53 protein-coding genes and 1 tRNA gene are annotated in these 57,671 nt (G+C 59.6%); 30 read left to right on the forward strand and 24 right to left on the reverse strand.

Annotated features, from left to right (window positions below):
• On the forward strand, window positions 1-341 hold a 341-nt coding region (locus HCF10_RS31090), incomplete at its 5' end, for a hypothetical protein (protein ID WP_205885775.1).
• Window positions 342-463: 122 nt separating this feature from the next.
• Here the strand turns inward: HCF10_RS31090 and tyrS are convergent.
• Window positions 464-1,663 (reverse strand): tyrosine--tRNA ligase, encoded by a 1,200-nt coding sequence (gene tyrS, locus HCF10_RS19720; RefSeq protein ID WP_167656221.1) that lies wholly within the window; start codon window positions 1,661-1,663, stop codon window positions 464-466.
• Window positions 1,664-1,872: 209 nt separating this feature from the next.
• Between tyrS and HCF10_RS19725 the strand changes: the two genes are divergently transcribed.
• Both HCF10_RS19725 and HCF10_RS19730 read left to right on the forward strand, forming a co-directional pair.
• Window positions 1,873-3,291 carry a peptidoglycan DD-metalloendopeptidase family protein gene (locus HCF10_RS19725; protein WP_131699146.1) on the forward strand — a complete coding sequence of 473 codons (1,419 nt, stop codon included), beginning with the start codon at window positions 1,873-1,875 and terminating at the stop codon, window positions 3,289-3,291.
• Between the two features lie 3 nt (window positions 3,292-3,294).
• Window positions 3,295-4,386: an anhydro-N-acetylmuramic acid kinase gene (locus HCF10_RS19730; RefSeq protein WP_167656222.1), complete on the forward strand. Its 1,092-nt coding sequence runs from the start codon at window positions 3,295-3,297 to the stop codon at window positions 4,384-4,386.
• Between the two features lie 92 nt (window positions 4,387-4,478).
• On the opposite strand, the gene erpA is transcribed toward HCF10_RS19730, so the two are convergent.
• Window positions 4,479-4,829 (reverse strand): iron-sulfur cluster insertion protein ErpA, encoded by a 351-nt coding sequence (erpA, locus tag HCF10_RS19735; protein ID WP_003176443.1) that lies wholly within the window; start codon window positions 4,827-4,829, stop codon window positions 4,479-4,481.
• A 165-nt stretch (window positions 4,830-4,994) separates the two neighbouring features.
• A complete protein-coding gene (gene argC / locus HCF10_RS19740; RefSeq protein WP_167656223.1) occupies window positions 4,995-6,029 on the reverse strand; it encodes an N-acetyl-gamma-glutamyl-phosphate reductase in 1,035 nt (344 codons plus the stop codon).
• Window positions 6,030-6,164: 135 nt separating this feature from the next.
• Between argC and hemJ the strand changes: the two genes are divergently transcribed.
• The 6 genes from hemJ to coq7 all read left to right on the forward strand — a co-directional run bounded on the left by hemJ (window position 6,165) and on the right by coq7 (window position 10,614).
• Window positions 6,165-6,593, forward strand: a complete 429-nt coding sequence (gene hemJ, locus HCF10_RS19745; protein WP_027605887.1) for a protoporphyrinogen oxidase HemJ — start codon at window positions 6,165-6,167, stop codon at window positions 6,591-6,593.
• A gap of 24 nt (window positions 6,594-6,617) precedes the next feature.
• Window positions 6,618-7,580: an NAD(P)H-dependent flavin oxidoreductase gene (locus tag HCF10_RS19750; protein WP_131699143.1), complete on the forward strand. Its 963-nt coding sequence runs from the start codon at window positions 6,618-6,620 to the stop codon at window positions 7,578-7,580.
• 70 nt (window positions 7,581-7,650) lie between these two features.
• Window positions 7,651-8,613 carry a DUF805 domain-containing protein gene (locus tag HCF10_RS19755; protein ID WP_167656224.1) on the forward strand — a complete coding sequence of 321 codons (963 nt, stop codon included), beginning with the start codon at window positions 7,651-7,653 and terminating at the stop codon, window positions 8,611-8,613.
• Window positions 8,614-8,675: 62 nt separating this feature from the next.
• The gene (locus tag HCF10_RS19760; RefSeq protein ID WP_131699141.1) at window positions 8,676-9,464 is read left to right on the forward strand and encodes an SDR family NAD(P)-dependent oxidoreductase; all 789 of its coding nucleotides are present in this window, start codon (window positions 8,676-8,678) and stop codon (window positions 9,462-9,464) included.
• Between the two features lie 46 nt (window positions 9,465-9,510).
• Complete coding sequence (locus HCF10_RS19765; RefSeq protein WP_003194682.1) at window positions 9,511-9,849, forward strand: histidine triad nucleotide-binding protein; 339 nt, start codon at window positions 9,511-9,513, stop codon at window positions 9,847-9,849.
• Between the two features lie 117 nt (window positions 9,850-9,966).
• Window positions 9,967-10,614, forward strand: a complete 648-nt coding sequence (gene coq7, locus HCF10_RS19770; protein WP_065925371.1) for a 2-polyprenyl-3-methyl-6-methoxy-1,4-benzoquinone monooxygenase — start codon at window positions 9,967-9,969, stop codon at window positions 10,612-10,614.
• A gap of 62 nt (window positions 10,615-10,676) precedes the next feature.
• Here coq7 and HCF10_RS19775 read toward each other — a convergent pair whose 3' ends face one another.
• Window positions 10,677-11,099 carry an OsmC family protein gene (locus HCF10_RS19775; protein ID WP_005792019.1) on the reverse strand — a complete coding sequence of 141 codons (423 nt, stop codon included), beginning with the start codon at window positions 11,097-11,099 and terminating at the stop codon, window positions 10,677-10,679.
• A 245-nt stretch (window positions 11,100-11,344) separates the two neighbouring features.
• On the opposite strand from HCF10_RS19775, the gene crp reads away from it, so the two are divergent.
• Window positions 11,345-11,989: a cAMP-activated global transcriptional regulator CRP gene (crp, locus tag HCF10_RS19780; RefSeq protein ID WP_167656225.1), complete on the forward strand. Its 645-nt coding sequence runs from the start codon at window positions 11,345-11,347 to the stop codon at window positions 11,987-11,989.
• Here crp and HCF10_RS19785 read toward each other — a convergent pair.
• From HCF10_RS19785 to HCF10_RS19850, 14 genes are all read right to left on the reverse strand, one after another.
• A complete protein-coding gene (locus tag HCF10_RS19785) occupies window positions 11,986-12,681 on the reverse strand; it encodes a lipoate--protein ligase family protein (protein WP_131699140.1) in 696 nt (231 codons plus the stop codon). The two genes, crp and HCF10_RS19785, sit on opposite strands and share 4 nt — an antisense overlap.
• A gap of 140 nt (window positions 12,682-12,821) precedes the next feature.
• Window positions 12,822-13,658 carry an indole-3-glycerol phosphate synthase TrpC gene (gene trpC, locus HCF10_RS19790; protein ID WP_131699139.1) on the reverse strand — a complete coding sequence of 279 codons (837 nt, stop codon included), beginning with the start codon at window positions 13,656-13,658 and terminating at the stop codon, window positions 12,822-12,824.
• The gene (trpD, locus tag HCF10_RS19795) at window positions 13,655-14,704 is read right to left on the reverse strand and encodes an anthranilate phosphoribosyltransferase (RefSeq protein WP_167656226.1); all 1,050 of its coding nucleotides are present in this window, start codon (window positions 14,702-14,704) and stop codon (window positions 13,655-13,657) included. The genes trpC and trpD overlap by 4 nt, the downstream gene beginning before the upstream one ends.
• A 9-nt stretch (window positions 14,705-14,713) precedes the next feature.
• Window positions 14,714-15,307 (reverse strand): aminodeoxychorismate/anthranilate synthase component II, encoded by a 594-nt coding sequence (locus tag HCF10_RS19800; protein ID WP_167656227.1) that lies wholly within the window; start codon window positions 15,305-15,307, stop codon window positions 14,714-14,716.
• A gap of 10 nt (window positions 15,308-15,317) precedes the next feature.
• Window positions 15,318-16,799 (reverse strand): anthranilate synthase component I, encoded by a 1,482-nt coding sequence (gene trpE, locus HCF10_RS19805; RefSeq protein ID WP_131699138.1) that lies wholly within the window; start codon window positions 16,797-16,799, stop codon window positions 15,318-15,320.
• Window positions 16,800-16,869: 70 nt separating this feature from the next.
• Window positions 16,870-17,688 carry a phosphoglycolate phosphatase gene (locus tag HCF10_RS19810; RefSeq protein ID WP_131699137.1) on the reverse strand — a complete coding sequence of 273 codons (819 nt, stop codon included), beginning with the start codon at window positions 17,686-17,688 and terminating at the stop codon, window positions 16,870-16,872.
• Window positions 17,685-18,359: a ribulose-phosphate 3-epimerase gene (rpe, locus tag HCF10_RS19815; protein WP_131699136.1), complete on the reverse strand. Its 675-nt coding sequence runs from the start codon at window positions 18,357-18,359 to the stop codon at window positions 17,685-17,687. Before rpe ends, HCF10_RS19810 begins: the two co-directional genes overlap by 4 nt.
• A gap of 84 nt (window positions 18,360-18,443) precedes the next feature.
• Window positions 18,444-19,592, reverse strand: coding sequence for an iron-containing alcohol dehydrogenase (locus HCF10_RS19820; RefSeq protein ID WP_065925379.1), 1,149 nt, complete (start codon window positions 19,590-19,592; stop codon window positions 18,444-18,446).
• 117 nt (window positions 19,593-19,709) lie between these two features.
• A complete protein-coding gene (locus HCF10_RS19825) occupies window positions 19,710-20,534 on the reverse strand; it encodes an ABC transporter permease (protein ID WP_017739612.1) in 825 nt (274 codons plus the stop codon).
• Between the two features lie 12 nt (window positions 20,535-20,546).
• Complete coding sequence (locus HCF10_RS19830; protein ID WP_131699134.1) at window positions 20,547-21,794, reverse strand: ABC transporter permease; 1,248 nt, start codon at window positions 21,792-21,794, stop codon at window positions 20,547-20,549.
• A gap of 91 nt (window positions 21,795-21,885) precedes the next feature.
• Entirely contained in the window at window positions 21,886-22,926 is a 1,041-nt protein-coding gene (locus HCF10_RS19835; RefSeq protein ID WP_131699133.1) for an ABC transporter substrate-binding protein, read from the reverse strand.
• A gap of 44 nt (window positions 22,927-22,970) precedes the next feature.
• Window positions 22,971-24,083: an ABC transporter ATP-binding protein gene (locus HCF10_RS19840; RefSeq protein WP_131699132.1), complete on the reverse strand. Its 1,113-nt coding sequence runs from the start codon at window positions 24,081-24,083 to the stop codon at window positions 22,971-22,973.
• A 214-nt stretch (window positions 24,084-24,297) separates the two neighbouring features.
• Window positions 24,298-24,927 carry a response regulator gene (locus HCF10_RS19845; RefSeq protein ID WP_027605903.1) on the reverse strand — a complete coding sequence of 210 codons (630 nt, stop codon included), beginning with the start codon at window positions 24,925-24,927 and terminating at the stop codon, window positions 24,298-24,300.
• Between the two features lie 18 nt (window positions 24,928-24,945).
• Window positions 24,946-26,940 carry a PAS domain-containing sensor histidine kinase gene (locus HCF10_RS19850; RefSeq protein ID WP_167656228.1) on the reverse strand — a complete coding sequence of 665 codons (1,995 nt, stop codon included), beginning with the start codon at window positions 26,938-26,940 and terminating at the stop codon, window positions 24,946-24,948.
• A 77-nt stretch (window positions 26,941-27,017) separates the two neighbouring features.
• Between HCF10_RS19850 and HCF10_RS19855 the strand changes: the two genes are divergently transcribed.
• Window positions 27,018-27,992, forward strand: coding sequence for an alpha/beta hydrolase family protein (locus tag HCF10_RS19855; RefSeq protein ID WP_167656229.1), 975 nt, complete (start codon window positions 27,018-27,020; stop codon window positions 27,990-27,992).
• Between the two features lie 44 nt (window positions 27,993-28,036).
• On the opposite strand, the gene HCF10_RS19860 is transcribed toward HCF10_RS19855, so the two are convergent.
• From HCF10_RS19860 to HCF10_RS19870, 3 genes are read right to left on the reverse strand one after another with little or no spacing between them, the layout of a single operon-like run.
• A complete protein-coding gene (locus HCF10_RS19860; protein WP_167656230.1) occupies window positions 28,037-28,804 on the reverse strand; it encodes a TerB family tellurite resistance protein in 768 nt (255 codons plus the stop codon).
• Between the two features lies 1 nt (window position 28,805).
• Window positions 28,806-29,480, reverse strand: coding sequence for an N-acetylmuramate alpha-1-phosphate uridylyltransferase MurU (gene murU / locus HCF10_RS19865; protein WP_131699128.1), 675 nt, complete (start codon window positions 29,478-29,480; stop codon window positions 28,806-28,808).
• Window positions 29,477-30,502, reverse strand: a complete 1,026-nt coding sequence (locus tag HCF10_RS19870; RefSeq protein WP_131699127.1) for an aminoglycoside phosphotransferase family protein — start codon at window positions 30,500-30,502, stop codon at window positions 29,477-29,479. The genes murU and HCF10_RS19870 overlap by 4 nt, the downstream gene beginning before the upstream one ends.
• Before the next feature lie 130 nt (window positions 30,503-30,632).
• Between HCF10_RS19870 and HCF10_RS19875 the strand changes: the two genes are divergently transcribed.
• The 11 genes from HCF10_RS19875 to HCF10_RS19925 all read left to right on the forward strand — a co-directional run bounded on the left by HCF10_RS19875 (window position 30,633) and on the right by HCF10_RS19925 (window position 44,659).
• Entirely contained in the window at window positions 30,633-33,407 is a 2,775-nt protein-coding gene (locus tag HCF10_RS19875) for an LPS-assembly protein LptD (protein ID WP_131699126.1), read from the forward strand.
• Window positions 33,382-34,722, forward strand: a complete 1,341-nt coding sequence (locus HCF10_RS19880) for a peptidylprolyl isomerase (protein ID WP_027605910.1) — start codon at window positions 33,382-33,384, stop codon at window positions 34,720-34,722. The genes HCF10_RS19875 and HCF10_RS19880 overlap by 26 nt, the downstream gene beginning before the upstream one ends.
• Window positions 34,719-35,708 (forward strand): 4-hydroxythreonine-4-phosphate dehydrogenase PdxA, encoded by a 990-nt coding sequence (gene pdxA, locus HCF10_RS19885; protein ID WP_167656231.1) that lies wholly within the window; start codon window positions 34,719-34,721, stop codon window positions 35,706-35,708. The genes HCF10_RS19880 and pdxA overlap by 4 nt, the downstream gene beginning before the upstream one ends.
• Window positions 35,705-36,517, forward strand: a complete 813-nt coding sequence (gene rsmA, locus HCF10_RS19890; RefSeq protein WP_131699124.1) for a 16S rRNA (adenine(1518)-N(6)/adenine(1519)-N(6))-dimethyltransferase RsmA — start codon at window positions 35,705-35,707, stop codon at window positions 36,515-36,517. Before pdxA ends, rsmA begins: the two co-directional genes overlap by 4 nt.
• A gap of 103 nt (window positions 36,518-36,620) precedes the next feature.
• Window positions 36,621-37,001, forward strand: a complete 381-nt coding sequence (gene apaG, locus HCF10_RS19895; protein ID WP_027605913.1) for a Co2+/Mg2+ efflux protein ApaG — start codon at window positions 36,621-36,623, stop codon at window positions 36,999-37,001.
• A complete protein-coding gene (locus HCF10_RS19900) occupies window positions 37,001-37,852 on the forward strand; it encodes a symmetrical bis(5'-nucleosyl)-tetraphosphatase (protein ID WP_131699123.1) in 852 nt (283 codons plus the stop codon). The genes apaG and HCF10_RS19900 overlap by 1 nt, the downstream gene beginning before the upstream one ends.
• Window positions 37,853-37,880: 28 nt before the next feature.
• The gene (gene glpE / locus HCF10_RS19905; RefSeq protein ID WP_131699122.1) at window positions 37,881-38,210 is read left to right on the forward strand and encodes a thiosulfate sulfurtransferase GlpE; all 330 of its coding nucleotides are present in this window, start codon (window positions 37,881-37,883) and stop codon (window positions 38,208-38,210) included.
• A 283-nt stretch (window positions 38,211-38,493) separates the two neighbouring features.
• Entirely contained in the window at window positions 38,494-40,416 is a 1,923-nt protein-coding gene (locus tag HCF10_RS19910) for a PrkA family serine protein kinase (RefSeq protein WP_003194732.1), read from the forward strand.
• A gap of 113 nt (window positions 40,417-40,529) precedes the next feature.
• A complete protein-coding gene (locus tag HCF10_RS19915; RefSeq protein WP_167656232.1) occupies window positions 40,530-41,801 on the forward strand; it encodes a YeaH/YhbH family protein in 1,272 nt (423 codons plus the stop codon).
• Entirely contained in the window at window positions 41,798-43,363 is a 1,566-nt protein-coding gene (locus HCF10_RS19920; protein ID WP_145336837.1) for a SpoVR family protein, read from the forward strand. Before HCF10_RS19915 ends, HCF10_RS19920 begins: the two co-directional genes overlap by 4 nt.
• 63 nt (window positions 43,364-43,426) lie before the next feature.
• Window positions 43,427-44,659 carry a multifunctional CCA addition/repair protein gene (locus tag HCF10_RS19925; protein WP_167656233.1) on the forward strand — a complete coding sequence of 411 codons (1,233 nt, stop codon included), beginning with the start codon at window positions 43,427-43,429 and terminating at the stop codon, window positions 44,657-44,659.
• 71 nt (window positions 44,660-44,730) lie between these two features.
• Here the strand turns inward: HCF10_RS19925 and folK are convergent, their stop codons facing one another.
• Window positions 44,731-45,249, reverse strand: coding sequence for a 2-amino-4-hydroxy-6-hydroxymethyldihydropteridine diphosphokinase (gene folK / locus HCF10_RS19930; RefSeq protein ID WP_167656234.1), 519 nt, complete (start codon window positions 45,247-45,249; stop codon window positions 44,731-44,733).
• The gene (gene folB, locus HCF10_RS19935; protein WP_015886183.1) at window positions 45,240-45,593 is read right to left on the reverse strand and encodes a dihydroneopterin aldolase; all 354 of its coding nucleotides are present in this window, start codon (window positions 45,591-45,593) and stop codon (window positions 45,240-45,242) included. Before folB ends, folK begins: the two co-directional genes overlap by 10 nt.
• Before the next feature lie 72 nt (window positions 45,594-45,665).
• Here folB and plsY point away from each other — a divergent pair, with 72 nt between their 5' ends.
• Entirely contained in the window at window positions 45,666-46,235 is a 570-nt protein-coding gene (gene plsY, locus HCF10_RS19940; protein ID WP_053131126.1) for a glycerol-3-phosphate 1-O-acyltransferase PlsY, read from the forward strand.
• A gap of 33 nt (window positions 46,236-46,268) precedes the next feature.
• Here plsY and tsaD read toward each other — a convergent pair whose 3' ends face one another.
• Window positions 46,269-47,294, reverse strand: coding sequence for a tRNA (adenosine(37)-N6)-threonylcarbamoyltransferase complex transferase subunit TsaD (tsaD, locus tag HCF10_RS19945; protein ID WP_131699118.1), 1,026 nt, complete (start codon window positions 47,292-47,294; stop codon window positions 46,269-46,271).
• 203 nt (window positions 47,295-47,497) lie between these two features.
• Here tsaD and rpsU point away from each other — a divergent pair, with 203 nt between their 5' ends.
• The 7 genes from rpsU to HCF10_RS31485 all read left to right on the forward strand — a co-directional run bounded on the left by rpsU (window position 47,498) and on the right by HCF10_RS31485 (window position 57,663).
• The gene (gene rpsU, locus HCF10_RS19950) at window positions 47,498-47,713 is read left to right on the forward strand and encodes a 30S ribosomal protein S21 (protein ID WP_002551877.1); all 216 of its coding nucleotides are present in this window, start codon (window positions 47,498-47,500) and stop codon (window positions 47,711-47,713) included.
• A gap of 444 nt (window positions 47,714-48,157) precedes the next feature.
• Window positions 48,158-50,128, forward strand: a complete 1,971-nt coding sequence (dnaG, locus tag HCF10_RS19955) for a DNA primase (protein WP_167656235.1) — start codon at window positions 48,158-48,160, stop codon at window positions 50,126-50,128.
• Window positions 50,129-50,195: 67 nt separating this feature from the next.
• Complete coding sequence (gene rpoD / locus HCF10_RS19960) at window positions 50,196-52,046, forward strand: RNA polymerase sigma factor RpoD (protein ID WP_065925398.1); 1,851 nt, start codon at window positions 50,196-50,198, stop codon at window positions 52,044-52,046.
• Between the two features lie 121 nt (window positions 52,047-52,167).
• Window positions 52,168-55,911, forward strand: a complete 3,744-nt coding sequence (locus tag HCF10_RS19965) for an EAL domain-containing protein (RefSeq protein WP_167656236.1) — start codon at window positions 52,168-52,170, stop codon at window positions 55,909-55,911.
• A 16-nt stretch (window positions 55,912-55,927) separates the two neighbouring features.
• Window positions 55,928-56,004, forward strand: a tRNA-Ile gene (locus tag HCF10_RS19970).
• Window positions 56,005-56,129: 125 nt separating this feature from the next.
• A complete protein-coding gene (locus tag HCF10_RS19975) occupies window positions 56,130-57,218 on the forward strand; it encodes a site-specific integrase (RefSeq protein WP_167656237.1) in 1,089 nt (362 codons plus the stop codon).
• 226 nt (window positions 57,219-57,444) lie between these two features.
• A complete protein-coding gene (locus tag HCF10_RS31485; RefSeq protein ID WP_237683155.1) occupies window positions 57,445-57,663 on the forward strand; it encodes a helix-turn-helix domain-containing protein in 219 nt (72 codons plus the stop codon).
• Window positions 57,664-57,671 lie beyond the last annotated feature (8 nt).

Here is a 57,671-nt window from a genome sequence, read left to right on the forward strand (position 1 = left end):
ATAATCTTGTTGACTATCAGTCTGACTCCACAAGCACCCACACGAATTGCTTGATTCAGTTGTTAAAGAGCGGTTGGTTAAGAGCTTTCGTCTCAACCGAGGCGCGCATTCTACAGCAGCCTCATTTACTGTCAAGTGATTATTTTCAGAAGCTTTCGAAGATTTCTTCAACAACTTCAACCACTTGCGCTTCCGATCTCTCGTCAGCGGGAGGCGAATTCTACAGCGTTACACGCTGCTGTCAACACCTCTTTTTCTCCGCTTTCGACCGAGAAGATCGAATCGTTAATAGCGCCAAACAGCACGACCCTATCAACGCCTTCTGGGCTTCGATGAACTGAAGCAATTCGCCGTCTAATCCTGCATAACTCTTTGTTTACCAAGGAGTTTTACGTTTCGACTGCGCCGGAAGTGGGGCGAATTATAGACAGATACAATTCGCCGTCAACACTTAATTTCAGGTTTATTCGGATTTGAGCGTAATACGCGCAAATGCCTTCTTCCCTGCCTGACAAACGTGGGTAGCACCCAGCTCGTACATAAAGGTGCGATCCACCACTTCACCATCTATACGCACACCGCCAGACCCCAGAAGGTCACGCGCAACCGCCGAGTTCTTCACTAGGCCCGCCTTATTAAGGACAGCAGCAATCGGCATGACTTCAGCAGCAGTCAATTCAATCTCGGGAAGATCATCCGGCAGCTCGCCATCCTTCATGCGGTTACCCGCCGCACGGTGAGCACTGGCCGCAGCCTCTTCACCATGGAAACGCGCCACGATCTCTTCCGCCAGTTTGATCTTCACGTCCCGCGGATTGGCGCCCGCCTCCACATCCGCACGCAGCGCGCTGATCTCATCCATCGAGCGAAAGCTCAACAGCTCGAAGTAGCGCCACATCAGGGCATCCGGGATAGAGACCAGCTTGCCGTACATCACACCCGGAGCTTCCTGAATGCCGACATAGTTGCCCAGGGACTTGGACATCTTCTTGACACCATCCAATCCTTCCAACAACGGCATGGTCAGGATGCATTGAGCTTCCTGACCATAAGCACGCTGCAACTCACGCCCCATCAGCAGGTTGAATTTCTGGTCGGTACCACCCAACTCAACATCCGCGCGCAGCGCTACCGAGTCATAACCCTGAACCAGCGGATACAGGAACTCATGAATCGCGATCGGTTGATTGGTTGAATAGCGCTTGTCGAAGTCATCACGCTCAAGCATGCGCGCCACGGTGTACTGGGAAGTGAGGCGAATGAAGTCCGCCGGCCCCATCTGATCCATCCAGGTGGAGTTAAACGCCACCTCGGTCTTGGCCGGATCAAGAATCTTGAATACCTGGGTCTTATAGGTCTCGGCATTATCCAGAACCTGCTCACGGGTCAGCGGCGGGCGCGTAGCACTCTTACCGCTCGGATCGCCGATCATCCCGGTGAAATCACCGATAAGGAAGACCACCTGATGCCCCAGCTCCTGGAACTGACGCAGCTTATTAATAAGCACGGTATGCCCCAGGTGCAGGTCCGGCGCGGTCGGATCGAAACCAGCCTTAATACGCAGGGGTTGGCCACGCTTGAGCTTTTCGATCAGCTCGGCCTCGACCAACAGTTCTTCCGCACCACGTTTTATCAGCGCTAGCTGCTCTTCAACCGACTTCATAACAGACCCGCAAGGCTCAGATTCAAAAGGGAACCAACCATACAAGATCAGGGACTAATTACAAGTTTTGCCCTGCGCACGGACACCGTTCAGCAAGCCCAGCGTTCGCGAGCTTGCGTCACAGATGATTTGGTTATATTTTATACAGTTATTTCATCTTCATCATGTCATTCATCTTTTCCATTTCATCTTCAAAGTCAAAATTACCTATGACCACTGAACCGTCTAAAGCGCCGCCGCTTTACCCGAAGACCCACCTGCTCGCTGCAAGTGGTATCGCCGCCCTTCTCAGCCTGGCACTCCTGGTATTCCCTTCCAGTGACGTAGAAGCCAAACGAACATCCCTGAGCCTTGACTTGGAGAGTCCGGTTGAACAACTGACACAAGATCAAGACGCTTCCGACGCACAACAAGCCACAAATGCTCCAACTGAATCGCCGTTTGCCCAGATCGAAAACACGCCGGAAGATACCCAGCAAGCCGCTCAAGAGCAGCAAAAGCTCGTAGCAGAAACCGCCAAGAACCCTCAACACCGCGAAGTGATCGTGGCGAAAGGCGATACGCTTTCTACCCTGTTCGAGAAGGTAGGCCTTCCCGCAGCCACCGTTAACGACGTGCTGGCCAGCGATAAACAGGCCAAGCAATTCATCCAACTCAAACACGGCCAGAAACTTGAGTTCGAACTGACACCAGACGGTCAGTTGAACAACCTGCACACTAAGCTCAGCGATCTCGAAAGCATCTCCCTGACCAAGGGCGCCAAAGGCTTTGCCTTCAACCGCATCACCACCAAGCCAGTCATGCGTTCCGCCTACGCTCACGGCGTGATCAACAGCTCACTGTCACAATCTGCCGCGCGCGCCGGCTTGTCCCATAGCATGACTATGGACATGGCCAGTGTGTTTGGTTACGACATCGACTTCGCCCAGGACATCCGCCAGGGCGATGAGTTCGACGTGATCTACGAGCAGAAAGTCGCCAACGGCAAAGTGGTCGGCACCGGCAACATTCTCTCCGCACGCTTCACCAACCGCGGCAAGACCTACACTGCCGTCCGCTACACCAACAAGCAAGGCAACAGCAGCTACTACACCGCCGACGGCAACAGCATGCGCAAGGCCTTCATCCGCACCCCGGTGGATTTCGCTCGTATTAGCTCGCGTTTCTCCATGGGTCGCAAGCATCCAATTCTGAACAAAATCCGCGCCCATAAAGGCGTCGACTATGCCGCCCCACGCGGCACGCCTATCAAGGCGGCCGGCGACGGCAAGGTCCTGCTCGCAGGGCGACGCGGTGGCTACGGCAACACGGTGATCATCCAGCACGGCAACACCTACCGCACCCTGTACGGCCATATGCAAGGTTTCGCCAAGGGCGTGAAAACTGGCGGCAACGTGAAGCAGGGCCAGGTGATCGGTTATATCGGCACCACTGGCCTGTCCACCGGCCCGCACCTGCACTATGAATTCCAGGTCAATGGTGTGCACGTTGACCCATTGGGCCAGAAGCTGCCGATGGCCGACCCGATAGCCAAGGCCGAGCGCGCGCGCTTTATGCAACAGAGCCAGCCGCTGATGGCGCGCATGGACCAGGAGCGCTCCACCCTGCTTGCTTCGGCGAAGCGTTAAGGTATGCCGCTCTATATAGGCGTGATGTCCGGGACCAGTCTCGATGGCCTGGATATCGCCCTGATCGAACAGGACTCGGCGGTCAATTTGATCGCCACCCACTACACACCCATGCCGGACACCCTGCGCGCAGAGCTGTTAAGCCTGTGCGCCAGCGGCCCGGATGAGATTGCCCGCTCAGCGATTGCCCAGCAGCACTGGGTCACCCTCGCCGCCCACGGCATCCACACGTTGCTCGACCAGCAAAACCTCAAGCCTCGAGACATACGTGCGATCGGCAGCCATGGCCAGACCATCCGTCATGAACCCGCCCGCGGGTTTACCGTGCAGATCGGCAACCCGGCATTGCTTGCGGAGCTGACGGGCATCACCGTAATCAGCGACTTCCGCAGCCGCGATGTTGCCGCTGGCGGCCAGGGCGCGCCTCTGGTGCCCGCATTTCATGAAGCGTTGTTTGGCGAAAGCACCGGCAACCGTGCGGTGTTGAATATTGGGGGCTTCAGCAATCTTAGCCTGATCGAAACCGGCAAGCCCGTAGCTGGCTTCGACTGCGGCCCAGGCAATGTGCTGCTGGACGCCTGGATTCAACAGCAGCGCGGCGAACACTTTGACCGTGACGGGCAGTGGGCGGGTAGTGGCAAGGTCGAGCCTCAACTACTCGCGGCACTACTCAGCGATCCATTCTTCCTGACCAAAGGCCCGAAAAGCACCGGCCGTGAAGTGTTCAACCTCGGTTGGCTGCACCAGCACCTTAGCCGCCTGCCCGCCTTTGCCCCTCAGGACGTACAGGCCAGCCTGTTGGAACTGACCGCACTGACCATCGTCGAGGCTCTGCAAACCGCACAACCCCAGACAGAAACGCTACTCGTCTGTGGCGGCGGCGCCCATAACACCACAATGATGAACCGTCTGGCAGCGTTGTTGCCGTCCACTCAAGTCAGCAGCACCACCACCCACGGCGTAGACCCGGACTGGGTCGAAGCCATGGCCTTCGCCTGGCTGGCTCACTGCTGCCTCGAAGGCATTACCGCCAACCGGCCCAGTGTCACCGGCGCACGCGGGCAGAGGGTACTTGGCGCGATCTATCCCGCCTGACGACCACCTCGCCAGAATCGCAGACAGCAAAACGCCGCTTGGCCGATCAAAGCCAAGCGGCGTTTTTTATTCGTTGAGGATCAGGCTGTCGATCAGATCGAGAACGAAGAGCCGCAACCACAGGTGGTGGTAGCGTTAGGGTTCTTGATGACAAAACGCGAACCCTCCAGACCTTCCTGGTAATCCACCTCGGCGCCTGCCAAGTATTGGAAGCTCATCGGGTCCACGACCAGGCTTACGCCCTCGCGCTCAACGATGGTGTCATCGTCGGCCACATCTTCATCAAAGGTGAAACCGTACTGAAACCCTGAACAACCGCCGCCCGTAACGAATACGCGCAGCTTCAAACGATCATTACCCTCTTCATCGACCAGGCTCTTCACCTTGTGCGCAGCACCGTGGGTGAATTGCAAAGCCGTGGGGGTGAAGGATTCAACGCTCATGCTGATAATCTCCCGGCGTAGCGCCGCCATATGCGTAATGACGGGCATTATCCGCTTCTCCTAGAAAAGCGGTCAACTATTGTTACGGTATATCAATCTGCATCGCCGCCATTAGAAACACAAAAGGCCCGATCAACGGGCCTTTTGCACACTCTACCAATCTTCTTAAGGCAACATGCCGGCGTGGGACAGACCGAGTTTTTCGTCCAGACCAAACAGGATGTTCATATTCTGCACAGCCTGGCCCGACGCGCCCTTGACGAGATTATCGATCACCGACAACACCACCACCAGATCACCATCCTGCGGGCGGTGCACAGCAATCCTGCACACATTAGCGCCGCGCACGCTACGGGTTTCCGGATGGCTGCCCGCAGGCATTACATCGACGAACGGCTCGTTGGCATAACGTTTTTCAAACAACGCCTGCAGATCTACCGAACGATCGACCACGGTGGCATACAACGTGGAATGAATGCCACGAATCATCGGCGTCAGGTGTGGCACGAAGGTCAGGCCCACGTCCTTGCCCGCGGCGCGACGCAGCCCCTGGCGGATTTCCGGCAGGTGGCGATGCCCTTTTACTGCGTAGGCCTTCATGCTTTCCGACGTCTCGGAGTAAAGCGAACCTACCGCTGCACCACGGCCCGCGCCGCTGACACCCGACTTGCAGTCTGCGATAAGGCGCGAAGCATCCGCCAGCCCGGCTTCGAGCAACGGCAGAAAGCCCAGCTGCGTCGCCGTCGGATAGCAACCCGGCACCGCGATCAGGCGCGCCTGCTTGATCTGCTCACGATTGACTTCCGGCAGGCCGTACACCGCCTCTTCCAACAGATCCGGTGCACCGTGAGGCTGGCCGTACCACTTGGCCCATTCGTCGGCGTCTTGCAGGCGGAAGTCAGCCGACAGGTCGATGACCTTGGTGCCAGCCGCCAGCAGTTCGCCAGCCAACGCATGGGCAACGCCATGCGGGGTGGCAAAAAACACCACATCGCAGGCGCCAAGGGTGTTGATGTCCGGAACGCTGAACGCGAGGCCGTCGTAGTGGCCTCGCAGGTTCGGGTACATATCGGCCACGGCCAGGCCGGCCTCGGATCGAGAGGTAATGACCACCACCTCAGCTTGCGGATGCTGAGCCAACAGACGCAGCAATTCGACACCGGTGTAACCCGTGCCGCCGACGATACCGACCTTGACCATAAACCTGCCCTCAACGAACCCACTGGAAAGCCGTCGATAATAGGGGCCGTATCGTCCTGCGACAACCGTCAGCGTGACGTATGGCTGCATGAGCCACTACTATCTTCGCTACCGTGAACCTGGGAATAACTAAAAATGCTTTATCTATGGGTCAAAGCCTTCCATATCGTCAGCATCGTCTGCTGGTTTGCCGGGCTGTTCTACCTGCCGCGCCTGTTCGTCTACCACGCTCAAAGCGAGGACACCGTCAGCAAGGAACGCTTCAGCGTCATGGAGCGCAAGCTGTACCGCGGCATCATGGGCCCGGCAATGCTGGCCAGCCTGGTGTTCGGTATCTGGCTGATCGCCCTTAACCCCGGCATCTTTCAATCGGGCGCCTGGATCCACGCCAAGTTGACCCTGGTAGTGTTCCTGATTGGTTACCACCACATGTGCGGCGCGCAGGTAAAACGTTTCGCCCGTGGCGAAAACACCCGCAGCCATGTCTTTTATCGCTGGTTCAATGAAGTCCCGGTTCTGATATTGCTGGCTATCGTAATTTTGGTCGTGGTCAAACCGTTCTAACTTCACTTACTCGGGGTACCTCCAATGTCGCTGCCCGCTCTGCTTGAACAACGTCTGCGCCTGCCCGTGGTGGCTGCGCCGATGTTCCTGATTTCCAATCCGCAATTGGTGCTGGCCTGCTGCCGCAATGGGGTAGTCGGGAGTTTCCCGGCGCTCAACCAGCGCGAGAGCAGTGGCTTCAAGGCCTGGCTGGAGGAAATCGAAGCGGGCCTGGCGCAGTTGGACAATCCCGCGCCCTACGCCGTCAACCTGATCGTGCACAACAGCAACCCTCGTCTGCAGGCGGACCTGGCGATCTGCGTCGAGCACAAGGTGCCAATCGTGATCACCAGCCTGGGCGCGGTGAAAGAACTGGTGGATGCCGTGCACAGCTACGGCGGCCTGGTATTTCATGACGTCACTACCCGGCGCCATGCCGAAAAAGCCGCCGAAGCCGGCGTGGATGGCCTGATCGCCGTGGCCGCAGGCGCCGGCGGCCATGCCGGTACCTGGAGCCCATTCTCGCTGATCGCAGAGATTCGCCAATTCTTCGACAAGACCCTGCTGCTGGCCGGCTGCCTTAACCACGGCCATGAGATACTCGCCGCCCAGTTGATGGGGGCAGACCTGGCCTATTTCGGCACACGTTTTATCGGTACCACTGAAAGCCACGCCCCGGATGCGTATAAAGAGATGCTGCTCACATCGCGCGCTGCCGACATCGTGCACACTCCCGCTGTCTCCGGCGTACCAGCAAGCTTTATGCGCCAGAGCCTGGAGAATGCCGGTTTCGACCTCGCTGCCCTGCAAGGCAAAGGCGAAGTAAACTTCGGTTCCAAGCTCAAGCCGCTGAGCGACGAAGCCAAGGCCTGGAAGACCGTATGGTCCGCCGGCCAAGGTGTCGGTGAAATTAATGATTTACCCAGCGTCGATGAACTCGTTGCCCGCCTGGATGCCGAATACCGCAAGGCGCGCGAGCGGGCGACACAGTTGCGCTGGCCACGTTGACCCAACCGCAAGGTCTGCCGATCGAGCAGTCCTGCATTACCCCCACTGATTCAGTGACAAGGATGCCCGCATGAGCGACAACCGTTTCAAGATTGTGTTTGATGGGGCCTTGCTCCCGGGTGTCGAAAGCACCACGGCCAAGCTGAACCTGGCTGAACTGTTCAAGAGCACAGTCGAGGACATCGAGAAACTCTTCACTGGCCGCCCGGTTGCACTGAAGCGCGACCTGTCGCGCCCCGACGCCGAAACCTACCTCACCGCGCTGAAAAACGCCGGGGTCGATGCCCGCATCGAAGCAGAACAACCCGTGGCCTTCAGCCTCGCCGAAACCCACGAGACAGATTCCGACGCTGCGGACCTCTCCCGCCCTGTCGCTTCACCGTACGCACCACCGCGTGCTGCCGTAGGTGAAAGCCTGCCGGAATACGCCACCCTCAAGGTCTTCACCATCAATGGCCGTATTGGTCGTCTGCGGTACCTGGCATGGACGCTGGTACTGACCGTCGCCATGCTCGTCGCAGCAGGTATCCTCAGTACTGTGGGCTTTGCCATAGCGACCGCGTCGCCGACGATAGCCATCATCCTCGGCTCGCTGCTGGGCTTCGCGCTGTTCGTCGCGGTTGTGGTCGTGAGCGTGCAGATCGGCGTGCAGCGTCTGCACGATCTGGGCTGGTCCGGCTGGTTGTACCTGCTGAACCTGGTCCCGCTGGTGAACAGTATTTTCCCGCTGCTGCTGTTGGTAGTGCCAGGTAACACCGGTGCCAACCAGTACGGCGCACCGCCACCGCGCAACTCCACCGCGGTGAAGGTCCTGGCCTCACTGTGGCTGGCATTCATTCCGCTGATGCTCATCATCGTGGTGTCGCTGGGGATGAACGGCTATCTGGATCAGCTCGAGGCCAATGTGGATAGCAGCTACGAAAGCAGCTCCATCACCTCTGACGAAGACGCGGATCAACGCGCCACCGTCGAGGAAGACGAAGCGCAAAGTGCTGACGAAGCGGCCGAACCTGTAGACTCTCCAGAACAGTAAAAAACGCCCGCCGCCTGTGATGCCTCCGTCACAGGCCCGGCGGCGTTGTGATGGAGAAAGGCATGACCCGTTACGCTCTGATCACCGGCGCCTCCAGCGGCATCGGCCTGGCTTTGGCCGAAGCCCTGGCACGTCGCGGCCGCAGCTTGATTCTGGTGGCCCGCCAGCGTGATCAGTTGGAAAGCATTGCAATCGAATTGACCCAGCGCTTCGGCGTCGAAGTGCTGTTTCGAGCGTGCGACCTGGGCGAGCCATTGCGCTTGTCCGGGTTCCTGCTGGAGCTTGAAGAAGGCGAACGGCAGATAGATTTACTGGTGAACTGCGCCGGCATTGGCACCAGCGGGCCATTCCTGGCCCAGGACTGGATGACCGAGCAGGACCTCATCGAAGTCAACATCCTCGCCCTCACCCGCATGTGTCACGCCCTGGGCAATAGCATGGCGCTGCACGGCGGCGGGCAGATTCTCAACGTCGCCTCGGTCGCCGCGTTCCAACCCGGTCCCTGGATGAGCAGCTACTACGCCAGCAAAGCCTATGTACTGCACTTCTCCGAAGGCTTGCGCGAAGAACTGAAGACCTGTGGTATCAAGGTCTCGGTGCTTTGCCCCGGCCCTACGCGCACCGCCTTCTTCGGTACAGCGCAAATGGACACAGCCAAACTCGACCGCAGCGAGCAATTGATGAGCCCGGAAGAAGTGGCGCTCTATACCGTGCGCGCACTGGAAAAGAACAAAGCCATCATCATTCCTGGACGACGTAATCGCTGGCTGGCCTTCAGCCCGCGTTTCAGCCCGCGCTGGCTGACCCGCAAGATCGCCGGCGCCATCAACAAGGCCTATTGCCCACGCTGATCGCCTGAGTACACTCACCTTGCACTTTCATAATGGAGAAACAGCTGTGGATACTCTGTTCACCAAGATCATCAACAGAGAAATACCCGCGAAGATTATCTACGAAGATGATCAAGTCCTCGCCTTCCACGATATTGCCCCACAGGCGCCGGTACATTTTCTGGTTATCCCGAAGAAGCCCATCCGCACATTGAATGACCTGACCGAGGACGATAAGGCCCTGGCCGGCCATATTCTGTTCACCGCCCAGCGTTTGGCGGTGGAGCAAGGCTGTGAGAAAGGTTTCCGTGTGGTGATGAACTGCAATGAAGACGGCGGGCAGACTGTTTACCACATCCATATGCATGTACTGGGTCAGCGCCAGATGAATTGGCCACCGGGCTGAACTAGCCCGCAACAAGGGGCGCAGTCCGAGGCTGCGACCCCATGCCCTTGACTCGGGGCAAACGCGTTCCTCTCTCTTGCGGTAAACTGGCCGCCGAGATTCCTCCCGGAGGTCAGCATGACTACCCAACGTCACTACTCGCCGATAGACCGTCTGTTGCTGCAAGCCGACACGGCCATGCGCACGTTGCTGCCCTTCAGCGGCCAACCTTACCGTCCATCACCCGCCATCGTGCAGCCTGATGCGCAGATGAGCGAGACCGAAACCCGTCATGTGGCCGGCCTCATGCGCATCAACCATACCGGCGAAGTCTGCGCCCAGGCGCTGTACCAGGGCCAGGCCCTGACCGCCAAGCTGCCACAGGTACGTGCAGCCATGGAGCACGCGGCCGAAGAAGAAATCGACCATCTTGCCTGGTGTGAACAACGTATCCGTCAGTTGGGTAGCCATCCCAGTGTGCTCAATCCTCTATTTTACGGATTGTCATTCGGCATCGGCGCGGCTGCCGGCCTGATCAGCGACAAGGTCAGCCTCGGTTTTGTCGCCGCGACTGAACATCAAGTGTGCAAGCACCTGGATGAACACCTGGAACAATTGCCGGCCGACGACGAAAAGTCCCGGGCAATTCTTGAGCAGATGCGTATCGATGAAGCGCACCACGCCGAGAGTGCATTGGATGCCGGCGGTTTCCGCTTCCCGGCGCCAGTGCGATTTGGCATGAGCCTGCTGGCCAAGGTCATGACCAAAAGCACCTACCGCATCTGACGAAACCTGCAGCTGCAAAAAAGGGCGCTATCGAAGCGCCCTTTTCTTTTGCCGATTGGCGGTCAACCCAACTCGATGATCTCGTAGTCATGGGTGATGGCCACACCCGCCGCGCCGAGCATGATTGACGCCGAGCAGTATTTCTCGGCCGACAACTCGATAGCCCGCTTAACCTGAGCTTCTTTCAACGCCCGGCCCTTCACCACGAAATGCATGTGGATCTTGGTAAACACCTTGGGATCTTCAGTGGCGCGCTCGGCTTCCAGGAAGGCTTCGCAGCTTTCCACGGCCTGGCGAGATTTTTTCAGGATGCTGACCACGTCGAAATTGCTGCAACCGCCCACGCCAAGCAGGAGCATTTCCATCGGGCGTACGCCCAGGTTACGGCCACCGGCTTCCGGCGGGCCATCCATGACCACCACATGGCCGCTGCCCGATTCACCGAGGAACATGGCTTCGCCCGCCCATTGGATGCGTGCCTTCATCGCCCAGACTCCACTGCTAAAAAAGGGTCGCCAGCTTAGCACAGGGCCCGGGCGCAACCGCGCTTCTCATCAAAGCGATCAATAACCGGGCTGACTCGGTAAATTCGCTAATCGAGTCAGAATGTGTCTGTTAAGCTGGCGCCAAATGAGTGGCGTATTGCCACCCTTTATACAACGTGTATCAATGCCGATACCGCTGAGTACAACAAATCCAACCACCTCGCGCTGCCTTTCGGGATACAACCATGGTTGCTCTTACGCCCATACCCAAGATCAAGAATCTCGACAAGTTGCTGATGCACTGCCAGCGCCGGCGTCATCCCGCCAAGCACAACATCATCTGCGCCGGTGAGCGCTCCGAAACCCTGTTTTTCATTATCAAGGGGTCAGTCACCATCCTGATCGAGGATGAAGACGGTCGCGAAATGATCATCGCCTACCTGAACACAGGGGATTTTTTCGGCGAGCTGGGACTGTTTGAACAAGCAGGGAAGGAGCAGGAGCGCAGCGCCTGGGTGCGGACCAAGGTCGAGTGCGAAGTGGCCGAGATCAGTTACGCAAAGTTTCGCGAACTTGCCCAGCAGGACCCCGAGATCCTCTACGCCCTCAGCGGTCAAATCGCTCAGCGCCTGCGGGATACCACCCGCAAAGTCGGCGACCTGGCGTTCTTCGATGTCACCGGGCGTGTGGCCCGTTGCCTGCTGGAACTGTGCAAGCAGCCCGATGCAATGACTCACCCCGACGGCATGCAGATCAAGATCACCCGCCAGGAAATCGGGCGCATTGTCGGCTGTTCACGGGAGATGGTCGGCCGCGTGCTCAAGGATCTGGAAGAGCGCAACCTGGTGCACGTCAAAGGCAAGACGATGGTGGTGTTCGGTACCCGTTAACCCGGCAGGAAGCTGGCCAGCATCTGACGGTACAAGGTGTCCAGCCGGCTGATTGCATCCGACGCGGGGAAAGCTTCGTGCAGCGCGATATGGCTGTCGGCACGAACCCGCTGCTCCAAGCCGCAGGCTTCGTTGAACCGATTGACCGCCGCGATCAGTTCTTCGCGATCGTTATCCAGCAACAACGCACCGTGCACCAACCCCACCGGGCGGCCCCCGCTTTGCCGCCAGCGCTGGGCAGTGCCGACCATTTTGCGCCCGTTGAGGTTGACGTTGTAACGACCGTCGCAGAATGCACCTTCGATTTCCCCGACAGAGGCATCGCCGCCCAACTCGATCAGCAAGTCGCAGATGGGTTGGCACAAGCGCAAGTAGCCAGTTTCGATACGATTGTGATCACCTTCACTGCGCGGCGGTGCGTAGACCAAGGCGATATTGACCGTAGCGCTGGACTGCGGCACTGGTTCGCCGCCAGTTTCGCGCAAGAGCACCGGCCAGCCGGCATCCGCAGACACGCGGCTGGCGACATCGAAAGCAGGCAATCGGCTCAAGCGGCGTGGCATCACCAATGCCTGATCGCTGGGCTGCCAGAACAACAACCCAAACACCTGCTCACCCGCGCAAACGGCGGCCAACAAGGCTTGCTCGGCGGCAAGGCCTGCTTCAACACGCATCGATACTGGCTGGATCAATCGGCACCTACCTATCTGAATAAACACAAACCCAAATGTGGAAGGGGGCTTGCCCCCGATAGCGGTGTGTCAGTCAAGGATGCTCCAACTGAACCGCCGCCATCGGGGGCAAGCCCCCCACATTTTGATCGCATTTCAAATCAATCGAGAGTGGAACCGCTGACCGCCACGCCACGCTCCGGGAAGAACAGACGCTGCAGTTCCGCCCCTGGGTTCTCGGCGCGCATGAAGGTCTCCCCCACCAGGAACGAATAAACGTCACTGATTTCCATCAGTTCCACATCGGCACGGTTGACGATGCCACTTTCGGTAATCACCAGGCGGTCGCGCGGAATACGCGGCAGCAGGTCGAGGGTGTTTTCCAGGCTGACTTCGAAGGTGTGCAGGTTACGGTTATTGACCCCCACCAACGGTGTATCGAGGGTTTTCAGTGCGCGCTCCAGTTCATCGCCGTCGTGCACCTCCACCAGCACATCCAGGCCGACACTTTTGGCAACGGCCGCCAGCTCAGCCATCTTCACATCATCCAGTGCGGAGACGATCAACAACACACAATCGGCGCCCAAAGCACGGGCTTCAACGATCTGGTACGGATCGACCATGAAATCCTTGCGGATCACCGGCAACTTGCACGCCGCACGGGCCTGCTGCAGGAACAGGTCGGAACCCTGGAAAAAATCGATATCGGTGAGTACCGACAGGCAAGTCGCCCCACCCTTCTCGTAACTGACAGCGATTTCCGCCGGTACAAAGTTTTCGCGAATCACGCCCTTGCTCGGCGAAGCTTTCTTGATCTCGGCAATCACGGCCGGCTGCTTGAGCTTAGCCTGTGCAATCAGTGCCTTGGCAAATCCACGCGGTGCGTCAGCGGCTTTCGCTTGGGCTTCCAATTCAGCCAGGCTCACACGGGCACGGCGTTCGGCAACTTCTTCAGCCTTGCGGGCCAGGATTTTTTCCAGAACGGTCGGCACACTCATCCTTCATTCTCCATCTTGAATACAGCGGTGAATGCTCCCAGCTCTTCGAGCTTTTCACGAGCCAGACCGGTGTGCAGTGCATCGTGGGCCAATTCGACACCTTCCTTAAGACTATAGGCATGATCGGCTGCGTAAAGTGCCGCGCCAGCATTCAGAACAATCATTTCTGCAGCTTTTTGACCGTTCTCAGTCTTGCGACGCCCCAGGGCATCGCGAATCAGTTCCAGCGACGCCGCCGGGCTTTCCACCGCCAGGCCGTGCAGGCTCTGGCTCTTCATGCCGAGGTCTTCCGGCTCGACCCAGTATTCGGTGATCTGGTCATTCTTCAGCTCAGCCACAAACGTTGGCGCCGCCAGGCTGAACTCGTCCAGGCCGTCTTTGGAATGCACCACCAGCACATGCTTGCTGCCCATGCGTTGCAGCACTTCAGCCAATGGCCGGCACAGCGCCTGGCTGAACACGCCCACCACCTGATGCTTCACACCGGCCGGATTCGTAAGCGGGCCGAGCATGTTGAACAGGGTACGCAGGCCAAGGTCTTTGCGCGGGCCGGCGGCGTGCTTCATCGCACCATGATGGGACTGGGCAAACATAAAGCCGATGCCGACGTTGTCGATGCAGCGCGCCACTTGTACCGGTGTCAGGTTCAGGTAGATGCCGGCCGCTTCCAGCAGGTCGGCACTGCCGCTCTTGCCGGATACCGCACGGTTACCGTGCTTGGCCACGGTGCAACCCGCCGCCGCGACCACAAAGGAAGAGGCCGTCGAGACGTTGAAGATGTTCGCACCGTCACCGCCGGTGCCGACCACGTCGACCACGCCGTCGAGAGTCTTGAGCTCGACCTTGTCCGCCAGCTCACGCATCACCGAGACGGCGCCGACGATCTCGTCGATGCTTTCGCTCTTCATGCGCATCGCCATCATGAACGCGCCGATCTGCGCGTCGGTGCATTGACCGGTCATGATTTCGCGCATCACATCGCTCATTTCAGCGGTGCTCAGGTTCAGATGGCCGACGATACGGCTCAGGGCAGTCTTGATATCCATGGAAAGTCCTTAGCGCGTGCCGCCGCTCTGCTTGAGAAAGTTGGCGAACAGCTCGTAGCCCTGCTCGGTCAGGATCGATTCGGGGTGAAACTGCACCCCTTCCATGTTCAGTGTCTTGTGACGCAGGCCCATGATCTCGTCGACGGAGCCGTCTTCCAGTTGGGTCCAGGCGGTCAGTTCCAGGCATTCCGGCAAGGTTTCGCGCTTGACCACCAGCGAGTGGTAGCGGGTTACGGTCACCGGGTTGTTGAGCGCCTGGAATACGCCCAGGTCCTTATGGAATACCGGGCTGGTCTTGCCGTGCATCACCTGGCGCGCGCGTACCACGTCACCACCAAAGGCCTGGCCGATGGATTGGTGACCCAGGCAGACGCCCAGGATCGGCAGCTTGCCGGCGAAGTACTTGATGGCTTCAAGGGAAATACCCGCCTCGGTCGGCGTGCAGGGGCCCGGCGAAACCACGATGCGCTCCGGGTTCAGGGCGGCGATTTCGGCCACGGTCAGTTCGTCATTGCGAACCACCTTGACCTCGGCGCCCAGCTCCCCCAGGTACTGCACAACGTTGTAGGTAAAGGAATCGTAGTTATCAATCATCAGTAACATGGGGGAAACCTCAAGAATTGGGGGTCTGTTCAGCCAGCGCTACGGCGCGGAACATCGCGCGGCGCTTGTTCAGGGTTTCTTCCCATTCGAGTGCCGGCACCGAGTCGGCGACAATCCCGCCACCGGCCTGCACATGCAGCTCCCCGTCCTTGATCACCGCCGTGCGAATCGCAATGGCGGTGTCCATGTTGCCGTTCCAGGCGAAATACCCCACGGCGCCGCCATAGACACCCCGCTTGACCGGTTCCAGCTCGTCGATGATTTCCATCGCACGGATCTTCGGCGCGCCCGACAAGGTGCCCGCCGGCAGAATCGCCCGCAATGCGTCCATCGCAGTCAGCCCGGCTTTTAACTCGCCGGTGACGTTGGACACGATGTGCATCACGTTGGAGTAGCGCTCAATCACCATCTTTTCGGTGAGTTTCACCGAGCCGATTTCCGAAACTCGCCCGGTATCGTTACGGCCCAGGTCGATCAGCATCAGGTGTTCGGCAATTTCCTTGTCGTCGCTGAGCAGGTCTTCTTCGAGCGCCAGGTCCGCTTCTTCGGTCGCGCCACGCGGGCGTGTGCCGGCAATCGGGCGCACGGTGATCAGGTTGTCCTCGACACGCACCAGCACTTCCGGCGAGCTGCCCACTACGTGGAAGTCGCCAAAGTTGAAGAAGTACATGTACGGCGTCGGGTTGAAGCAGCGCAGCGCCCGGTACAGGTCAATGGGCGCAGCCTTGAAGTCGATGGACATGCGTTGCGACGGCACCACCTGCATGCAGTCACCGGCGAGGATGTATTCCTTGATGGTGTCGACCGCACGCTCGTAGTCATCCTGGGTAAAGCTGGAGCGGAACACCGGGTCGGCTGCCGGTGGACGGGTAAGGTCCAGGCCGCGACGCGGGGTGATCGGCTGGCGCAGTTTTTCCAACAGCGCTTCGAGGCTGGCCTGGCCTTGCTCGAAGGCGTCGGCCTGGGACGGGTCGGCGAGCACGATCGCGTGCATCTTGCCGGCGAGGTTGTCGAACACCACCACCGCGTCGGAGACCATCAGCAGAATGTCCGGCACACCCAGCGGGTCCGGGTTCGGGCATTTGCCCAGGCGTTTTTCCACATAGCGCACGCAGTCGTAGCCGAAGTACCCCACCAGGCCGCCGTTGAAACGCGGCAGGCCAGGGATGGTCGGCACGTTGTAGCGCGCCTTGAAGGCTTCGACGAAGGCAAGCGGGTCTTCGACGTCATGACTTTCGATCTCGACGCCATCATGGGTGATGCTCACATGATGGTCGTGCACCCGCAGCACAGTGCGGCATGGCAGGCCGATGATCGAGTAACGGCCCCACTTCTCCCCGCCCTGTACCGATTCCAGCAGGTAGGAGTTGGGCTCGTCAGCCAGCTTCAGGTAGATCGACAGCGGCGTGTCGAAGTCGGCCAGGGTTTCGCAGGCCAGGGGGATACGGTTATAGCCGGCAGCGGCCAAACGCAGGAATTCTTCGCGGATCATGAGGTGCCTCGTGGCGTGAGGGTCTAACAGTCAGGTATGCAAACGTGCCGCAGGGTGCGGCCAGGATCAGTCAGGCGCGCCAACGCCAGCGGGCCAGGGCCTTGATGACTTTCATCCAGAGTTTGCGAGTGACCACCACGATGGAATTTCCAGAAGAGGACGGATCGATGTCGGGCAACGTTATCTCAGCGCCAGCTCCCAAGCAACCGGGGATTAGCAGTCTCAGGTCATCAATCACCAGCGACGGCGACTCTTCGGCGATCGGACGGCCATGGTTGTAGCCGTAACTCAGGGCCACGCACTGCACGCCGGCCGCTTTCGCCGCCAGCACGTCACTGCGCGAATCGCCGACAAACAACGACTGGGACGCCGGAATATTGGCCATTTTCATCACGAAAAACAGCGCCGCCGGGTCGGGTTTCTTCTGCGGCAAGGTATCGCCCCCGATGATCCAGCGGAAATAACGGCCAATTTTCATCTGGTCCAACAGCGGCGCGACGAAGCGCTCCGGCTTGTTGGTGATCAGGGCCATTTCCACGCCCTGCTTGCTCAGCCATTTGAGGGTGTCGCGCACGCCAGGGTAAACGACGGTCAGTTCGTGGCTGCGCTCATAGGCTGCGTTGAACAGCTCCAGGGCGTGCTCGGCCTCAACCTCATCGACACCTTCGGCATCGATCTGATTGGCCAGGGCCCGGCGCACCAGCATCGGCGCACCATTGCCGACCCATTCGCGTACTGACGCAAGCCCCGCCGGCTTGCGCCCAAGCTTGAGCAGCATCTCGTCCACCGCCGCCGCCAGGTCTGGCACCGAGTCGATCAAGGTACCGTCCAGATCGAACATCACCAGCCGTGGCAGTTTGCCGGGGAACAGCTGCTCAAAGCCGCTCATGGACGCGCCAGCGCCAGTTCGGCGCGCATCTTGGCGATGACTTCCTGATAGTCCGGGGCGTTGAAGATCGCCGAGCCGGCCACGAAGGTGTCGGCACCGGCAGCCGCGATTTCACGGATATTGTTGACGTTGACCCCACCGTCGATTTCCAGGCGGATGTCGCGGCCCGACGCATCGATCAGCGCACGGGCTTCGCGCAGCTTGTCGAGGGTGCCGGGGATGAACTTCTGCCCGCCGAAGCCTGGGTTGACGCTCATCAGCAGCACCATGTCGACCTTGTCCATCACGTACTTGAGCACGTCCAGCGGGGTGGCCGGGTTGAACACCAGGCCGGCCTTGCAACCGCCTTCACGGATCAGTTGCAAGGTGCGGTCGACGTGCAGCGAGGCTTCCGGGTGGAAGGTGATGTAGGTCGCGCCGGCTTCAACGAAGTCACCGATGATGCGATCCACCGGGCTGACCATCAGGTGCGCATCGATCGGCGCGGTGACGCCGTACTTGCGCAGCGCCGCGCAGACCATCGGGCCGATGGTCAGGTTGGGCACGTAGTGGTTGTCCATGACATCGAAGTGCACGAAGTCGGCACCGGCGGCCAACACCTTGTCCACTTCCTCACCCAGGCGGGCGAAATCGGCGGAGAGAATCGATGGAGCAATAACGAAGGGCTGCATGACGCACCTTTTTTGAGCTAAATCACGATGGCGCGCATTGTATACCTCATGCTTTGCCCTGCGCACCGTGACCTAACTCAACGGCTAGTACGCCGCCCGATAGATTTTCTCGATATCGGCCGCGCTGAGCTTGCGCGGGTTGTTACGCATCAAGCGCTCGATACCCGCCGCTTCCGTGGCCATCGCCGGGATGGCGTCCTCGGGAACCCCGAAACTGCGCAGGCCGGAAGGAATCTCCACGGCGGCACACAATCGCGTCATCGCCTCGACGGCCTGGTCGGCGGCATCGTTGACACTCAGGCCGCTGACATTCACGCCCATGGCCTGGGCGATGTCCTGCATGCGCTCGACACAGGCCAGTTTGTTCCAGTGCATCACGTACGGCAGCAACAGCGCATTGCTCACGCCATGGGCGATATTGAACCGTCCTCCCAGCGGATACGCCAGCGCATGCACCGCGCCCACCCCGGCATTCCCGAACGCCATGCCAGCCATCAGGCTGGCGGTGGCCATATCATCGCGGGCCTGCAGGTTGGCCGGATTGGCGTAGGCCTTGGGCAGCGCCTTGGCGATCAGCTTGATCGCACCGATGGCCAAGGCATCCGTGATCGGCGAGGCGTTCAGGGATAGGTAGGACTCAATGGCATGCACCAGCGCATCCACGCCACTGGCGGCGGTGACACTGCGTGGGCAGGTCAGGGTCATTTGCGGGCTGATCAGCGCGACGTCCGGCAGCAGGTAGTCGCTGACGATGCCTTTCTTCAACTGCGCGACCTTGTCGGAGAGGATCGCCACATTGGTCACTTCCGAGCCGGTACCGGCCGTGGTCGGGATGGCGATCAGCGGCGGGCCTTTGCGCGGCACCTGGTCGACGCCGAATAAGTCCGCCAGGGCGCCGTGGTAACCGGCATAGGCGGCAACGCTTTTGGCAATATCGATGGCACTGCCGCCACCCAGGCCGATCAGGCCGTCGTGGCCACCGTCGCGGTACGCCTGCATGCAGTCTTCGACGATGGAGATTTCCGGGTCGGGCAGCACGCGGTCGAAAATCTCGTAAGGGCGTTCACCCAGGTGTTCGAGCGCCAGCGCTACCGTGCCGGACTTGACCAGCGCCGCGTCGGTGACAATCAACGGGTTATCCACATCCAGGCGCGTCAGTTCAGCAGCGAGTTGCTCAATGGCGCCAGCGCCAGTCAGCAGTTTGTGGGCGATCTTGAATGAGGAAGTACTCATGTGCGCGGCCTCTTATCGGTGATGGGCTGGCACAAGAGTAGCTGACTGGATCGGGTTGTCTTCCATTCAGGCGCTGAATGGTCACAGCCCCCCTGTGGGAGGGGGCTGTGCTGGGCTTTAGACCTGGGCTGTGCGCAGTTTCTCGCTACGCCCACGTAGCCACTCCAGGGTCAGCAACAGCAACACCGAGAAGGCAATCAGCAAGGTCGCCGCCGCCGCAATCGTCGGGCTGAGGTTTTCGCGGATGCCGCTGAACATCTGGCGCGGCAGGGTCGCTTGCTCGGGGCCGGCGAGGAACAGCGTCACTACTACCTCATCGAACGAGGTGGCGAAGGCAAACAGCGCGCCGGAGATGACCCCCGGTGCAATCAGCGGCAAGGTCACCCGACGAAACGCCGTCAATGGCGAGGCGCCCAGGCTGGCGGCGGCCCGTACCAGGTTATGGTTGAAACCCTGCAGGGTCGCAGACACGGTGATGATCACAAACGGCACCCCAAGCACGGCGTGCACCACGATCAGCGAGAAGAAACTGTTGCCCAGGCCCAGCGGCGCAAAAAACAGGTAGCTGGCCACACCGATAATCACCACCGGCACCACCATCGGCGAAATCACCAGGGCCATCACCAGCGCCTTGCCGGGGAAATTGCCGCGGGTCAGGCCGATCGCCGCCAGGGTGCCGAACACCATGGCCAGCACCGTGGCCGCCGGGGCGACGATGATGCTGTTCTTCAACGCACGCATCCATTCCGCCGAGGCGAAGAAATCCTGGTACCAGTGCAGCGAGAAACCTTGCAACGGATACACCAGGAAACTGCCGCTGTTGAACGACAGCGGGATGATGACCAGCACAGGCAATATCAGGAACAACAGGATCAAGCCGCAGAGGATCCGCAAGCTGTAGAACCACACCCGTTCTACTGGTGACATATAAGGGCTCAGCATCGCAAGGTCTCCTCAGCTCAGGCGCAGGCGGCTGGCGCCCACCAGCCAGTTGTAGATCAGGTACAGCACCACGGTCGCCAGCAGCAGCAAACCGCCCAACGCCGTCGCCATACCCCAGTTGATGCTGGTGTTGGTGTAGAAAGCCACGAAGTAGCTGACCATCTGGTCGTTCGGGCTGCCCAGCAGCGCCGGGGTGATGTAGTAACCAATGGCCAGGATGAACACCAACAGGCATCCGGCGCCGACACCGGCATACGTCTGAGGGAAGTACACGCGCCAGAAGCTGGCGAACGGGTGACAGCCCAGGGAGATGGCCGCACGCATGTAAGTGGGCGAGATGCCTTTCATTACGCTGTAGATCGGCAAAATCATGAACGGCAGCAGGATATGCACCATGGAGATGTAGACCCCGGTGCGGTTGAACACCAGCTCCAGGGGTTTGTCGATCAGGCCGATGCCCATCAGCGCGCTGTTGATCAGCCCGCCGGATTGCAGCAGCACGATCCACGCCGCCACACGCACCAGGATCGAGGTCCAGAACGGCAGCAGCACCAGAATCATCAGCAGGTTACTTTTGCGCGCCGGCAGGTTAGCCAGCAAATACGCCAGCGGATAAGCCAGTAACAGGCAGATGGTGGTGATCACCAGGCCCATCCAGAAGGTGCGGGCGAAGATGTCCAGGTAGATCGCCTGGTCCGGGGTGGCCGGGGCCACTTCACCAAGGTCGTCGATGCGGTGATCGACGGCCGCCAGCAGGTAGAACGGTGTCAGGCTGCTGGTATTGCGCCGGATCGCCTGCCAGTACGCCGGGTCGCCCCAGCGTTCGTCGAGGTTTTCCAGCGCTGCTTTATAAGAGGCAGGCGCTTCGGTAAACGGCAGCGCCCGCGCGGTTTTGGTTAGCAGGCTGCGATAGCCGGCCAGTTCCATGTTCAAGCGTTTGGACAGATCGCCCAGGGTCTGGTTTTTGCGCGCCTCGCCCAGGTCCTCACTCAGAGCCTGATACACCGGTTCACCCGGCAGACCACGACCGTCCCAGGCCGTCACCGCCACCACGGTGCGCGGCAGACCGCCCACCACTTCCGGGTTGCCGACGCTTTTAAACAGCAGCGCAACAATCGGCACCAGGAACACCAGCAGCAAAAACAGCACCAGCGGCGCAATCAAGGCCTGGGCCTTCCATCGATTGAGCCGCTCGGCACGCGCCAGGCGCTGCTTGAGGGTGGGGCTGTTGACCTCGTTCGAGGGAACGGCGATGGCCATGGCTGACTCCGAAACTTGAAAATGAATGCAATCTTTCACACGCAAGAAATCCCCTGTGGGAGGAGGTGGCCCCCCACAGGGTTATGCGGTGTTACTTGGCAGCCCAGGAGTTGAAGCGCTGCTCCAGTTGCTCGCCGTTATCGGCCCAGAAGCTCACATCGATCTGTACCTGATTGGCGATGTTCTCTGGCGTAGTCGGCATATCCTTGAGGATGTCCTTGGCCAGCAGCGGGACGGCTTGGGTGTTGGCCGGCCCGTAGGCGATGTTTTCCGAGTAGGTCTTCTGCTGCTGCGGCTGCACCGAGAAGGCGATGAATTTCTTCGCCGCTTCGGCACGGTCCTTGGCCAGGCCTTTAGGGATGGCCCAAGCGTCGAAGTCGTAAATGCCGCCGTTCCACACCACTTTCAGGTTGCTTTCTTTTTGCACGGCGGCGATGCGGCCGTTGTAGGCCGAGCTCATCACCACGTCACCCGAGGCAAGGTATTGCGGCGGTTGTGCGCCGGCTTCCCACCATTGGATCGACGGCTTGAGTTCGTCGAGCTTCTTGAACGCACGGTCCTGGCCATCTTTGCCGGCCAGCACTTTGTACACGTCCTTCGGCGCCACGCCGTCGGCCATCAAGGCGAATTCCAGGGTGTACTTGGCGCCCTTGCGCAGGCCGCGCTTGCCCGGGAATTTCTTGGTGTCCCAGAAATCCGCCCAACTGGTTGGCGCAGAAGCCAGTTTGTCCGCGTTGTAGGCCAGAACGGTCGACCATACGAAGAAGCCCACGCCGCACGGCTGAATCGCACCCTTCACATAGTCGGCGCTGTTACCGAACAGTTTCGGGTCCAGCGGCTCGAACATGTCTTCGTCACAGCCGCGGGACAATTCCGGCGATTCCACTTCCACCAAGTCCCAGGACACGCTCTTGGTGTCGACCATGGCTTTGACCTTGGCCATCTCACCGTTGTACTCACCGGCGATAATCTTGCCGTTGCCCGCGCTTTCCCACGGTGCATAGAAAGCCTTGACCTGTGCAGCCTTGTTCGCGCCACCAAAGGATACGACGGTCAGGTCCGGACCGGCCATGGCCTGTGTCGCGCCCATCAAGCTCAGGGCCAGGACGGAATATTTCAGGGATCTCAACATTGTTGTTCTCTCCACGTGCAGGGTTGGTGAAGCCATGGGGGCGATCAATTCGCCTCTAGAAGTGGGTCGAGTGCGCGAACGTGCTCGACTTGCCAGCCAATCGGTACCACGTCGCCGACCGTCAGGGCCGGGTCCAGCTCGGCGATCGGTTGTTTCACAAAAAAATCGGCCTTGCCGCAGACTTCCAGGCGCACACGCACGTGGTCGCCCAGGTAGATAAATTCCGCCACCCGTCCGGAGAAACGGTTGACGCAGCTTTCGCTGGAGCCATTGAGGCTGACACGCTCGGGGCGCACCGACAGGGTCACCGGGCCGCCGATCTGGCCGACGTTCACCGCCAGCGCCTCGACCTTCTCGCCGCGCGCCAGCTCTACCACGCAGCGCTCGCCGGTATGGCTGTGCAGGCGGCCATTGAGGCGGTTGTTTTCACCGATGAAGTTGGCGACGAAGGTGTTTTTCGGCTCTTCATACAATGTGCGCGGCGCGGCGATCTGCTGGATCTCGCCCTGATGGAACACCGCCACACGGTCGGACATGGTCAAGGCTTCGCCCTGGTCGTGGGTCACGTACACCACGGTCACGCCGAGGCGCTGGTGCAGGTGCTTGATCTCCATCTGCATGTGTTCGCGCAATTGCTTGTCGAGGGCGCCGAGGGGTTCGTCCATCAGCACCAACTGCGGCTCGAACACCAGTGCCCGGGCCAAGGCCACACGCTGCTGCTGGCCGCCGGACAGTTGCGCCGGATAGCGCTGGGCGAAGGCGTCGAGCTGGACCATGCTCAGCACGCGTTTGACCCGCTCGCTGATATCGGTCTTGCTCAAGCCCCGCACCGACAGCGGGAACGCGAGGTTCTCGGCAACCGTCATGTGCGGGAACAGTGCGTAGTTCTGGAACACCATGCCGATGTCGCGCTTGTGCGGCGGCACGTTGTTGATCGAGCGCCCGGCCAGCTGGATTTCGCCGGCGGTCGGCGTTTCGAAGCCAGCCAGCATCATCAGGCTGGTGGTCTTGCCCGAACCGGAAGGCCCGAGCAAGGTGAGGAACTCGCCCTTGCGAATCTCCAGGTTGAGGTCTTTGACGATCAGGTTCTCGCCGTCGTAGCTCTTCTGCACGCCACGAAAGCTGACCAGCACATCATTTGAATCCGCCTCGCTCATACCCGCACCTTTGTGTTTTGGACTGCTGTGGCACAAGCGTAGTCCAGGCGCGAGCCCCCGAAAATCGGGGGCCAGGAGAGAATCGCATCAGCCGGATGGAAGGTTTGGGGTAGGGATCGCCCTACACGGATGGCGGGGATTGAACAGTGCCCCGGCGGCGTACGCCGAGAATGGCTTTACCGGGGCTCAAGGCCTGTCGCAAACAGGCATGGCGTCACAACAGCTTGTGTTCCATCGCGTACTTCACCAGCTCCGCCAGGGACGTGATATTGAGCTTCTGCATCAGCCGCGCTTTGTGAGTGCTGATGGTCTTGCTGCTCAGCGCCAGTTGCTGGGCGATGTCATTGACGTTGGCGCCCTGGGCCAGGCGCTCGAACACTGAGAATTCACGCTCGGACAGCAGCGAATGCAAGGGCCTCGAGTCGGTCAGGCCGACCTCGAAGACCATGCGGTCTGCCAGGTCCGGGTCGATGTAGCGCCCGCCGGCCGCGACCTTGCGAATCGCCATCAGCAGCAGCGCCGGGTCGCTGTCCTTGGTGGCGTAACCAGCCGCGCCCACCTTCAAGGCGCGGGCGGCCATTTGCGCCTCATCGTGCATCGACAGCACCAGGATTGCCGGCGGATTGCTCAAGGCGCGAATGCGCGCAATCGCTTCCAGGCCATTGACGCCGGGCATCGAGATGTCCAGCAACACCACCTCGCAAGGCACATGGCGCAAGGTCTCCAGCAACTGCTCGCCATTACTCGCCTCGCCCACCACCAGCAGGTCTTTGGCCAGGCCGATCAATTGCTTGATGCCTTCACGAACAATGGTGTGGTCTTCGGCTACCAGTACACGGATCACAAGGGCGTCCTCTTATCGTTATGCATCCAAAGGCACCGTGACACTCAAGGTGGTGCCCTCGCCCAATTGACTGTCCAGGCTCAGTTGCCCGCCCATGATCAGCACCCGCTCGCGCATCCCCACCAGGCCAAACGATACCGGGCGCCCCTGGGCCTGGACGAAACCGACGCCATCGTCGCTGATGGTCAGCCGCAGGTCGTTGCCTTCCAACGCCAGGGTCAGCTCGACAGTATGCGCCTGGGCATGGCGCATCACATTGGTCAGCGCCTCTTGCAGGATACGGAACAGGCCGATGGCCTTGGCATCACTCAAGGTCGGCAGGTTATCCGGTACCTGCACCAGGCAGGGGATTTGCGTGCGCGCTTCGAAACGCCGCGCTTGCCATTCAATCGCCGAGGCAATACCGGCATCGAGAATCGGTGGGCGCAGCGCCGTCGCCACGTCCCGCACCAACTGGAACAGTTGGGCGATCAGGCGCTTCATGCTGTTCAAGCGCTCGTGCAGGCCAGGATCCAGTTGCGCGTAGGACAGCTCGCACATGGAGGTTTCCAGTTTTAGCACCGTGAGCATTTGCCCGAGTTCGTCGTGCACTTCCCGGGCGATGCGGGCCTTTTCTTCCTCGCGCACGGTTTCCAGGTGAGCGGACAACTCGCGCAGTTGCGCTTCACTTTGCATCAACGCGGCCAGGGTGCGGCGCAGTTCGGTGACATCGTTCAGGTAGACCACCAGGTACTCGGCCTCGGCAAATCGCAGAAAGCTCAAGGACACGTTGGCCGGCAGGATGCTGCCATCGGCGCGCAAACAATCGGTGGCGAAATTCTGCGGCCCCTCTTCGCTGGCCCGTGCGCGCTTCCACAGGTTGAGCCAACGGTCCATATCCAGGGTCGGGTCGAGGTCGACCAGCGGTCGTTCGATCAGTGCGCCGGGCTCGTAACCGAGCATGCTTTCGGCCGCACGATTGGCGTAGCGCACATGGCTATCCCAATTGACCCACAGGATGCCGACGGTGCTTTGGTCGATGGAAAACTGCGTCAAGCGCAGCGCTTCGGCACCGGCGGCACGGGCCGCGCTTTCTTCGCGGGCAGCCAGCAGGTCATGCTCCAGCACGCGTTGCTGGCGGCGCAGCCAGAACACCACGGCCAGGCTGGCGAGCAGAAACAGGCCGAGGAGCAGGCTGAGGTTCTGCCAAAGGCCCTTGGATTCGGATAAACGTGGATATTTGGGTTGCAGCCAGCGACTGTGCAGTTGATCCAGGTCGCGGGCCGGGATGGCGCTCAGGGCACTTTCCATGATGCTGGCCAGTTCAGGCCAATCCCGGCGAGTAGCCACCCGCAGCAATTGCGGCAGGCCGATGTCCCCCACCACCGCCAGCCCGCTGAACTCCGCCTCTGCGGACAAGCGGCTTAATTGCGCTTCATCCACAACGGCATAACGCGCCTGCTGGCTGACCAACAATTGCAAGGCCTGGCGCTCCATGGGCACGCCTTGCAGATTGAGGCCGGGGTAGGTACTGCGCAGGTAATCGGCCACGGCGCTGGGCATGCGCACGGCAACACGGGATTGATCGTCGAGCTTCTCCAGGTCCACGGCACCACCGCCCTCGCGAATGCCGACAATATGTTGAGGCACACGCATATACGGGTCGGTGAACTGCCACAGGCGCAAACCGGCCGGGGTTTGCTGCAGGCCGGGGGCAATGTCCACCTCGTCGTCGCGTACCGCCGCTTCCAGTTGTTCCTGATCAGGGAAGTTACGCCAGGTCAGCTCGATGTTCAGCGCCTTGGCCAGCCACTGCATCAACTCGACATTCGCCCCGGACAAGCGCTGCAGACGCCGGTCGTATTGCGCGTAAGGCGCCTGCAACACCACGCCCACCCGCAACTCCGGGTGCCGGGCCAGCCATTCGCGCTGCTGCGCATTAAGCTGCGCCTGCGGTGCGGCAGGCGCGGGGGAAGCGTTTGCCATCAAGGCAAGGCACAAACAGCCGATAACCAGCAGACAGCGAAAACCCATGATCCACGTCTCACATCACTGACAAATACTGACCAACCCATTAGGCTGCTGGAATCACTTCTGGCCGGAAATCAACGATGTCCTATCGAAACCGTTCGGCACTGCCAGCATTGTGCCTGTCACTGCTGTTTACCAGTGCCTTTTCTGCGCAGGCGGCTGAGGCCCCCGCGCCGGCCGCCGAAAAACCCGTCGAACGCCAGCCCCTGCCCGAGCGTAGCCAGGAAGAGGCCAGCGCGCTGGAACGCAAAATTCCGCAGCAGGAACAACAACAGTTGCAGGCCGGCAGTGATTCATTCCTTGCCCTGTGGAAACCGGCCAACAGCGCCGAGCCCGAAGGTGTGGTGATTATCGTACCGGGCGCCGGCGAAAATGCTGACTGGCCGCAAGCAATCGGTCCGTTGCGACAGAAATTGCCGGATGCCAATTGGGGCAGTCTCAGTCTTTCGCTACCGGACGTGAGCGTAGACACCCTGCCGCCGCGCGTCATGGAAGCGCCCAACGCCACCGTCGACACCAGCAGTAAAGAAGCGAGCACCGCCGACAAACCGATCGAGCAAGCTGCCAGCGCCGAGGCGGAAGGCACCGACCCGGCGGTGGTGCCGGGCGCCGACGAGCAGGACAAGACCGACGCCTCGCGCATCTTTGCGCGCATCGATGCCGCCGTGGCCTTTGCCCAGACCCAGAGCGCACGCACTGTGGTGCTGGTGGGCCATGGCACCGGCGCCTGGTGGGCGGCGCGTTACCTGAGTGAAAAACAACCCTCCCAGGTGCAGAAGCTCGTGATGGTCGCGGCCAAGACACCCACCGGGCGCCATCCCGACGTGCAGCAACTGGCCCCCGGCCTGAAACTGCCGACGGCCGACGTCTTCTATCAAGACAACGCTCAAGCACGCAAAAACGCCCTGGCACGCGCCCAGGCCGCGAAGCGTTTGAAGAATGATGGTTATAAGCAGGTGTCATTGAAGACCCTGCCCGGCAACAGCGCCGCCGAGCAGGAACAGTTGTATCGCCGGATTCGCGGCTGGTTGAGCCCGCAGGCCAGCGCCGACTGAGGATCAGCGCAAAACCAATGTGGTTATCCGTGAAAGAGTGGCCTCTAACGAAAATCCCGGCGCTCGCGAATCAACGCATAGGCGTTGTGCAATTCACGGGTGCGCTCGGTCGCCTCACGCACTTGCGCAGGGCTGGCACCACTGCCGGCCACCTTGTCCGGATGGTGACGGCTCAGCAGACGGCGATAGGCACGCTTGATGGCCGAGGGCTCTGTGGTAGCTGTCACACCGAGCAAGCGCAATGCTTCCTGATAGGTCGTACCGCGATTGACCAGCGGCTTGCGCTCAGGAGTGTAGTCGGCCGCCAATGCCTGGAGCTGTTGCGGTGTCCAGCCCAACCACTTACCCCACAGGTCGATCAAATCACGCTCGGCGTCATCCGCCTTGCCGTCCGCCCAGACCATCCGCCAACACGCACGCAACACACCTTCCGCCGCATGGGGTTGGGACTTGAGCACACGCAGGTAGCGGCGCACCCGGTCGGAACCGGATTTGCCTCGGTTGAACGCCGCAATCGCGCGGCGCTGGGCCGACTCGGTCATGTCCAGCGAGCGCATTTCTTGCCGCGCCTGCTGGATATGCCCGTCCACCACCCGCCCGTTGCTTTTGGCCAGGCGCCCGAGCAACACAAACAATAATTCGTCATTGCGTAACGCCGGACGCCCGCCCAAGCGCTCGCGCAACTGTGCCCAACTGTGCAATTGCATTCGGCGATCCAGCGCCTGCCCCAACAGCGCACCTAACAAGGCCCCCGGAATACTGGCAATGGCAAAGCCAGCCCCGGCGCCGATCAGCGTCCCTGGCCACAACATGCTACTGCCCCGCTGTCAGCAGGGTTTCGACGTGCGCCAGGCGCTCCAGCGTGCCGACATCAATCCAGTGTCCCGCCATGTGTTCCCCCGTTACCAAACCTTTCGCCATGGCCGCACGCAGCAGCGGCGCCAGCTTGAAGGCACCGGCGCTGCAACCCTCGAACAGCCGGGGGTCTAGCACTGAAATGCCACTGAAGGTCAGGTTATCGGCACCGGGCGCCGCATCATGAAGCAAGCCCTGATCAAGGTAGAAATCACCCCCCGAGGGATGATGTGCCGGGTTGTCGACCATCACCAGATGGGCCAGGCCCTGGAGCGGTTGCTTGAGCCGAGTGAAGTCGTAGTCGGTCCAGATATCGCCGTTGACCACCAGGAACGGCTCATCCCCCAGCAACGGCAGCGCCTGGAAAATCCCGCCACCGGTTTCCAGCGGTTCGCCCTCCGGGGAGTAGCGAATGCGCAGGCCGAACTGCGCACCATCGCCCAGATAGCTTTCGATCTGCTGGCCGAGCCAGGCATGGTTGATAACGATATCGGTGAAACCGGCCTTGGCCAGCGCCTCCAGGTGGTACTCGATCAGGCGCTTGCCGCCGGCCTGCACCAACGGCTTGGGGGTGTGCAACGTCAGCGGGCGCATCCGCTCGCCTTTGCCGGCGGCCAGGATCATGGCCTTCATACGCTGGCCTCAACGGGTTGGCGCAGGCTGGTCAGCAACTCGCCCAATTCGCTCAACTCCGCACGATCCGCGAGCACCGCCTCTATATAAGCAAAGAAGCGCGGCACATCGGCCAGATAGCGAGGCTTGCCGTCGCGATGGCAGATGCGCGCAAAGATACCGATGACCTTGAGGTGGCGCTGCACGCCCATCAGGTCGCTGGCGCGCAGGAAATCTTCAAAGTCCGGTTGTACCGGAATGCCGACCTGGGCCGCACGCTCCCAATAGCCGCGTTGCCATTCGCGTACGCGGGCCTGGGGCCAACTGAGGAAGGCGTCCTTGAACAGGCAGGTGATGTCGTAGGTGACCGGACCATACACTGCATCCTGGAAATCCAGCACGCCAGGGTTCGGCTCGCTGATCATCAGGTTGCGTGGCATATAGTCGCGGTGCACCAGCACTTTGGGTTGCGCCAGGGCGCTGTCGATCAAGTGATCGCTGACACGCTGCCAAAGTGCCTGTTGCTGAGTATCCAGCTCGATACCCAAGTGTCGGCGCACGTACCATTCAGGAAACAATTCGAGCTCGCGTCGCAGCAAGGCGACGTCATAGCTGGGCAATGGCGCGTCCATCGGCAACTGCTGATAAGCCAGCAAGGCGTCGATGGCATCAGCAAACAACTGATCGGCGTTTTCGTCGTTTATCACGTCCAGATAGGTTTTTCTGCCCAGGTCATTGAGCAAAAGAAAGCCTCGGGGCAAGTCTTGCGCATAAATTTTCGGAACATTTATTCCCGAAGTGGATAGCAAATACGCGATATCGACGAAAGGTTTGCAGTTTTCCTGGGGGGGTGGCGCGTCCATTATCACGAAAGTTCGACCGCCGCCGTCCCAACGGAAATAGCGCCTGAAACTCGCGTCGCTGCTGGCCGCAGTCAATGTGGCCGGGGGTACGGCACCCCAGCCTTGAGCGTTGAAAAGGATCGGCAACTGCTCATCCAGCCAGACTTCCAGCTGTTGTAAACGTAGATCTTGCTCGGGCATTACAAGGGTCTCCGACGGCGCTAGCCGTCAAGCGGGGCATGCTTTATTATCACGCATCTTTTTCAGACCATCGAGAGGCGTGCGGCCCAAACCGCGGGCAGATGGCACGCAGGAAGCCCGGACTAATAAGATGGCATTGAAATCCCCCGCGTTTCGTAGAAAATTTCCGTTGCTGGTAACCGGCAGTCTGCTGGCCATGCAACCCTTCGCCACCTCATTCGTGGTCGCCGCGGAACAGTATGACTGCTCAGTCTCTGCTTCGGGTGCCTGGGACTGCGCGCCGAAGACCGCCGCCGCCCCATTGCCACCGCGCCCGGTGCATGACGGCGCGGCCGTCAGCTCGGCCAACAGCACGGCGCAGGCCGACGCTGGCGGCAGTGCCGAAGCCGAGCCGAAGACCGCACTGGTCACCGAGTCCAAGGGCCGTGGCCTGCGTTCGCGCAGCGCCGACTACAGCCACTTGGACTGGGTGCCTCGCGAAAAGTTGACCGCAGCCCAGCTGGCAGAAACCGGTCCTTACTGCGGCGGTGCGTACATCGAGCCAACTCGTCCTGGCATGAACGACAAGACGAACAAAAGCGATGCGCCCACCTTCATCGGTGCCAAGGCCTCTCGTTACGAGCAGGAACAACAAGTCGCAACCCTGGCCGGTGACGTCGTCATGCGCCAGGGCAGCATGCAGCTGGAGTCGGAAGAAGCCAGCCTGTATCAGGCCGAGAACCGTGGTGAGCTGAACGGTAACGTGCGACTGCGCGACAACGGTGCCTTGATCGTCGGCGACCACGCCCAGGTTCAGCTGGACACCGGCGCGGCGCAGATCGACAACGCCGAATACGTGATGCACAAGTCGCGTATCCGCGGTAACGCGCTGTACGCCAAGCGCGCCGAAAACGCGATCATCCGTCTCAAGGACGGTACGTACACCACCTGCGAGCCGGACAGCAACGCCTGGCAGCTCAAGGGCAACAACATAACGTTGAACCCGGCCACCGGTTTCGGTACGGCCACCAACGCGACGTTGCGGATCAAGAACATCCCGATCCTGTACACCCCTTACATCTATTTCCCGATCGACGACCGTCGTCAGTCCGGCTTCCTGCCACCGAGCTTCAGCACCGGCAGCGAAACCGGCTTCACCCTGGTCACGCCGTACTACTTCAACCTGGCGCCAAACTACGATGCCACGTTGTACCCGCAATACATGACCAAGCGCGGCATGATGATGGAAGGCGAATTCCGCTACCTCACCAAGTCCAGCGAAGGTCAGTTCGGCGGCGCGTACCTGAACGACGACAGCGACGAACGCAAGCTGCAGACCGATTACGACAAAACCCGCTACATGCTCAATTGGCAGCACAAAGGTGGCTTGGATTCGCGTGTACTGACCCAGGTCGACTACACCAAGATCAGTGACCCTTACTACTTCCAGGACCTCAAGTCCTATCAGGAGGGTGTTGAGAGCCGGACCTTCGTCAACCAACAGGGCTCCGTGGCCTATCGCGGCGACTCCTTCCAGGCGCGCTTGAATGTCCAGGCTTATCAGCTGGCGACGATTTCCCAGATCACACCGTATGACCGGCTGCCACAGATCACCTTCAATGGTGCCCTACCTTACAGCCCGGGGGGCTTGCAGTTCGCTTATGAAACCGAAGCTGTAAGATTTGATCGGGATCTTGAGAACGGCGACTTCACCGATAAAGACGGTGTCACCAGCGCTCGACTGGATACCAACGTGAGGGGCCTGACCCGCGCAAACGGCACGCGCCTGAACCTGGCACCGAGCATTTCGCTTCCGCTTAATACGACGTACGGTTTCATCACGCCGAAGCTGAAATACGTTTACACCAAGTACGACCTCGATCTCGATACCATCGGCAAGAACTCGCTGGCTGCTGGGGACGAATTCAAAAGTTCTCAAAGCCGCGCCGTTCCAATTGCCAGCGTCGACAGCGGCCTGTACTTCGACCGCAACACCAACTGGTTCGGCAAGGAATATCGCCAGACCCTGGAGCCGCGTGCGTTCTACCTTTACGTTCCAAACAAAGACCAGAGCGATATTCCTGTCTTTGATACCAGCGAGTACTCGTTCAGCTACGCCTCGCTTTTCCGTGACAACCGCTTCAGTGGTTCCGACCGCATCGGCGATGAGAACAAACTGTCGCTCGGCCTGACCAACCGCTGGATCGAAGAAAACGGCTTCGAACGTCAACGCGTCAGCGTCGGCCAGGCTGTGTATTTCAAGGACCGCGAAGTTCAACTGCCGGGCGTGCTGGCAGCCGACCGTGCCGATGCGCAGTCCGATGTATCGCCTGTTGCGCTGGACTACGAGTTCCGCTTCAACCGCGACTGGCGCGCCACTGCCGACTACAACTGGGACACCGAGGAGCACAGCCCTCGTTCCGGTAGCGCGATGCTTCACTACCAGCCGGAAGACAACCCGAACAAGATCATCAACGTCGGTTATCGCTATCGTAACGATCAGGTCGTCTACAACCAGCTGACCGGCAAATGGCAGTTCGGCGGTGACTACGGACAGCCAGGCGATCCGAACTTCGTGAAGGATTACTACAAAATCCAACAACACGACTTCTCGATGATGTGGCCGATCATTCCCCAGTGGAACCTGATCACCCGCTGGCAGTATGACTACGCTCGCAACCGTACCCTGGAAGCCTTCGGTGGTTTCGAGTACGACAACTGCTGCTGGAAACTGCGCGTCATCAACCGTTACTGGGTTTCCAACGACGAATACAGCCAGATCGCCCCGCTTAACGAAAAGGGTGACCACGGGCTCTTCCTGCAGATCGTCCTCAAAGGACTCGGCGGCCTGACCGGCGCCAAGGTAGAGAGCTTCCTCGACAAAGGCATTGAAGGTTATCGTGAACGTGAAGACCAAGCTTTCTGATTGTCTGCGCCCGCTAGTGCTGGGCGCGCTGTTCCTGGGCACCGTATCGGCTCACGCTGCGGTTCAGCAACTGGATAAAGTAGTGGCCATCGTCGATAACGACGTGATCATGCAGAGCCAACTGGACCAGCGCGTCAAGGAAGTGCAGCAAACCATCGCCAAGCGTGGCGGTGGCGTGCCACCTACCAGCGTGCTGGACCAACAGGTACTGGAGCGCCTGATCGTCGAAAACCTGCAACTGCAGATCGGCGAGCGTTCCGGCATCCGTATTTCGGACGAAGAATTGAACCAGGCGGTCGGCACCATCGCTCAACGCAACAACATGAGCATTGATCAATTCCGCGCAGCCCTGGCCCACGACGGTCTTTCATATGAAGACGCCCGTGACCAGATCCGCCGCGAAATGATCATCAGCCGTGTGCGTCAGCGTCGCGTTGCCGAGCGAGTTCAGGTGTCCGAGCAGGAAGTGAAGAACTTCCTGGCCTCAGATTTGGGCAAGATGCAGCTTTCCGAAGAACTGCACCTGGCCAATATCCTGATCCCGACCCCGGACAGCGCCAACTCCGAGCAACTGAACGCGGCAGCGGCGAAAACCCAGGCTATCTATGATCGCCTGAAAGCCGGTGCTGACTTTGCCCAGATGGCCATTGCCCAGTCCGGCAGCGACAACGCCCTTGAAGGTGGCGATATGGGCTGGCGTAAAGCTGCTCAACTGCCACCTCCGTTCGACCGTGAACTGAGTGCCATGGAAGTGGGTGGCATCACCCAGCCAGCCCGCACCCCAGGCGGCTTCATCATCCTGAAGTTGCTGGAACGTCGCGGTGGCGAGACCTCGCTGAAAGACGAAGTGCATGTTCGTCATATTCTGGTCAAACCAAGCGAAATTCGCACCGAAGCACAAACCAAGGAACTGGCCCAGAAGATCTATGACCGCATCGAAAGCGGTGAAGACTTTGCCACCCTGGCCAAGAGCTTCTCGGAAGACCCGGGTTCCGCCCTCAACGGCGGCGACCTGAACTGGATCGACCCGAAAGCCTTGGTGCCCGAGTTCCAGCAGGTGATGGCCGATACTCCGCAAGGCGTACTGTCCAAGCCGTTCAAAACCCAATATGGCTGGCATGTGCTGGAAGTCCTTGGCCGTCGCGCCACCGACAACACCAGCCAAGCCCGCGAGCAGCAGGCTCTGAACGTACTGCGTAACCGCAAATACGACGAAGAGCTGCAAACCTGGCTACGTCAGATCCGTGACGAAGCCTACGTGGAAAACAAGCTGCCAGGCGCCGAGCAAACAGGCACCGACCAGGCAGCTCCGTGAAACCCCAGCGTTTCGCCGTGACACCCGGCGAGCCGGCCGGCATTGGTCCAGACCTGTGCCTGCTGCTCGCCTCGCAGCCCCAGCCTCACCCCCTGATTGCCATTACCAGCCGCGACCTCCTCCTTGAGCGGGCCGCGCAGCTGGGTGTGGTCGTCAATCTGCTGGACGTGGCACCGGGCAACTGGCCCGACCTGCCGGCAGCCGCTGGCAGCTTGTATGTGTGGAACACCCCGCTGCACGCCAAGGTCGTTGCCGGAGAACTCGACAGGGCCAACGCGGCGTTCGTCCTGGAAACCTTGACCCGCGCGGGGCAAGGCTGCATCGACGGCGACTTCGCCGGCATGATCACCGCGCCCGTCCACAAGGGCGTGATCAACGAATCGGGCATTGCGTTTTCCGGCCATACCGAATTCCTGGCCGAGCTGACCAACACCGCTCAAGTCGTCATGATGCTGGCAACACGCGGCCTGCGGGTCGCCCTGGTGACCACGCACCTGCCATTGCGCGACATTGCCGACGCCATCACCGCCGAGCGTGTGGAGCGCGTTACGCGCATCCTGCATGCCGACCTGCAACAAAAATTCGGCATCGCCCAACCGCGCATTCTGGTCTGCGGGCTCAACCCCCACGCCGGCGAAGGCGGACACTTGGGCCATGAAGAAATAGACATCATTGAACCAACCCTGGAGCGTCTGCGCCAAGAAGGCATGGACCTGCGCGGCCCACTGCCAGCAGACACTCTGTTTACCCCAAAATATCTGGAGCACTGCGACGCAGTGCTGGCGATGTACCATGACCAGGGGCTGCCGGTGCTGAAGTACAAAGGTTTCGGCGCCGCGGTCAACGTGACGCTGGGCCTGCCGATCATCCGCACCTCCGTCGACCATGGCACCGCCCTGGACCTGGCGGGCAGCGGCAAGATCGATACCGGCAGCCTGCACGTGGCCCTGGAAACCGCCTATCAGATGGCCGAGACCCGTATATGACCGAGCATTACCAACACCGGGCGCGTAAGCGCTTCGGGCAAAACTTCCTGCACGACGCTGGCGTGATCGACCGTATCCTGCGCTCCATCCATGCCAAGCCAGAAGACCGTCTGCTGGAAATCGGCCCGGGCCAGGGCGCGCTGACCCAAGGCTTGCTCGCCAGCGGCGGCCAACTGGACGTGGTTGAACTGGACAAGGACCTGATCCCCATCCTCAACCAGCAGTTCGCCGACAAGCCCAATTTCAACCTGCATCAGGGCGATGCACTGAAGTTCGACTTCAATACCCTCAACGCCGCGCCCAACAGCCTGCGCGTGGTGGGTAACCTGCCGTACAACATCTCCACACCGCTGATTTTCCACCTGCTGAACAACGCCGGGATCATCCGCGACATGCACTTCATGCTGCAGAAAGAAGTGGTGGAACGCCTGGCCGCCGGCCCAGGTGGTGGTGATTGGGGTCGCCTGTCGATCATGGTTCAGTACCACTGCCGCGTCGAACACCTGTTCAATGTCGGCCCGGGTGCGTTCAACCCACCGCCGAAGGTCGATTCGGCCATCGTGCGCCTGGTGCCTCACGCCGTACTGCCGCACCCGGCCAAGGATCACAAATTGCTGGAACGCGTGGTACGTGAAGCGTTCAACCAACGCCGCAAGACCCTGCGCAACACGCTCAAGGCGCTGCTGAGCAACGCCGAGATCGAAGCCGCCGGCGTCGACGGCAGCCTGCGCCCAGAGCAACTGGACCTGGCCGCGTTCGTGCGTCTGGCCGACCAGCTTGCCATCCAGCCTGCGCCGTCCGCCGACTGAAGCACCCAGGCATGGCCAGACACATGTCTGGCCTAGTGCCCACCTCTTGGCCTAGACTGATCCGCATCTGCTGTCCTCCGCTTTTGCTTTTAAGGCCTCTTGCATGTCCGATCCTCGCTACCAGATCGACGTCAGCGTCGTCACCCGCTTCCTGGCGGACCAATCGCAACCTGAACAGAACCGCTTCGCCTTTGCCTACACCATCACGGTGAAAAACAACGGCCAGGTGCCGGCCAAGCTGCTGTCACGCCACTGGGTGATCACCGACGGTGACGGTCAGGTCGAGGAAGTTCGCGGCGCAGGCGTTGTCGGCCAACAACCGTTGATCGACATCGGCGCCAGCCACACCTACAGCAGCGGCACGGTAATGACCTCCAAGGTCGGCACCATGCAAGGCTCGTATCAGATGAAAGCCACTGACGGCAAACTGTTCGACGCCATCATCAAGCCTTTTCGCCTCGCCGTACCAGGGGCCCTGCACTGATGGCAACGTACGCGGTCGGCGACCTGCAAGGCTGCCTGGAGCCCCTCAAGTGCCTGCTTGAACGGGTGGCCTTCGATCCGGCGAATGATCGCCTGTGGCTGGTAGGCGACCTGGTCAATCGCGGCCCCGAGTCCCTGGAAACGCTACGTTACCTGTATAGCGTGCGCGATTCCCTGGTGTGCGTACTGGGCAACCATGACCTGCACCTGCTGGCGGCCGGCAGTAACATCGAGCGCCTGAAAAAGGGCGATACCTTGCGCGAAATCCTCGAAGCGCCAGATCGCGCGCAACTGCTTGACTGGCTGCGTCGGCAAAAGATCATGCATTACGACGAAAGCCGCAATATGGCCTTGGTCCATGCCGGTATCCCGCCGCAGTGGACGCTGAAAAAAGCCCTCAAGTGCGCCGCCGAAGTCGAAAACGCCCTGGCCGATGACAGCCTGTACACCGCCTACCTCGACGGCATGTATGGCAACGAGCCAGTGAAGTGGGACAACGACCTCACTGGCGCGGCCCGCCTACGGGTGATTACCAACTATTTCACACGCATGCGCTTCTGCACTGCCGAGGGCAAGCTGGACCTCAAGAGCAAGGAAGGCGCCGACACGGCGCTGCCCGGCTACAAACCGTGGTTTGCCCACAAGGAACGCAAGACCCGCGACACCAGGATCATCTTTGGTCACTGGGCAGCCCTTGAAGGCAAGTGCGACGAACCTGGCGTGTTTGCCCTCGACACCGGCTGCGTGTGGGGCGGCGCCATGACCTTGATGAACATCGACACCGGCGAGCGCCTGAGCTGCCAGTGCGAATCTCCCCTTCCCGTTACACTGCCAGCTGCCGCCAAACGCTAGTCCCGCAGCCATGCACAAGGAGCCCACCATGAGCGAATTCAAACGTATCCCTCCCGAACAAGCCCAAGCCCTGCGCGAGCAAGGTGCGGTGGTGGTCGATATCCGCGACCAGCCGACTTACGCCGCCGCTCACATCGCCGGCGCCCAGCACCTGGACAACGTCAACATCGCCGATTTCATCCGCGCCGCCGACCTTGACGCGCCGGTGATCGTGGCCTGCTACCACGGCAATTCCAGCCAAAGCGCCGCCGCCTACCTGATCAGCCAGGGCTTCTCCGACGTCTATAGCCTGGACGGCGGCTTTGAGCTATGGCGTACGACCTATCCTGCAGAAATTTCATCCGGCGATTCGCAATAATTTTTTTCACACACCGCTACCCCGCGTGACGCTTGGGCTCGCGCCGTTTCTGACGAACGGCGCAGGCAAACTAATTGCTCATCGTCCCTTGCCCTCTCCGATTCCGACTATCCTTAAGCCCAGGCCATCCGAATCAGGGGAGAGCCGGTACACCGGCGTGCGGGTCATCGGTAGCGTTTAGGGTGTTCTGGGGGGAAAACGGCCATTGGCGTTCGTCAATGACTGCCAGCATCGACTGATAGATCCGGCGTCGGCTCCACGTATCGAGCGAGGTGACGACGTCATGAGTATTTTTAGCCACTTCCAACAACGCTTCGCATCCACACAGCAGGAAGAACTCACGCTTCAGGAGTATCTCGAGCTGTGCAAACAGGATCGCAGCACCTACGCGTCTGCCGCCGAACGCCTGCTATTGGCGATTGGCGAGCCGGAGCTGGTGGAAACCGCCAATAATTCGCGCCTGTCGCGAATATTTTCCAACAAGGTGATCCGCCGCTATCCGGCCTTTGAAGACTTCCACGGGATGGAAGAATGCATCGACCAGATCGTCTCCTACTTCCGCCACGCCGCTCAGGGCCTGGAAGAGAAGAAACAGATCCTCTACCTGCTCGGCCCCGTTGGCGGTGGTAAATCGTCCCTGGCCGAAAAACTCAAGCAACTGATCGAGAAGGTGCCCTTCTACGCCATCAAGGGCTCACCGGTCTTCGAGTCGCCCCTGGGCCTGTTCAACGCCACGGAAGATGGCGCGATCCTCGAAGAAGACTTCGGCATCCCACGACGTTACCTCAACACCATCATGTCGCCCTGGGCCACCAAGCGCCTGGCCGAGTTCGGCGGCGACATCAGCCAGTTCCGCGTGGTGAAACTCTACCCGTCGATCCTCAACCAGATCGGCGTGGCCAAGACCGAACCGGGCGATGAGAACAACCAGGACATTTCGGCGCTGGTGGGCAAGGTCGATATCCGGAAACTGGAGGAATTCCCGCAGAACGACGCCGACGCCTACAGCTACTCGGGTGCACTGTGCCGGGCCAACCAGGGCCTGATGGAATTCGTGGAAATGTTCAAGGCGCCGATCAAGGTGCTGCACCCACTGCTCACCGCCACCCAGGAAGGCAACTACAACAGTACTGAAGGCCTGGGCGCGATTCCGTTCACAGGGATCCTGCTGGCTCACTCCAACGAATCGGAATGGCACACCTTCCGCAACAACAAGAACAACGAAGCCTTCATCGACCGGATCTATATCGTCAAGGTGCCTTACTGCCTGCGGGTCAGCGATGAAATCAAGATCTATGACAAGCTGCTGTTCAATAGCTCACTGGCCAAGGCCCACTGCGCACCCGACACCCTGAAGATGCTCGCCCAGTTCACCGTGCTGTCGCGTCTCAAGGAGCCGGAAAACTCGAATATCTATTCGAAGATGCGTGTGTACGACGGCGAAAACCTCAAGGACACCGATCCCAAGGCCAAGTCGATCCAGGAATACCGCGACACAGCGGGCGTGGATGAAGGCATGAACGGCCTGTCGACGCGCTTTGCGTTCAAGATCCTGTCCAAGGTCTTCAACTTCGACCCCCACGAGATCGCCGCCAACCCGGTGCACCTGCTGTATGTGCTGGAGCAGCAGATCGAACAGGAACAATTCCAGGCGGAAACCCGCGAACGCTACCTGCGCTTCCTCAAGGAATACCTCGCGCCGCGCTACATCGAGTTTATCGGCAAGGAAATCCAGACCGCGTACCTGGAGTCCTACAGCGAGTACGGCCAGAACATCTTCGACCGCTACGTGCTGTATGCGGACTTCTGGATCCAGGACCAGGAATACCGCGACCCGGAAACCGGCGAAATCCTCAACCGCGTAGCCCTAAACGAAGAATTGGAGAAGATCGAAAAACCCGCCGGCATCAGCAATCCGAAGGATTTCCGCAACGAAATCGTCAACTTCGTACTGCGCGCCCGCGCCAACAACAACGGCAAGAATCCCACCTGGCTCAGCTACGAGAAGCTGCGGGTGGTCATCGAGAAGAAAATGTTCTCCAACACCGAGGATCTGCTGCCGGTCATCAGCTTCAACGCCAAGGCCAGCAAGGAGGACCAGCAAAAACACAACGACTTCGTCACACGAATGGTCGAGCGCGGCTACACCGACAAACAGGTACGACTGCTCTCCGAGTGGTACCTGCGGGTTCGCAAATCGCAGTAAGGCAGCGATAGGCGTGCACTGCCAGGTCATGGGCCTGGCAGTTGACCGCTTGTCTCTAAGCTTCCAGCTCGCCGCTTGAAGCTTGTAACGTGAAGCTGCCCGGAGGGCTCCTCATGAGCTATGTGATCGACCGACGCCTCAATGGCAAGAACAAGAGCACGGTAAACCGCCAGCGTTTCCTGCGGCGTTACCGTGACCACATCAAAAAGGCCGTTGAAGAGGCCGTCAGCCGCCGCTCCATTACAGACATGGAGCATGGCGAACAAATCAGCATTCCCGGACGCGACATCGACGAACCGGTGCTGCACCACGGCCGGGGCGGCAAACAGACTGTCGTGCACCCCGGCAACAAGGAATTCACCACCGGCGAGCATATCCAGCGCCCGCAGGGCGGGGGCGGTGGCAAAGGCCCGGGCAAGGCCGGTAACTCCGGCGAGGGCATGGACGAATTCGTGTTCCAGATCACCCAGGAAGAGTTCCTCGAATTCATGTTCGAGGACCTGGAGTTGCCCAACCTGGTCAAGCGGAACCTGACCGGCACCGATACTTTCAAGACCGTACGGGCGGGGATCAGCAACGAAGGCAACCCCTCTCGAATCAACATCATCCGCACGCTGCGCTCGGCCCATGCGCGGCGTATCGCCCTGTCGGGCAGCAGCCGCGCCAAATTGAGGACGGCGAAGGAAGAGTTGGTGCGTTTGAAGCGCGAAGAGCCGGATAACTTCGGCGATATCCAGGAAATCGAGGCAGAAATAGAGAAACTCAGCGCGCGCATCCACCGCGTGCCGTTCCTCGATACTTTCGACTTGAAGTACAACCTGCTGGTCAAGCAGCCTAATCCCAGTTCCAAGGCGGTAATGTTCTGCCTGATGGACGTGTCCGGTTCCATGACCCAAGCCACCAAGGACATCGCCAAGCGATTCTTCATCCTGCTGTACCTGTTCCTGAAGCGGAACTACGACAAGATAGACGTGGTATTCATCCGCCATCACACCAGTGCCAGGGAAGTCGACGAAGAAGAGTTCTTCTACTCGCGGGAAACCGGCGGCACCATCGTCTCCAGCGCCTTGAAGCTAATGCAGGAAATCATGGCCGAACGCTACCCGGCCAACGAGTGGAATATCTACGCAGCCCAGGCCTCTGACGGCGACAACTGGAACGACGATTCGCCGATCTGCCGCGATATCCTGATCAACCAGATCATGCCGTTTGTGCAGTACTACACTTACGTCGAAATCACCCCCCGTGAGCACCAGGCCCTGTGGTTCGAATACGAGCGCATCGGCGAAGCCTTTGCCGACACGTTCGCCCAGCAGCAACTGGTCTCGGCCGGCGATATCTATCCGGTCTTCCGTGAACTCTTCCAGCGCAGGTTAGTGACATGACCGCCAAAAAAGAGACTAAGCGCCAACCCATTTCCACCGGCTCCGAGTGGACCTTTGAACTGATCCAGGCTTATGACCGGGAAATCAGCCGCATCGCGGCAGGTTATGCCCTGGACACCTACCCCAACCAGATCGAAGTGATCACGGCCGAACAAATGATGGATGCCTACGCCTCCGTCGGCATGCCCTTGGGTTACCACCATTGGTCCTACGGCAAACATTTCCTTAGCACCGAGAAGTCCTACACCCGGGGCCAGATGGGCCTGGCCTACGAGATTGTGATCAACTCCGACCCGTGCATCGCCTATCTGATGGAAGAAAACACCATCTGCATGCAGGCATTGGTGGTGGCTCATGCCTGCTATGGGCACAACAGCTTCTTCAAAGGCAACTACCTGTTCCGAACCTGGACAGACGCCAGCTCGATCATCGATTACCTGGTGTTCGCCAAGCAGTACATCATGCAGTGCGAGGAGCGCCACGGTATCGACGCCGTGGAAGACTTACTCGACTCCTGCCACGCCCTGATGAACTACGGCGTCGACCGGTACAAACGCCCGTACCCTATTTCTGCCGAAGAAGAACGCCTGCGCCAGAAGGAGCGCGAAGAGCACCTGCAGAAGCAGATCAACGACCTGTGGCGCACCATTCCCAAACGCGCCGGCAAGAACAGCGACAAGGACAACGCGCGCTTCCCCTCCGAACCCCAGGAAAACATCCTGTACTTCCTGGAAAAGCACGCACCGCTGCTGGAGCCGTGGCAACGGGAAATCGTGCGCATTGTGCGCAAGATCGCTCAGTACTTTTACCCACAGCGCCAGACCCAGGTGATGAACGAAGGTTGGGCGACGTTCTGGCACTACACGCTGATGAACGACCTGTACGACGAAGGCCTGGTCACCGACGGTTTCATGATGGAGTTCCTGACGTCCCACACCAGCGTGGTGTTCCAACCCGGCTTCGACAGCCCGTATTACAGCGGGATAAACCCTTACGCGCTGGGTTTTGCCATGTACCGCGATATCCGGCGCATGTGCGAACACCCCACCGATGAGGACCGCCGCTGGTTCCCGGAAATCGCCGGCAGCGATTGGCTGTCGACGATTAAGTTCGCCATGAGCAGTTTCAAGGATGAGAGCTTTATCCTGCAGTACCTCTCACCCCAGGTTATTCGGGATCTCAAGCTGTTCAGTATTCTCGATGATGACCTCAAGGACGACCTGGTTGTACCGGCCATCCATGATGAGCCCGGCTACCGCATCATTCGTGAGACGTTGGCCGCGCAGTACAACCTGGGCAACCGTGAGCCCAATGTGCAGATCTACAGCATCGATGTGCGCGGCGACCGCTCGCTGACCCTGCGCCACCAGCAGCACGACCGTAAACCCCTGGGGGAATCCACCGAGGAAGTGCTCAAGCACCTGCATCGGCTATGGGGCTTCGACATCCATCTGGAAACCCTGCAGGGCGACCAAGTGATGAAGACCCACCATGTGCCACCGCGCAACGATCATAACGACAACGACTACGGCCGCCTGGACCTGGCTGTCGTTCATCTCTGAAACAGCAAAGCCTCCATTGGTCAGGTACAGGCGGTATCCTGTGCCGCTAATGGAGGCTTTTTCATGAAAATCTACAAAGTCGGCGGCGCCGTGCGTGACCGCTTGCTGGGCATCAAGGTCACTGATATCGACCGCGTGGTTGTCGGCGCCACTACCGAGCAGATGCTTGCCAAGGGCTTCAAACCGGTCGGCGCTGACTTCCCGGTGTTCCTGGACCCGAAGAACGGAGACGAATATGCCCTGGCCCGCACCGAGCGCAAAAGTGGTCGGGGTTATGGCGGGTTTGTATTTCACGCCAGCCCCGAGGTTACGCTGGAAGAAGACCTGATCCGTCGTGATCTGACCATCAACGCGATGGCCGAAGACGACGATGGCAATCTGACCGATCCTTACAATGGTCAGCGCGATCTCAAAGCACGCACTCTTCGTCACGTTTCCCCCGCGTTCGCCGAAGATCCCCTGCGAGTTCTCCGTGTTGCGCGCTTTTCTGCACGCTATGCGCACCTGGGTTTTACAGTGGCACCGGAAACGCTGGAGCTGATGCGGCAACTCGGCGAGTCCGGCGAATTGGAAGCCCTGACACCGGAGCGCAGCTGGAAAGAAATCTCCCGGGCGCTGATGGAAGATCAGCCTCAGGTGTTTATCCAGGTACTTCGGGACTGTAATGCGCTGAAGATCTTGATGCCGGAAGTGGACGCACTCTTTGGTGTGCCACAACCCGAGGCCCATCACCCCGAGATAGATACTGGCGTGCACACCTTGAGCGTGCTGGAACAAGCTGCCTTGCACAAACAGCCACTGACCGTGCGCTGGGCCTGCCTGCTGCACGACCTGGGCAAGGGCCTGACGCCTGTGGATAAGTTACCGCAGCACATTGCTCATGAGCATCGAGGCTTGAAGCTGATCAAGGCCGTCAATGAACGCTTCAAGGTGCCGAGGGATTGCCAGGAATTAGCGCTGTTGGTGGGCCAGTATCACACCCACGGTCATCGTGCGCTGGAGCTGAAAGCCTCGACGCTGCTGGAGTTGCTGCAAAGTTTTGACGTATACCGCAGGCCACAGCGCTTTGAGGAGTTTGTGGTCGCCTGCGAAATGGATGCCCGGGGCCGCAAGGGGCTGGAGCAAAGAAGTTATCCACAGGCGGATTACTTGCGCGGCGCGGCGAAGGCAGCGCGCGAGGTTGCCGTTGCGCCACTGCTCGAGAAAGGCTTCAAAGGCCCGGAGTTGGGCGAGGCACTCAAGCGCGAACGGCTCAATGCACTTAAAGCCTACAAGGAACAACACAAACCCTTGTAGGAGCCGAGCTTGCTCGCGAAGAGCGTCAACGATAACGCAGCGCTCTCAGTTTTTCGCGAGCAAGCGCGCCCCTACAAGAGCGAGTCCGGGGTGAGTTGCTGGCCCCGCCATTCAAACCCGACAGGCGCCAGCACCTGATCAATCTGAGCATCACGCCACAGCGCAGCCATCGTCTTGCCCGCTTCGGGGTGCAAGCGATCCGGTGCCATCATCGACAACGGCCACAACACAAAGGCATTTTTCAGGATCTCTGCCCGCGGCAGGATCAAACCATCGAAGTTGCCCACCAACTCGCCGTAAAGCAGCACGTCGATATCCAGCGGCAAGCCTTTGCGGTCCGGCGCATAGCGACCGTTTTCGGCCTCGATGAATTTCAACCGGCGATCCAACTCCATCAATGGCAGGTCGGTATAGGCCGACACCACCAGATTGAAGAACGGCCCGCTTTTGATGCCCACCGGTTGGCTTTCGAACACCGCCGAGCAGCGCATATCCGTCAGAAAACTCGCCAACGCGTCGAGCCCGGCGCACAGATGGAGCTCGCGCTCGATATTGCTACCGAGGCCAAGGTAAACCTGAGTCAGCGACATCCGCGCTCAATCTCCACGCCCACACCCTTGGCAGCCGGCACTGCGCCGGGCTTGGTCAGTTTGAGGTGCAGCCAGGGAATCTGGAACTCGCTCATCAGCACTTCGGCCAGGCGCTCGGCAAAGGTCTCCACCAGTTGGTACTGGGACTGCTCGGCAAAGGCCTGGATACGCGCGGACACGCTGGCGTAATCCAGCGCCAGGGTCAGGTCGTCGCCGGCCGCAGCCGGGCGGTTATCCCACGCGAAGCTCAGGTCCAGGCGCAGGCATTGGCGGATCCCGCGCTCCCAGTCGTAGGCCCCGATCACGGTGTCGACTTCCAGGCCTTCGATAAACACTCTGTCCAAGCTCTTCTCCGCAGCACGACAAGGGCGCGATGCCCCGTTAGAATCAGGGCGTCCTCGCCCGGAATAGTTAGCATGTTTTGGTCACTGGCGATTCTCGCCTACCTGCTCGGCTCGCTGTCCTTCGCCATTTTGCTCAGCCGCCTGACGGGAAATCCCGACCCGCGAATGAGTGGCTCTGGCAATGCCGGCGCCACCAATATGTTGCGCCTGGCCGGCAAGAAGCTCGCCGTACTGACGCTGCTGGGTGACGTGTGCAAGGGCCTGTTGCCCGTACTGATCGCCAACCTCGCCGGCCTTACCCTGCAACAGCAGGCCTGGGTGGGCGTGTGCGCCGTCCTCGGCCATCTGTTTCCCCTGTACTTCCGCTTTCGCGGCGGCAAAGGTGTCGCCACGGCAGCCGGCATGCTGCTGGGGATCTACCCGCCGGCGGCGTTGCTCGCCGTACTCGCCTGGCTATTGACGTTCTACCTGACCCGCACCAGCTCGCTGGCTGCGCTGATCGCCACACCGCTCACCCTGCCGTTGCTCGCCTGGCAGGAACCGGCGGCGCTGCTGCCGATGAGCGTGCTGACACTGCTGATCGTCTGGCGACACCGGGGCAATTTACGCGACCTGTTTGCCGGGCGCGAACGGCATTTTTAAATACCGTCAATGAGCACGGCTCACGTTGCGTATTTACAAGGGCGGCAACTGCTCCATCGGCCAGCGCGCCTGCACGCTGATCGCCAGGCTTTCGTGCTGCCCGGCCTGCAGGCGCTGACACCCGGCATAGGCGATCATCGCGCCATTGTCGGTGCAGAACTCAGGGCGGGCGTAGAACACATCTCCCTTCATATCACCGAGCATCTTTTCCAATGAGCTGCGCAACGCCTTGTTGGCGCTGACGCCACCAGCGATCACCAGGCGCTTCATGCCTGCCTGTTTCAGGGCGCGTTTGCACTTGATGGTCAAAGTCTCCACCACGGCCTGCTGGAACGCCAGCGCGATGTCGCAACGGGCTTGCTCACTGTCGTCCCCGGCGCTGACGCTGTGCTGCCAGGTATTCAGCGCGGAGGTTTTCAAGCCGCTGAAGCTGAACATCAGGCCAGGGCGATCGCACATCGGGCGCGGGAAGGTGTAGCGGCCGATAACGCCTTTTTCGGCGAGGCGGGCGATTTCCGGGCCGCCCGGATAATTGAGGCCCATCATCTTCGCAGTCTTATCGAAAGCTTCGCCGGCGGCGTCGTCCAAGGACTCGCCCAAAAGCGTGTATTGACCGATTCCGTCGACCTGAACCAGCTGCGTATGCCCGCCCGAAACCAACAAAGCGACGAACGGGAACTGCGGCGGGTTTTCTTCCAGCATCGGCGCCAGTAAATGGCCTTCCATATGGTGCACGCCGAGGGCCGGAATACCCCAGGCAAAAGCCAGCGCCTGGGCGCAAGAGGCGCCAACCAGAAGGGCTCCGACCAATCCGGGGCCCGCCGTATAGGCAATCGCATCGATCTCGGTCGGCACGCAACCGGCCTCGTCCAACACCTGGCGAATCAACGGCAGCATACGTTTGACGTGATCACGACTGGCCAGCTCCGGCACAACGCCGCCATAGGCCCGATGCAAGTCGATCTGACTGAACAGTGCATCGGCCAAAAGCCCGCGTTCACTGTCGTAAAGTGCGACACCGGTTTCGTCGCAGGAGGTTTCAAGTCCCAGTACTAGCATGGGTTTGCGCCTTGTAGAGGCTGAATTCGAAGCCGCGCATAATAGTCGCCACTCCCCCTCCCGACTAGCGGTTTTCGATCAGAGGCTTTGCATTCCTGCCAATGAGGGGTTAACATCCGCAACCCTTAAAAACCGACGACCTCAGCCGCGAATTTTTTGCGACGAGAACGTTGATTCCCGGTAATGAAAGAAGGTAGCTCTGGATGCCAGCCGTCAAAGTAAAAGAGAACGAACCCTTCGACGTAGCTCTGCGTCGTTTCAAGCGCTCCTGCGAAAAAGCCGGTGTTCTGGCTGAAGTTCGTAGCCGCGAATTTTATGAGAAGCCAACTTCTGAGCGTAAGCGTAAAGCAGCAGCCGCTGTTAAGCGTCACGCCAAGAAAGTTCAGCGCGAACAGCGCCGCGCCGTTCGTCTGTACTAATACACAGACGTTCGTAGCAAGCTTCTGCCAAGCCCGGCCCTCAGCCGGGCTGTTGGCATTTGCGGATATCGCTTGATGCTTCATCGTTGAGGCCGCACACGCGACTGATACACCTGCTTCAAACGTCAGGACTGGCTCTTTTGCCAGCGGTGCACGTCTCTTCTGACGAGCCTAACAAGGCTACTGACGAGCACACTCATTTATAAGCAGGCGATCAACTGTATCGACTGTGCCCACCGATGAGCATCCGAGGCCACCATTGGTCAACGCCGGACTCCAGGGCAACATTTCTACGCCGAAAAACTGATTGAAACTAACGTCAGTGATTGTTCGGCAGATACACTTCCTGACAGCCCAAGCAGACGATCGATGGTCGAGCCATTCGATACGTGCACTTGAGCACTTCACGGGCACTCATTTACACGCAGTGATGACGAGAACGCCATGGCCGGGCTGATTCCCCAGAGCTTTATTGACGACCTTCTGAACCGCACCGACATCGTCGATGTTGTCAGCTCACGCGTGCAATTGAAGAAAGCCGGCAAAAACTACACAGCCTGCTGCCCGTTCCACAAGGAAAAGACCCCGTCATTCAGCGTCAGCCCCGACAAGCAGTTCTATTACTGCTTCGGCTGCGGCGCAGGCGGCAACGCCCTCGGCTTCCTGATGGACCACGACAACCTGGACTTCCCCCAGGCGATCGAGGACCTGGCGAAAGCCGCCGGCATGGAAGTCCCCCGCGAAGAAAGTGGCCGCCCACATAAATCACGGCAGCCCACCGACTCGCCGCTGTACCCGCTGCTGACTGCCGCTGCCGACTTTTACCGTCAGGCACTTAAAAGCCATCCGCAGCGAAAGGCCGCCGTCGACTACCTGAAGGGGCGCGGCCTGACCGGCGAAATCGCCCGCGACTTCGGCCTCGGCTTCGCTCCACCCGGGTGGGACAATCTGTACAAACACCTGAGCAGCGACACCCTGCAGCAAAAAGCCATGATCGACGCCGGCCTCCTGGTTGAGAACGCCGAGACCGGCAAGCGCTACGACCGCTTCCGCGACCGTGTGATGTTCCCGATCCGCGACAGCCGTGGCCGCATCATCGCCTTCGGCGGCCGGGTGCTGGGGGATGACAAGCCCAAGTACCTGAACTCCCCGGAAACCCCGGTATTCCACAAGGGCCAGGAACTCTACGGCCTGTTCGAAGCGCGCAAGAACAATCGAAACCTCGATGAAATCATCGTGGTTGAAGGCTATATGGACGTGATCGCCCTGGCCCAGCAAGGTCTGCGCAACGCTGTGGCCACCCTAGGTACCGCCACCAGCGAAGAACACTTGAAGCGCCTGTTTCGTGTAGTGCCCAGCGTGCTGTTCTGTTTCGACGGTGACCAGGCCGGCCGCAACGCCGCCTGGCGCGCACTCGAAGCCACGCTGCCGAGCCTGCAAGACGGGCGCCGCGCGCGCTTCCTGTTCCTGCCCGAAGGTGAAGACCCGGATACCCTGGTGCGCTCGGAAGGCACCGACGCATTCCGCGCACGCATCAATCAACACGCGCAGCCGCTGGCGGATTATTTCTTCCAGCAACTGACCGAGGAGGCCGACCCGCGCTCCCTCGAAGGCAAGGCGCATATGGCCACCCTTGCGGCGCCATTGATCGACAAGGTTCCAGGCGCGAACCTGCGCACCCTGATGCGCCAACGCCTGCTGGAAATTACAGGGCTGAGTGGCGAAGCCGTCAGCCAGCTGGTACACAGCGCACCGCAGGACGCGCCACCTGCCTACGACCCAGGCATGGATTATGACGCCATGCCGGACTATGCCGACTTCCATCAACCCCAGGATGCGTACGCGCCCCAACAGGAATGGACGCCGAAGAAACCCGGTGCCGGCGGCAAGAAATGGGATAAGAAACCCTGGAGCAAGAATGGCAAACGCGGCGATCGCGATGAGGCTTACGCCCCGCGTACGCCGGTCGCTGTAGAAGCGCCTACATTGATTGCCCTGCGCACGCTTATCCACCACCCGCAATTAGCGAGCAAGGTCGAAAGCGCTGACCATTTTGCCAACGCGAGCAATACCTACGCTCAGGTGCTCATCGCACTGATCGAGGCCGTGCAGAAAAATCCTAAGCTAAACTCCATTCAGCTGATGGCTCGCTGGCATGGCACAGAGCAGGGTCGTCTGTTGAAGGCACTCGCGGAAAAGGAGTGGCTAATTGACGGCGATAACCTTGAACAACAGTTTTTAGACACCATTACTAGGTTATCCGCGGGTCAGCACACGCAGACCCTCGATGAACTCATCAAGAGAGCAAGACAGCCGGGATTATCGGCTGAAGAGCAAATTCAGATAGCAAAACAGATGCGCGACCTCTTAAAACAGAATGTTTCCGCATCAAACCCGACCTCAGCTGGCGTGTGAGGTCATAGCTCGGGTATAATCCTCGGCTTGTTTTTTGCCCGCCAAGACCTTCAGTGGATAGGGTGTTATGTCCGGAAAAGCGCAACAGCAGTCTCGTATCAAAGAGTTGATCACCCTTGGTCGTGAGCAGAAGTATCTGACTTACGCAGAGGTCAACGATCACCTGCCTGAGGATATTTCAGATCCTGAGCAGGTGGAAGACATCATCCGCATGATTAATGACATGGGGATCCCCGTACACGAGAGTGCTCCGGATGCGGACGCCCTTATGTTGGCCGACGCCGATACCGACGAGGCAGCCGCTGAAGAAGCCGCTGCCGCGTTGGCCGCGGTGGAGACCGACATCGGTCGCACGACTGACCCAGTGCGCATGTATATGCGTGAAATGGGTACCGTCGAGTTGCTGACGCGCGAAGGCGAGATCGAAATCGCCAAGCGTATCGAAGAGGGTATCCGTGAAGTGATGGGCGCAATCGCGCACTTCCCTGGCACGGTTGACCACATTCTCTCCGAGTACACTCGCGTCACCACCGAAGGTGGCCGCCTGTCCGACGTCCTGAGCGGTTATATCGACCCGGACGACGGCATCGCGCCGCCTGCTGCCGAAGTACCGCCGCCTGTCGATGCCAAAGCCGCGAAAGCGGACGATGACACCGAAGACGACGAGGCTGAAGCCAGCACCGACGACGAAGACGAAGTCGAAAGCGGCCCAGACCCGATCATTGCTGCCCAGCGTTTCGGCGCGGTTTCCGATCAAATGGAAATCACCCGCAAGGCCCTGAAAAAGCACGGTCGCTCCAACAAGCTGGCAATTGCCGAGCTGTTGGCGCTGGCAGAGCTGTTCATGCCGATCAAGCTGGTACCGAAGCAGTTCGAAGGCCTGGTGGAACGTGTTCGTAGCGCCCTTGAGCGTCTGCGTGCACAAGAGCGTGCGATCATGCAGCTCTGTGTCCGTGATGCGCGCATGCCGCGTACCGACTTCCTGCGCCAGTTCCCGGGCCACGAAGTTGACGAAAGCTGGAGCGACGCTCTGGCCAAAGGCAAGGCGAAGTACGCTGAAGCCATTGGTCGCCTGCAGCCGGACATCATCCGTTGCCAGCAGAAGCTGACCGCACTTGAGACCGAAACCGGTCTGACGATTGCCGAGATCAAGGACATCAACCGTCGCATGTCGATCGGTGAGGCCAAGGCCCGCCGCGCGAAGAAAGAGATGGTTGAAGCGAACTTGCGTCTGGTGATCTCCATCGCCAAGAAGTACACCAACCGTGGCCTGCAATTCCTCGATCTGATTCAGGAAGGCAACATCGGCTTGATGAAGGCTGTGGACAAGTTCGAATATCGTCGCGGCTACAAATTCTCGACTTATGCCACCTGGTGGATCCGTCAGGCGATCACTCGCTCGATCGCCGACCAGGCCCGCACCATCCGTATTCCGGTGCACATGATCGAGACGATCAACAAGCTCAACCGTATTTCCCGGCAGATGTTGCAGGAAATGGGTCGCGAACCGACCCCGGAAGAGCTGGGCGAACGCATGGAAATGCCTGAGGATAAAATCCGCAAGGTATTGAAGATCGCTAAAGAGCCGATCTCCATGGAAACCCCGATCGGTGATGACGAAGACTCCCACCTGGGTGACTTCATCGAAGACTCGACCATGCAGTCGCCAATCGATGTCGCCACTGTTGAGAGCCTTAAAGAAGCGACCCGCGACGTACTGTCCGGCCTCACTGCCCGTGAAGCCAAGGTACTGCGCATGCGTTTCGGCATCGACATGAATACCGACCACACCCTTGAGGAAGTCGGTAAGCAGTTTGACGTGACCCGCGAGCGGATCCGTCAGATCGAAGCCAAGGCGTTGCGCAAGTTGCGCCACCCGACGCGAAGCGAGCATCTGCGCTCCTTCCTCGACGAGTGACACCAGAACCCCCGGCCCAGGCCGGGGGTTTTGCTTTGTATCGATAAAATTCCCCGCTACGCCCCTCCCCCGCAATGCCCGTCTACACTCGAAACATTCCCCGTGCCATAACGAGACCGTTATGCCCAGATTGCCGACTGTGTTACTCCTGTCGCTGCTGACCTGGACCGCAACGGCTGACGCGTTGACTCTTAGCGATGATGAGCGCGGCTGGCTGGCGGACCATCAGGAGTTGCGCGTGGGCGTGGACGCCTCCTGGCCACCCTTCGAATACCGTGATGAAGATGGCCGCTACCAAGGCTTGGCGGCGGATTACGTTCGCCTGATCCAGGAACGCCTGGGTGCCAGGATCAAACTGATCGAGCCGGTCAATTGGAGTGCCTTGCTGGAGCAGGCACGCCACAACCAACTCGACCTGCTGCCGGGCATCATGTCTACCCCCGAGCGCCAGGGCTTTATGGCATTCACACGGCCTTACCTGGACTTCCCCATTGTCATCCTTGCCCATGAAGGCGGCGCCCGACCACGCAACCTCAATGACCTTTATGGGTTGAAGATTGCCGTGGTGGAAAATTATGCGCCCCATGAACTGCTACGCACCCACCATCCAGATCTCAACCTGGTGGCCATGCCAAATGTCAGTTCGACGCTGCAGGCCTTGGCCACCGACGAAGTCGACGCCGTGGTAGGCGACCTCGCATCGAGCGTCTGGAGCCTGCGCCAGCTCAAGCTTGATGGCCTGTACGTAAGTGGCGAAACGCCATACCGCTATCAATTGGCGATGGGGGCACCACGCGACAACAAAATACTGGTGGGCATCCTGGACAAGGTTCTTGCTGACCTCAGCCCGGCCGAAACCGAAGCCATCCAGCAACGCTGGGTGGGCAGCCTCACCGACCACCGTACGTTCTGGACCGACCTGCTGATGTACGGCTTGCCCGCTGTGCTGTTGTTGAGCACCGTATTGGCCATCGTCATTCGGATCAATCGCCGGCTCAGCTCGGAAATTTCCCGCCGTGTCGCCCTTGAACAGGAACTGCGCAGCAGCGAATACCACTATCGCGGCCTGGTGGAGAGCTTGTCCGCTATCGCCTGGGAAGCCAGCGTTACCGATTTCACCTACAGCTATGTATCACCTCATGCAGAGGAACTACTCGGCTATCCACGCGCCCACTGGCTGATTCCAGGCTTCTGGCGCAACATCATTCACCCCGCCGACCTGCTCCGTGCAGAAACGTACTGCTACCGCGAAACCCGTGCCAACCGCGATCACAGCGTTGATTATCGCGTGATCACCGCCGACGGCCGCTGCCTGTGGGTGCGTGACATTGTCAGCCTGATCGAGCACGGCCATGAGCCGGTGCTGCGGGGCTTGATGATCGACATCAGCGAAGCCAAACGCACTGAAGAGGCGCTGCAGCTTTCCGAGCAAAAGTTTGCTTCCGTGTTTCAACAATGCCCGGACATCCTGGTGATCGCGCGGCTGTCCGATGGCTGCCTGCTGGAGGTCAATAAAGCGTTTGAGGATCAAGTAGGCCTGAAGGCCGCAGACGTGATCGGAAAAACCGCCACCGCCCTGAATATCTGGGACATCCCAGGCATTGGCCCGGACCTGTTGCAACGGGTGCAGACCACCAGCATTCGCAACCTGGAAATGCCTTTTCTGCGCAGCAACGGCCAGGCCTTTACCGGGCTGGTTTCCGCCGAGCCGTTTCAACTCGACACCACGGAAGCCATCGTGGTGGTGGTACGTGACATCACCCAGCTCAAGGAAACCCAGCAGCAACTGCAAACCTCCGAGGAAAAATTCGCCAAGGCCTTCCATGCCTCTCCCGACGGCTTGCTGTTGAGCCGCCAGAGTGATGGCCTGCTGATTGAAGTGAACGATGGTTTCAGTCGCATCACCGGCTTCGCCAGTGCGACATCCATCGACCAATCAACCCTGGACCTGGGCATCTGGGTCGACCTCAACGAACGTAAACACATGCTGGAATTGATGCAGCGAGACGGGTTTGTGCGTGATTTCATCTGCCATATACGGCGCAGCGACGGCCAGATTCGACTGTGTGAAGTCTCCAGCCGCCCACTGCCAATCGCCGGTGAAGAGTGCATGCTCACCATCGCCCGGGACATCACCGAGCGCCAGCTGATGCAGGAAAAGCTGCAACAGGCCGCGACGGTATTCGAAAGTACCGCCGAGGGCGTATTGATCACCGATACCCGCCAGAACATCAGCGCCGTCAACCGCGCCTTCAGCGAAATCACCGGCTACAGCGAAACCGAAGCACTTGGCCAGACACCGCGCCTGCTCGCCTCCGGCCTGCATGACAGCGCCTTCTACGCCGCAATGTGGCACCAGCTGACGGCCCAAGGTCATTGGCAGGGCGAGATCTCCAACCGCCGCAAGAACGGCGAGTTGTACCCCAGTTGGCTGACCATCAGCGCCGTGCGCAACCGCGATCAGTTGATCACGCATTTTGTCGCGGTGTTTGCCGACATCTCCAGCCTCAAGCTGGCCCAGGCGCGCCTCGACTATCAGGCGCACCACGACCCACTGACCGGCCTGCCGAACCGCACGCTGTTTGAAAGTCGGTTGCAGGCGGCCCTCAACGGCCATCAGGAAACCGGTAAACAAGGCGCGGTGCTGTTTCTCGACCTGGACCGCTTCAAACACATCAACGACAGCCTCGGCCACCCGATCGGCGACCTGCTGCTCAAAGACATCGCCGTACGCCTCAAGGAGCAATTGCGCGACATCGACACCGTCGCGCGCCTGGGCGGCGATGAGTTCATCATCCTGCTACCCGGCCTGCAACACGCCAGCGATGCCGAGCAACTGGCCAACAAGCTGCTGGCCTGCTTCACCCCGCCGTTCCAGGCCGGCGAACACGAATTCTTCATCAGCGCCAGCATCGGCACCAGCCTGTACCCCCAGGACGGTACCGACGTTGCCACCCTGGTCAAGAACGCCGACGCCGCGATGTACCGCTCCAAGGCCAAGGGCCGTAACCGGGTCGAAAGTTACACCCGCGACCTGACAGCCCAGGCCAACGAGCGTGTGGCACTGGAGCACGAACTGCGGCGTGCGATCGAACGTGATGAGTTGAGCCTGTATTACCAACCAAAACTGAGCCTGGTGACACAAGAATTGATCGGCGCCGAAGCCTTGATCCGCTGGCACCACCCCACCTTTGGCGATGTCCCGCCCGAACACTTTATCGCCCTGGCCGAAGAGAACGGCACGATCCTGCAGATTGGCGACTGGGTCCTGGAGCAGGCCTGCCTGCAAATGCACGCCTGGCAGACCCGCTTTGATGACTTCGGCCCGCTATCGGTCAACCTCGCCGGCGCGCAATTGCGCCACCCTGGTTTACTGGATCGCATCGAACAGCTATTGCGCGACTACAGTCTCGAACCGGGCTGCCTGCAACTGGAGATCACTGAAAACTTCATCATGAGCCAGGCCGAAGAAGCGCTGGCAGTCCTGCACCAACTCAAACGCCTGGGCGTACAACTGGCGATCGACGATTTCGGCACCGGCTATTCGTCCCTCAGCTACCTCAAGCGCCTGCCGCTGGATTTCCTGAAGATCGACCAATCCTTCGTCCGCGGCCTACCCGACGACCCCCACGACGCCGCCATCGTGCGCGCCATCATCGCCCTGGGCCACAGCATGCAATTCACCATCATCGCAGAAGGCGTGGAGAACCCCGCGCAGCAAGCCTTCCTGGCCGCTGAAGGCTGCGAACAGATGCAGGGCTACATCGTCAGCCTGCCGCTACCGCCCGAGCTTTTTGCCGCTACCTTCCTTCGCAGGAGCATTGAGGATTTTTCGGATAGCACAGTGGAGAAACCATCGTTATAATCCGCGACCTGTTACAGGGCCTATAGCTCAGTTGGTCAGAGCAGAGGACTCATAATCCTTTGGTCCACGGTTCAAGTCCGTGTGGGCCCACCATACTCAAAGCCGCGCATTGCGCGGCTTTCGTGTTTCTGGGTGGATCACCACAGATACAGTCCTATGGTCCAAGAGTACAATTTAGGTACAGTGCTGGTTCGCCAGCCGCCTAGGAGCACCCTCTCATGGCTACTCTCGTAAAGACCCCTTCCGGCACCTGGAAGGCACTCATTCGCAAAACTGGCTGGCCCACCGTCGCCAAAACCTTTGGCACCAAGCGTGATGCGGAGGACTGGTCTCGGCGTACCGAAGACGAAATGGTTCGGGGTGTGTACATCCAGCGCAGCGGTTCTGAGCGTATGACGCTGGAAGCGGCTCTCAAGCGATACCTGAGTGACATTACCCCTACCAAGAAGCCCACCACCCAGCGTGGCGAAACCTCGAAAGCCAAGAAGCTCACAGAACACCTGGGCAAGTATTCACTCGCAGCCCTTTCCGCTGAAACCATTGCAAACTATCGCGACAAACGACTCAATGAGCCGGGCCGCGCCGGCACCATCAGTAACAACACCGTACGCCTGGAGCTGGCTCTGCTCAGTCACGTATTTACCGTCGCTATTCAGGAATGGGGATTGGGCCTTACGTTCAACCCGGTACTGAACATTCGCAAGCCAAGCCCAGGGGAAGGCCGCAATCGTCGACTGTCGGCCGACGAGGAACGCCGGTTACTGGCTGCCGTGAATGAGCACAGCAATCCCATGCTGGGCTGGATCGTTGGCATCGCCCTGGAGACGGGTATGCGCTCCACTGAAATTGGCTCGCTACGCAAACCCCAGGTCGATCTTAAGCGACGCATCGTGAAGCTGGTGGATACCAAGAATGACGCCCAGCGCACGGTGCCCTTGAGCAAACGGGCCACGGCGCTTTTCCAAGCAGCCATGGAAAATCCAGCTCGGCCGAACGACTGCAATCTGGTGTTCTTCGGTGAGCCTGGTAAGGATGGAAAGCGTCGGTCTTATGCGTTTACCAAAGTTTGGGGCTTGCTGGTGAAAAAGCTTGAGTTACCCGATTTCAGGTTCCACGACTTGAGGCATGAGGCGGTGAGTCGTTTGGTTGAGGGCGGCCTGTCTGACCAGGAGGTATCTAGCATCAGCGGCCATAAATCAATGCAGATGCTAAAGAGATACACGCACTTACGATCGGAGGATCTGGTAGCGAAATTGGACAGAATCTCCAACAGGAACAAAAAATCTTTAGCTAAACAACAACAATAAGTTTAGCTAAAATAAAATGCTTAAAGGCCCATCCAAAATAATCTGCTAAATCGACTATAAAATTTTAGCGGCTAAAACCCAACACAATAAGCCGCCTAGTTTAGCTAAAACCCCGAAGCGAAGTTTAGCTAAAGTTATAAATGTCAATATAATTTTTCACAAAGAGCTTCCAAATCTACTTAAGTATGTCATACGATATTCGAAGTTAATCGGATGAGACCTAAATATGACTACTGAAGAATCAATACGCGCGCTTTTTTCAGGGGCTCCGCTCTTGTCTATTGACCAGTTAGCGGAGTTACTTCACAGGAGCAAGGATGGTCTACGGATTAGCTTGAGCGGCGACAATGAAGTTTCCAGAAAATTCTTACCTTGCAAGATAAAAATCGGGAGAAGGATCTACTTCCGGACTGCAGATGTCGCCAAAGCTATAGATCAGGGCTAGTTGTATGT

It is taken from the genome of Pseudomonas sp. B14(2022) (assembly GCF_012030485.1).
Lineage (GTDB): Bacteria > Pseudomonadota > Gammaproteobacteria > Pseudomonadales > Pseudomonadaceae > Aquipseudomonas.

Coding starts and splice junctions, on each gene's coding strand:
- rpe (WP_131699136.1), bottom strand. CDS start 18,359: ATGCAGCCCTTCGTTATTGCTCCATCGATTCTCTCCGCCGATTTCGCC.
- glpE (WP_131699122.1), top strand. CDS start 37,881: ATGAGCGAATTCAAACGTATCCCTCCCGAACAAGCCCAAGCCCTGCGC.
- argC (WP_167656223.1), bottom strand. CDS start 6,029: ATGGTCAAGGTCGGTATCGTCGGCGGCACGGGTTACACCGGTGTCGAA.
- tyrS (WP_167656221.1), bottom strand. CDS start 1,663: ATGAAGTCGGTTGAAGAGCAGCTAGCGCTGATAAAACGTGGTGCGGAA.
- trpE (WP_131699138.1), bottom strand. CDS start 16,799: ATGATCCGCGAAGAATTCCTGCGTTTGGCCGCTGCCGGCTATAACCGT.
- HCF10_RS19810 (WP_131699137.1), bottom strand. CDS start 17,688: ATGAGCGGCTTTGAGCAGCTGTTCCCCGGCAAACTGCCACGGCTGGTG.
- HCF10_RS19910 (WP_003194732.1), top strand. CDS start 38,494: ATGAGTATTTTTAGCCACTTCCAACAACGCTTCGCATCCACACAGCAG.
- HCF10_RS19755 (WP_167656224.1), top strand. CDS start 7,651: ATGAGCGACAACCGTTTCAAGATTGTGTTTGATGGGGCCTTGCTCCCG.
- HCF10_RS19760 (WP_131699141.1), top strand. CDS start 8,676: ATGACCCGTTACGCTCTGATCACCGGCGCCTCCAGCGGCATCGGCCTG.
- hemJ (WP_027605887.1), top strand. CDS start 6,165: ATGCTTTATCTATGGGTCAAAGCCTTCCATATCGTCAGCATCGTCTGC.
- HCF10_RS19820 (WP_065925379.1), bottom strand. CDS start 19,592: ATGAGTACTTCCTCATTCAAGATCGCCCACAAACTGCTGACTGGCGCT.
- HCF10_RS19730 (WP_167656222.1), top strand. CDS start 3,295: ATGCCGCTCTATATAGGCGTGATGTCCGGGACCAGTCTCGATGGCCTG.
- crp (WP_167656225.1), top strand. CDS start 11,345: ATGGTTGCTCTTACGCCCATACCCAAGATCAAGAATCTCGACAAGTTG.
- HCF10_RS19725 (WP_131699146.1), top strand. CDS start 1,873: ATGACCACTGAACCGTCTAAAGCGCCGCCGCTTTACCCGAAGACCCAC.
- HCF10_RS19920 (WP_145336837.1), top strand. CDS start 41,798: ATGACCGCCAAAAAAGAGACTAAGCGCCAACCCATTTCCACCGGCTCC.
- HCF10_RS19850 (WP_167656228.1), bottom strand. CDS start 26,940: ATGGGTTTTCGCTGTCTGCTGGTTATCGGCTGTTTGTGCCTTGCCTTG.
- HCF10_RS31485 (WP_237683155.1), top strand. CDS start 57,445: ATGACTACTGAAGAATCAATACGCGCGCTTTTTTCAGGGGCTCCGCTC.
- HCF10_RS19800 (WP_167656227.1), bottom strand. CDS start 15,307: ATGTTACTGATGATTGATAACTACGATTCCTTTACCTACAACGTTGTG.
- HCF10_RS19830 (WP_131699134.1), bottom strand. CDS start 21,794: ATGGCCATCGCCGTTCCCTCGAACGAGGTCAACAGCCCCACCCTCAAG.
- plsY (WP_053131126.1), top strand. CDS start 45,666: ATGTTTTGGTCACTGGCGATTCTCGCCTACCTGCTCGGCTCGCTGTCC.
- HCF10_RS19925 (WP_167656233.1), top strand. CDS start 43,427: ATGAAAATCTACAAAGTCGGCGGCGCCGTGCGTGACCGCTTGCTGGGC.
- HCF10_RS19965 (WP_167656236.1), top strand. CDS start 52,168: ATGCCCAGATTGCCGACTGTGTTACTCCTGTCGCTGCTGACCTGGACC.
- dnaG (WP_167656235.1), top strand. CDS start 48,158: ATGGCCGGGCTGATTCCCCAGAGCTTTATTGACGACCTTCTGAACCGC.
- HCF10_RS19900 (WP_131699123.1), top strand. CDS start 37,001: ATGGCAACGTACGCGGTCGGCGACCTGCAAGGCTGCCTGGAGCCCCTC.
- HCF10_RS19860 (WP_167656230.1), bottom strand. CDS start 28,804: ATGTTGTGGCCAGGGACGCTGATCGGCGCCGGGGCTGGCTTTGCCATT.
- HCF10_RS19775 (WP_005792019.1), bottom strand. CDS start 11,099: ATGAAGGCACGCATCCAATGGGCGGGCGAAGCCATGTTCCTCGGTGAA.
- HCF10_RS19975 (WP_167656237.1), top strand. CDS start 56,130: ATGGCTACTCTCGTAAAGACCCCTTCCGGCACCTGGAAGGCACTCATT.
- tsaD (WP_131699118.1), bottom strand. CDS start 47,294: ATGCTAGTACTGGGACTTGAAACCTCCTGCGACGAAACCGGTGTCGCA.
- rpsU (WP_002551877.1), top strand. CDS start 47,498: ATGCCAGCCGTCAAAGTAAAAGAGAACGAACCCTTCGACGTAGCTCTG.
- HCF10_RS19915 (WP_167656232.1), top strand. CDS start 40,530: ATGAGCTATGTGATCGACCGACGCCTCAATGGCAAGAACAAGAGCACG.
- apaG (WP_027605913.1), top strand. CDS start 36,621: ATGTCCGATCCTCGCTACCAGATCGACGTCAGCGTCGTCACCCGCTTC.
- HCF10_RS19750 (WP_131699143.1), top strand. CDS start 6,618: ATGTCGCTGCCCGCTCTGCTTGAACAACGTCTGCGCCTGCCCGTGGTG.
- coq7 (WP_065925371.1), top strand. CDS start 9,967: ATGACTACCCAACGTCACTACTCGCCGATAGACCGTCTGTTGCTGCAA.
- HCF10_RS19875 (WP_131699126.1), top strand. CDS start 30,633: ATGGCATTGAAATCCCCCGCGTTTCGTAGAAAATTTCCGTTGCTGGTA.
- rpoD (WP_065925398.1), top strand. CDS start 50,196: ATGTCCGGAAAAGCGCAACAGCAGTCTCGTATCAAAGAGTTGATCACC.
- HCF10_RS19870 (WP_131699127.1), bottom strand. CDS start 30,502: ATGCCCGAGCAAGATCTACGTTTACAACAGCTGGAAGTCTGGCTGGAT.
- rsmA (WP_131699124.1), top strand. CDS start 35,705: ATGACCGAGCATTACCAACACCGGGCGCGTAAGCGCTTCGGGCAAAAC.
- HCF10_RS19825 (WP_017739612.1), bottom strand. CDS start 20,534: ATGCTGAGCCCTTATATGTCACCAGTAGAACGGGTGTGGTTCTACAGC.
- folK (WP_167656234.1), bottom strand. CDS start 45,249: ATGTCGCTGACTCAGGTTTACCTTGGCCTCGGTAGCAATATCGAGCGC.
- erpA (WP_003176443.1), bottom strand. CDS start 4,829: ATGAGCGTTGAATCCTTCACCCCCACGGCTTTGCAATTCACCCACGGT.
- HCF10_RS19855 (WP_167656229.1), top strand. CDS start 27,018: ATGTCCTATCGAAACCGTTCGGCACTGCCAGCATTGTGCCTGTCACTG.
- murU (WP_131699128.1), bottom strand. CDS start 29,480: ATGAAGGCCATGATCCTGGCCGCCGGCAAAGGCGAGCGGATGCGCCCG.
- trpD (WP_167656226.1), bottom strand. CDS start 14,704: ATGGATATCAAGACTGCCCTGAGCCGTATCGTCGGCCATCTGAACCTG.
- HCF10_RS19835 (WP_131699133.1), bottom strand. CDS start 22,926: ATGTTGAGATCCCTGAAATATTCCGTCCTGGCCCTGAGCTTGATGGGC.
- HCF10_RS19840 (WP_131699132.1), bottom strand. CDS start 24,083: ATGAGCGAGGCGGATTCAAATGATGTGCTGGTCAGCTTTCGTGGCGTG.
- trpC (WP_131699139.1), bottom strand. CDS start 13,658: ATGAGTGTGCCGACCGTTCTGGAAAAAATCCTGGCCCGCAAGGCTGAA.